The 46,402-nt window shown below is 70.9% G+C and carries 39 protein-coding genes and 2 pseudogenes; 15 read left to right on the forward strand and 26 right to left on the reverse strand.

Going from position 1 to position 46,402, the window contains the following annotated elements:
* The first annotated feature begins 173 nt into the window (after positions 1-173).
* Positions 174-2,480: an MMPL family transporter gene (locus A6V29_RS15970; RefSeq protein ID WP_212719481.1), complete on the forward strand. Its 2,307-nt coding sequence runs from the start codon at positions 174-176 to the stop codon at positions 2,478-2,480.
* Positions 2,477-2,908 (forward strand): hypothetical protein, encoded by a 432-nt coding sequence (locus A6V29_RS15975; protein WP_137161230.1) that lies wholly within the window; start codon positions 2,477-2,479, stop codon positions 2,906-2,908. Before A6V29_RS15970 ends, A6V29_RS15975 begins: the two co-directional genes overlap by 4 nt.
* A 48-nt stretch (positions 2,909-2,956) precedes the next feature.
* Here A6V29_RS15975 and A6V29_RS15980 read toward each other — a convergent pair whose 3' ends face one another.
* The 4 genes from A6V29_RS15980 to A6V29_RS15995 all read right to left on the reverse strand — a co-directional run bounded on the left by A6V29_RS15980 (position 2,957) and on the right by A6V29_RS15995 (position 6,974).
* On the reverse strand, positions 2,957-3,685 hold the full coding sequence (locus A6V29_RS15980; RefSeq protein WP_051515988.1) for a dienelactone hydrolase family protein: 729 nt from the start codon (positions 3,683-3,685) through the stop codon (positions 2,957-2,959).
* A 52-nt stretch (positions 3,686-3,737) separates the two neighbouring features.
* Positions 3,738-4,811, reverse strand: coding sequence for a BtrH N-terminal domain-containing protein (locus A6V29_RS15985; protein WP_224499410.1), 1,074 nt, complete (start codon positions 4,809-4,811; stop codon positions 3,738-3,740).
* Positions 4,808-5,314 (reverse strand): PaaI family thioesterase, encoded by a 507-nt coding sequence (locus tag A6V29_RS15990; RefSeq protein ID WP_170977905.1) that lies wholly within the window; start codon positions 5,312-5,314, stop codon positions 4,808-4,810. Before A6V29_RS15990 ends, A6V29_RS15985 begins: the two co-directional genes overlap by 4 nt.
* Before the next feature lie 112 nt (positions 5,315-5,426).
* Positions 5,427-6,974 carry an acyl-CoA synthetase gene (locus A6V29_RS15995; protein WP_040339443.1) on the reverse strand — a complete coding sequence of 516 codons (1,548 nt, stop codon included), beginning with the start codon at positions 6,972-6,974 and terminating at the stop codon, positions 5,427-5,429.
* Positions 6,975-7,087: 113 nt separating this feature from the next.
* Between A6V29_RS15995 and A6V29_RS16000 the strand changes: the two genes are divergently transcribed.
* Positions 7,088-7,756 carry a TetR/AcrR family transcriptional regulator gene (locus tag A6V29_RS16000; protein ID WP_081788669.1) on the forward strand — a complete coding sequence of 223 codons (669 nt, stop codon included), beginning with the start codon at positions 7,088-7,090 and terminating at the stop codon, positions 7,754-7,756.
* A 44-nt stretch (positions 7,757-7,800) separates the two neighbouring features.
* On the opposite strand, the gene A6V29_RS16005 is transcribed toward A6V29_RS16000, so the two are convergent.
* Together A6V29_RS16005 and A6V29_RS16010 are read right to left on the reverse strand one after the other, a co-directional pair.
* Positions 7,801-8,865 carry an MBL fold metallo-hydrolase gene (locus A6V29_RS16005; protein WP_200491631.1) on the reverse strand — a complete coding sequence of 355 codons (1,065 nt, stop codon included), beginning with the start codon at positions 8,863-8,865 and terminating at the stop codon, positions 7,801-7,803.
* Positions 8,862-10,031, reverse strand: coding sequence for an acyl-CoA dehydrogenase family protein (locus A6V29_RS16010; protein ID WP_040339444.1), 1,170 nt, complete (start codon positions 10,029-10,031; stop codon positions 8,862-8,864). The genes A6V29_RS16005 and A6V29_RS16010 overlap by 4 nt, the downstream gene beginning before the upstream one ends.
* A gap of 361 nt (positions 10,032-10,392) precedes the next feature.
* Between A6V29_RS16010 and A6V29_RS16015 the strand changes: the two genes are divergently transcribed.
* Both A6V29_RS16015 and A6V29_RS22225 read left to right on the forward strand, forming a co-directional pair.
* On the forward strand, positions 10,393-10,704 hold the full coding sequence (locus A6V29_RS16015) for an EthD family reductase (protein ID WP_040339445.1): 312 nt from the start codon (positions 10,393-10,395) through the stop codon (positions 10,702-10,704).
* Between the two features lie 210 nt (positions 10,705-10,914).
* Positions 10,915-11,151, forward strand: a pseudogene (locus A6V29_RS22225) (MFS transporter); the annotation flags it as partial.
* 311 nt (positions 11,152-11,462) lie between these two features.
* Here the strand turns inward: A6V29_RS22225 and A6V29_RS21765 are convergent.
* Together A6V29_RS21765 and A6V29_RS16030 are read right to left on the reverse strand one after the other, a co-directional pair.
* The gene (locus A6V29_RS21765) at positions 11,463-11,651 is read right to left on the reverse strand and encodes a carboxyvinyltransferase (RefSeq protein WP_040339447.1); all 189 of its coding nucleotides are present in this window, start codon (positions 11,649-11,651) and stop codon (positions 11,463-11,465) included.
* Positions 11,652-11,693: 42 nt separating this feature from the next.
* The gene (locus A6V29_RS16030) at positions 11,694-13,145 is read right to left on the reverse strand and encodes an NAD-dependent succinate-semialdehyde dehydrogenase (RefSeq protein WP_137161231.1); all 1,452 of its coding nucleotides are present in this window, start codon (positions 13,143-13,145) and stop codon (positions 11,694-11,696) included.
* Between the two features lie 136 nt (positions 13,146-13,281).
* Here A6V29_RS16030 and A6V29_RS16035 point away from each other — a divergent pair, with 136 nt between their 5' ends.
* On the forward strand, positions 13,282-13,545 hold the full coding sequence (locus tag A6V29_RS16035) for an SOS response-associated peptidase family protein (protein ID WP_040339449.1): 264 nt from the start codon (positions 13,282-13,284) through the stop codon (positions 13,543-13,545).
* A 359-nt stretch (positions 13,546-13,904) separates the two neighbouring features.
* On the forward strand, positions 13,905-14,711 hold the full coding sequence (locus A6V29_RS16040; RefSeq protein ID WP_051515990.1) for an SDR family oxidoreductase: 807 nt from the start codon (positions 13,905-13,907) through the stop codon (positions 14,709-14,711).
* Positions 14,712-14,790: 79 nt separating this feature from the next.
* Here A6V29_RS16040 and lipP1 read toward each other — a convergent pair whose 3' ends face one another.
* Together lipP1 and A6V29_RS16050 are read right to left on the reverse strand one after the other, a co-directional pair.
* Complete coding sequence (gene lipP1, locus A6V29_RS16045) at positions 14,791-15,726, reverse strand: LipP1 family hormone-sensitive lipase (RefSeq protein WP_137161232.1); 936 nt, start codon at positions 15,724-15,726, stop codon at positions 14,791-14,793.
* A gap of 73 nt (positions 15,727-15,799) precedes the next feature.
* Positions 15,800-17,302 (reverse strand): flavin-containing monooxygenase, encoded by a 1,503-nt coding sequence (locus A6V29_RS16050; protein ID WP_040339451.1) that lies wholly within the window; start codon positions 17,300-17,302, stop codon positions 15,800-15,802.
* Between the two features lie 149 nt (positions 17,303-17,451).
* On the opposite strand from A6V29_RS16050, the gene A6V29_RS16055 reads away from it, so the two are divergent.
* Positions 17,452-18,471, forward strand: a complete 1,020-nt coding sequence (locus tag A6V29_RS16055; protein ID WP_166518254.1) for an AraC family transcriptional regulator — start codon at positions 17,452-17,454, stop codon at positions 18,469-18,471.
* A gap of 681 nt (positions 18,472-19,152) precedes the next feature.
* Here the strand turns inward: A6V29_RS16055 and A6V29_RS16060 are convergent.
* From A6V29_RS16060 to A6V29_RS16075, 4 genes are all read right to left on the reverse strand, one after another.
* The gene (locus A6V29_RS16060) at positions 19,153-20,862 is read right to left on the reverse strand and encodes an MDR family MFS transporter (RefSeq protein ID WP_051515992.1); all 1,710 of its coding nucleotides are present in this window, start codon (positions 20,860-20,862) and stop codon (positions 19,153-19,155) included.
* On the reverse strand, positions 20,859-21,380 hold the full coding sequence (locus tag A6V29_RS16065; protein ID WP_051515993.1) for a MarR family winged helix-turn-helix transcriptional regulator: 522 nt from the start codon (positions 21,378-21,380) through the stop codon (positions 20,859-20,861). The genes A6V29_RS16060 and A6V29_RS16065 overlap by 4 nt, the downstream gene beginning before the upstream one ends.
* A gap of 74 nt (positions 21,381-21,454) precedes the next feature.
* A complete protein-coding gene (locus A6V29_RS16070; protein ID WP_137161233.1) occupies positions 21,455-21,790 on the reverse strand; it encodes a hypothetical protein in 336 nt (111 codons plus the stop codon).
* A gap of 204 nt (positions 21,791-21,994) precedes the next feature.
* Positions 21,995-22,627: a TetR/AcrR family transcriptional regulator gene (locus A6V29_RS16075; RefSeq protein ID WP_170977906.1), complete on the reverse strand. Its 633-nt coding sequence runs from the start codon at positions 22,625-22,627 to the stop codon at positions 21,995-21,997.
* Between the two features lie 131 nt (positions 22,628-22,758).
* Here A6V29_RS16075 and A6V29_RS16080 point away from each other — a divergent pair, with 131 nt between their 5' ends.
* On the forward strand, positions 22,759-24,957 hold the full coding sequence (locus tag A6V29_RS16080) for an MMPL family transporter (RefSeq protein WP_137161235.1): 2,199 nt from the start codon (positions 22,759-22,761) through the stop codon (positions 24,955-24,957).
* A 144-nt stretch (positions 24,958-25,101) separates the two neighbouring features.
* Here A6V29_RS16080 and A6V29_RS16085 read toward each other — a convergent pair whose 3' ends face one another.
* The 3 genes from A6V29_RS16085 to A6V29_RS16095 all read right to left on the reverse strand — a co-directional run bounded on the left by A6V29_RS16085 (position 25,102) and on the right by A6V29_RS16095 (position 28,137).
* Positions 25,102-26,343, reverse strand: coding sequence for an NAD(P)/FAD-dependent oxidoreductase (locus A6V29_RS16085; protein ID WP_137161236.1), 1,242 nt, complete (start codon positions 26,341-26,343; stop codon positions 25,102-25,104).
* 12 nt (positions 26,344-26,355) lie between these two features.
* Positions 26,356-27,705 carry a cytochrome P450 gene (locus A6V29_RS16090; RefSeq protein ID WP_212719484.1) on the reverse strand — a complete coding sequence of 450 codons (1,350 nt, stop codon included), beginning with the start codon at positions 27,703-27,705 and terminating at the stop codon, positions 26,356-26,358.
* 120 nt (positions 27,706-27,825) lie between these two features.
* Positions 27,826-28,137, reverse strand: a complete 312-nt coding sequence (locus A6V29_RS16095) for a 2Fe-2S iron-sulfur cluster-binding protein (protein ID WP_137161237.1) — start codon at positions 28,135-28,137, stop codon at positions 27,826-27,828.
* Between the two features lie 180 nt (positions 28,138-28,317).
* Here A6V29_RS16095 and A6V29_RS16100 point away from each other — a divergent pair, with 180 nt between their 5' ends.
* Positions 28,318-28,464, forward strand: coding sequence for a DUF1059 domain-containing protein (locus tag A6V29_RS16100; RefSeq protein ID WP_137161238.1), 147 nt, complete (start codon positions 28,318-28,320; stop codon positions 28,462-28,464).
* Between the two features lie 151 nt (positions 28,465-28,615).
* Positions 28,616-29,419: a TetR/AcrR family transcriptional regulator gene (locus tag A6V29_RS16105; RefSeq protein WP_170977907.1), complete on the forward strand. Its 804-nt coding sequence runs from the start codon at positions 28,616-28,618 to the stop codon at positions 29,417-29,419.
* A 152-nt stretch (positions 29,420-29,571) separates the two neighbouring features.
* On the opposite strand, the gene A6V29_RS21770 is transcribed toward A6V29_RS16105, so the two are convergent.
* From A6V29_RS21770 to A6V29_RS16115, 3 genes and pseudogenes are all read right to left on the reverse strand, one after another.
* On the reverse strand, positions 29,572-30,426 hold the full coding sequence (locus A6V29_RS21770) for an NAD(P)/FAD-dependent oxidoreductase (protein ID WP_249933282.1): 855 nt from the start codon (positions 30,424-30,426) through the stop codon (positions 29,572-29,574).
* Positions 30,427-30,604: 178 nt separating this feature from the next.
* Positions 30,605-30,886: pseudogene (locus tag A6V29_RS22070) on the reverse strand (NAD(P)-binding protein); the annotation flags it as partial.
* A complete protein-coding gene (locus A6V29_RS16115) occupies positions 30,846-31,775 on the reverse strand; it encodes an alpha/beta hydrolase (protein ID WP_137161240.1) in 930 nt (309 codons plus the stop codon). The gene A6V29_RS16115 and the pseudogene A6V29_RS22070, both read right to left, overlap by 41 nt.
* A gap of 315 nt (positions 31,776-32,090) precedes the next feature.
* On the opposite strand from A6V29_RS16115, the gene A6V29_RS16120 reads away from it, so the two are divergent.
* The gene (locus A6V29_RS16120) at positions 32,091-33,866 is read left to right on the forward strand and encodes a sigma-54-dependent Fis family transcriptional regulator (protein ID WP_137161241.1); all 1,776 of its coding nucleotides are present in this window, start codon (positions 32,091-32,093) and stop codon (positions 33,864-33,866) included.
* A gap of 186 nt (positions 33,867-34,052) precedes the next feature.
* Here the strand turns inward: A6V29_RS16120 and A6V29_RS16125 are convergent, their stop codons facing one another.
* From A6V29_RS16125 to yczR, 6 genes are all read right to left on the reverse strand, one after another.
* On the reverse strand, positions 34,053-36,650 hold the full coding sequence (locus tag A6V29_RS16125; RefSeq protein WP_137161242.1) for a flavin-containing monooxygenase: 2,598 nt from the start codon (positions 36,648-36,650) through the stop codon (positions 34,053-34,055).
* A gap of 774 nt (positions 36,651-37,424) precedes the next feature.
* Positions 37,425-38,552, reverse strand: coding sequence for an acyl-CoA dehydrogenase family protein (locus tag A6V29_RS16130; protein WP_137161243.1), 1,128 nt, complete (start codon positions 38,550-38,552; stop codon positions 37,425-37,427).
* Positions 38,549-39,724 (reverse strand): acyl-CoA dehydrogenase family protein, encoded by a 1,176-nt coding sequence (locus A6V29_RS16135; RefSeq protein WP_212719487.1) that lies wholly within the window; start codon positions 39,722-39,724, stop codon positions 38,549-38,551. The genes A6V29_RS16130 and A6V29_RS16135 overlap by 4 nt, the downstream gene beginning before the upstream one ends.
* 25 nt (positions 39,725-39,749) lie before the next feature.
* Complete coding sequence (locus tag A6V29_RS16140) at positions 39,750-41,369, reverse strand: acyl-CoA synthetase (RefSeq protein WP_283956370.1); 1,620 nt, start codon at positions 41,367-41,369, stop codon at positions 39,750-39,752.
* Between the two features lie 306 nt (positions 41,370-41,675).
* Positions 41,676-42,563: an alpha/beta fold hydrolase gene (locus tag A6V29_RS16145; RefSeq protein ID WP_249933283.1), complete on the reverse strand. Its 888-nt coding sequence runs from the start codon at positions 42,561-42,563 to the stop codon at positions 41,676-41,678.
* Positions 42,564-43,341: 778 nt separating this feature from the next.
* Positions 43,342-44,787: a MocR-like transcription factor YczR gene (gene yczR, locus A6V29_RS16150; protein ID WP_137161246.1), complete on the reverse strand. Its 1,446-nt coding sequence runs from the start codon at positions 44,785-44,787 to the stop codon at positions 43,342-43,344.
* 86 nt (positions 44,788-44,873) lie between these two features.
* Here yczR and A6V29_RS21995 point away from each other — a divergent pair, with 86 nt between their 5' ends.
* The 3 genes from A6V29_RS21995 to A6V29_RS16165 form a co-directional block, all read left to right on the forward strand.
* Positions 44,874-45,008 (forward strand): hypothetical protein, encoded by a 135-nt coding sequence (locus A6V29_RS21995; RefSeq protein ID WP_283956371.1) that lies wholly within the window; start codon positions 44,874-44,876, stop codon positions 45,006-45,008.
* 821 nt (positions 45,009-45,829) lie between these two features.
* Positions 45,830-46,045 (forward strand): 4a-hydroxytetrahydrobiopterin dehydratase, encoded by a 216-nt coding sequence (locus A6V29_RS16160; protein ID WP_212719490.1) that lies wholly within the window; start codon positions 45,830-45,832, stop codon positions 46,043-46,045.
* 51 nt (positions 46,046-46,096) lie between these two features.
* On the forward strand, positions 46,097-46,402 hold a 306-nt coding region (locus A6V29_RS16165), incomplete at its 3' end, for a DUF2795 domain-containing protein (protein ID WP_212719493.1).

A 46,402-nucleotide genomic window follows, 5' to 3' on the forward strand; every position in this document is an offset into this window, starting at 1 on the left:
ACGCCCGGGGACTTGACCGCCAGGGCATTCCGTGCATACGATAGCTCCCTATCACTTCCGCTTTCTTGCACGGTGCCCTCATGAGAGCCGTGACGCACTGACCGGCTCTGGGGGCTGCGGTGTCGACATTGCTGTACAGGGTGGGGCGGGCGACGTATCGGCACCCGTTCCGTGTGGTCGCGGTGTGGGTGGTGCTGCTGGTCGCGCTCGTCGGCGCACTGGCCCTCAATCCCCCCAAGCTGAGCACGGAGTTCCGCATCGACGGGACACCGGCCCAGGAGGTGATCGACGAACTGGCCCGGGAACTCCCGGAAGTGAGCGGCGGTCAGGGTTCGCTGGTGTTCCAGGCGTCGTCCGGCGAGCGTCTCGACTCGGACCGGCTCGCCCCGGTGGTCGCCGAGGCCGTTCAGGGCGTCTACGGGATCGATCCGGTCGTGGATCCGGCCGAACTGACCGGAGCCCGAGAGCCAGGGGGCCCGCCCGCAGCCGGTTCCCCGGGCGACGTACCGCAGCCTCCCGGCGCGGCGGCTGTCGCGCCGGGGGCATTGGTCGTGGACGGCCGGCCGATCCCGGGCGTGATGGTGTCCGAGGACGGCCGCGTCGCGCTGTTCCAGTTCCAGTTCGAGGACCAGCTGTTCGAGCTCCCCCAGGGCACCGTGGCCGACACCGTCGCAGCGGCGGAGGCACCGGCGGAAGAAGCGGGGGTGGCCGTGCTTCCGGGCGCCACCCTGCAGGAGATCCCCGAGATCATCGGCATCGGGGAGATCGTCGGCCTCGCCGTGGCGGCCCTGGTCCTCGTCGTCACGCTCGGCTCCGTGGTTGCCGCCGGGCTGCCGCTGCTCACCGCCCTGGCCGGGGTCGGCGCGGGCATCGGCGGCGCCTTCGCGCTGGCCCACCTGTTCGAACTGAACTCCTTGTCCGTGGTCCTGGCGCTGATGCTGGGGCTCGCCGTAGGCATCGACTACGCCCTGTTCATCGTCAACCGGCAGCGGTGGCTCATCCTGACCCGCGGTCTGGACGCAGGAGAAGCCGCGGCCCGAGCCGTGGGCACCGCCGGAAGCGCCGTGTTCTTCGCCGGAACGACTGTCGTCATCGCGCTCACCGGGCTGTTGGTCGTGGGTATCGAACTGCTGACGGTGATGGCGCTCATCGCCGCCGCGACAGTCGCCATCGCCGTCGTGGTCGCCCTGACCCTGCTTCCGGCCCTGCTCGGCCTGGTCAGGGAACGCATCTGCTCACCTCGCGCCCGGGCACACCAGGCCCGGCCCGGCGACCGCTCCCGGAGCCCGGCGCGTCGCTGGGTCGGGCTCGTCGTGCGACACCGCTGGGCGGCCGTCCTCCTGGTCACCGGGGTCACCGCGCTGCTCGCCCTGCCGCTGTCCAGCATGCGGCTCGGGATGCCCTCGGCCGAGAGCTACGGCAGCGGCAGCGCACAGCGCGAAGGTTATGACGTGGTCGCCGAGGGCTTCGGCGAAGGCTTCAACGGGCCGCTGACCGTGGCCGTGCGGACCGCCGAGCCGGGCGCACCGATCGAGCCGCCGACTCTGGAGCAACTGGCGGCAGACCTCGACGCGCTCGAGGGCGTCCAGACGACCATGCCCGCCGGCGCCAGCCAGGACGGCACCATCGCGGTTCTGCAGGTCGTTCCGACCACGGGTCCGACCGACGAGGCGACCGAGGACCTGGTCGCGGAGATCCGCGACCGCTCGACGCAGTACGCGGGCGACCTCGGGGTCACCCTCGGCGTCACCGGCCTGACAGCCATCGGCATCGACATGTCCGAGCGACTGTCCGAGGTGCTGCCCCTCTACCTGGCGGTCGTCCTCGGCCTGTCGCTGATCGTGCTGCTCCTGGTGTTCCGGTCCGTCCTCGTCCCGATCAAGGCGACAGTCGGGTTCCTGCTCAGCATCCTGGCGACGTTCGGGGCGACGACGGCCGTCTTCCAGTGGGGCTGGCTCAACCAGGTGTTCGGGCTCGACAGCACCACCGTGGTGATGAGCGTGATCCCGATCATCGCGACCGGCGTGCTCTACGGGCTGGCGATGGACTACCAGATCTTCCTGGTCTCCTCGATCCGCGAGTCCCACGTCCACGGAAGTCACGGAGCCGACAGCGTCACCGACGGGTTCACCCAGGCGAGCCGCGTGGTGGTCGCTGCGGCGATCATCATGACTGCGGTCTTCGCCGGCTTCATCTTCAACGCCGACCCGACGGTCAAGCAGGTCGGCTTCGCGCTCGCCGTCGGCATCCTGATCGATGCGTTCCTGATCCGGCTCACCCTGGTCCCGGCGGTCATGGCCATGTTCGGCGACCGGGCCTGGTGGCTGCCCGCATGGCTCGACCGGCTCCTCCCCGACCTCGACGTCGAAGGTGAGAAGCTCCTCCAGCGGCTCGACGAAGAGCGCGGGGAGGTTCCCGCCGCCACGGATCAGCCTGGTCGGGAGCCGGCGTCGATCCCCGCGGGGGGAGGATCCCGATGACCCTCGCGCGGTGGGGACGACGGTTGATCACCGGATCCGCCGTAGCGTCGGCGACCCTCCCTTGGCTCGCCGACTGGAACCACGGCCACACCTTCGGTCCCGAGTACGGTCCGCACGCCCGGTGGCACGGGACCTCCGAGGTCCTCGGTGCGACGGCGGAGGGAGTCCTCGCCCTCTGGCTGCTCCGTGCCGCCGGCGACGAGCATCGGCCCGACGAGCGTCTGCTCGTCGCCGCCGCACTGCTGCCCATCGTCCGCTGGGCGCCGTTCAACCTCACGCTGCTGGTGCCCGGGACGTCCCCCTACGACCAGCACCGCATCCCGCAACGGGTCCTGGGCATGCCGGCCGCCCTGCTCAGCCAGGACCTCATCGCGGCCACCGCCGCCGCCGGGCTGCTTCTACGCCGCCTCGCCCGCCGGCGCCCGTAGGGCCGCGGGCGGCCGGCCGTCCGGCCGCTCGGCGAGCGCTCTGCAGGTTCAGCCGGCAGCAGGGTCCCCGTCGTGGAGGTGGTGGGAGAAGAAGCCGAGGATCCGCCGCCAGGCGTCCTCCGCGGATGGATGGTGGTAGCCGAAGCCGGCCACCCGCTCGAGGACGGCGAGTGGCCCGGCGTTGTGCCGGTTCATGAAGGAGTGGCCGGCCTGTGGGTACTCCTTGACGTCGTGGTCGACCGCGAGGCCGGTCAAGGCCTCGTCCAATCGCTCGGCCGCACCGGGCAGGGTCCTGTCGCGACCCCCGTAGCTGGCCACCACGGGGCACGCGCCCTGCAGCACGCGCTCGAGGTCCGATGGGATCTGCCCGTAGTTCGGGGCCGAGGCGTCGAAGCCGCGGGTGGCTGCGAGCAGGGCGAAGCCGCCCCCCATGCAGAAGCCGAGGATTCCCACGCTCCCAGTGCAGTCGGAGCGCCCCGTGAGCCAGGAACGGGCAGCCGCCAGATCGTCGAAGGCCGGACCTTCTCCACGGGCCAGCGTCCGGAACGTCGAGCGAAGGCAGCGGACAGCTCCCCCGGCGCTGAACAGGTCCGGCGCCAGGGCCAGGTAGCCGCCGGCCGCCAGGCGGTCGGCCTGCTGCCGGGTGTCGTCGGTGAGTCCGAAGGCCTCGTGCACCACCACGACGCCGGGCCACGGGCCCGTGCCGACCGGCGGTACGGCGAGATAGGCCTTCAACTGCGAGGCGCTCGCGGCCCCGCCGATCGTCGTCTCGGGCATCACGGCCTCCGGGGTCAAGTACCAGTCGATGAGCTGTGGGGCAGGCCCGGCGTCACATGGACGCCCGCAGTTCCTCGGCGGCCGCCTCCAGGAACTCCACGGCCTCCTCCTCCAGGCCGGGCAACCGGTCGGCCACCTCCGCCACGGCAGCGACCCGGTCCGGCAGCGGGGTGTCGACTCTGGCAGACCGGCCCAGCCGGCTCCAGCCTTCGGCGCACCTGTCGTAGGCGAGGCCCGCCTGTTCGCTCGCCGCGCTCCCCGTCCGCCTGGCCACGTCATGGCAGCACTCGGCCTGCAGCCGACGGAACAGCCCACCCCCGGTGCCCGCCTTCTCGATGAACACGGGGAGGGCAGCCAGCGCGGACTCCAGGGTCACGTCGTCGAGGACCTGCGGCCAGCGGGCCAGGTCGTCGGCGAATCGGCGGATGCCGGCCAGCCCGGCTGCACTGATCGAGCCCGGCGGCAGGTCAGGGCGGTTCGCCAGCCCGGAACCCCCGCTGCGCATCCCGGCCCCCGCGGCGGCGAACGCGTCCGCAGCGGTGGAGCGCAGGTCCGGAAGCCGCTCCGGCCACTCCACGGCGAACGTCGCGTGCCGTGTGGGCGCCGGGAACCCCGTCGAGCGGCGCGCCCGGGCCAGCGCCGCGTAGGGCACCTCCTGGACGTCCTCGCGGTCGTTGTCGACGACGTAGGCGATCTCCCGCTCGTCGTCGTAGCCGACGATGACGACATCGTGCCGGCTCATCTGCAGCCGGACGCGGAGGTAAGGGAGCTCGGCGATGTCAGCCCACACCATGACGGGCCGGCCGGCGACCAGCTCGTCGCGGACCCACTGCCACCCCAGCGCCTCATCATCGGTACGCCGCAGGTCCACGCCGGCTCCGAGGCGACCGAGCAGGTCCACCTCCATGTCTCCTCCCCTGCCGACGAGGTAGACCGGCGGGGTCAGGCCCGGCACCCGCATGTACGAGAAGTGCAGTGCACCACCGAGGCCGAACACCAGGCCTTCCGCGGCCGCCTCCCCTCCCCAGGCAAGGCCGGCCCACTCCAGCAGATCCCGCAGGGCTCCGGATCCGCAGTGCCCGGCCATGCGGTGGGGGTAACCCTCCAGCAGCCGTCCCCCGGTCACGGTGCCACCCTCACCACGTCGCCGCCGCCACGAGCGAAGTGCTCCCGGCCGACGACGACGAAGACGGCGTTCGCTTCGACGACGAGCGCGCCCCCCTCGTCGGTGCCCTGCGCCCGGACGAACAGCTTCCTGCCCTCCCGGCGCTGTAGTCCGGCCTCGAGCAGATACGGGGTTCCGAGCAGCACCGGCGCCCGGTAACCGACCTCGAGATGGCGGGTGACAGCGGGCTCCCCGATCCGGTAGAGGAGGAAGCCGAACAGGTCGTCCAGCACCGTGGCGACCGCGCCACCGTGCGCGATGCCCGGCGCGCCGACATGCCGCTCGTCGAAGGCGTGCTCGGCGCGGACCGCGTCCCCTTCTCGCCAGACCTGCAGGTGGTGGCCGTGTGGGTTCTCCGGGCCACAGCCGAGGCAGCGTGGATGGTGCGGGGGCAGGTCTCGGGCATGGTCGTGCCCGGCGAACCCCCGCGCCCAGTCGCCGACCACCGAATTCACGTCGTCCACCACCACTGCCTCCTGTCGGACCCGTCTGATTGAGATTTCACGCGTGCACACTCCGGCCCGTGCGTCCCGGCGAGCCGGATGGGGGCAACTTCGGCGTCGCCGACCGGCGTGCTCAGCGGTGTACCGCCGCTTCTCCTCCGCCGTGCTGCTGCCGCAACACCGTCTTCAGCACCTTGCCGGTGGCGTTGCGCGGGAGCTCGGCGACGAACTCGACCCGCGTGGGGCACTTGAAGTGTGCGAGCCGTTCGCGGGCGTACGCGATCAGTTCCTCGGCCGTCGTCGCGGCGCCGTCCTGGAGCGCGACGACGGCCACCGGTGTCTCCCCCCAGCGGTCGTGGGGGACGCCGACGACAGCCACCTCGCGGACGGAATCATGCCGGTAGAGCACCTGCTCGGCCTCGATGGGGTACACGTTCTCGCCACCGGTGATGATCATGTCCTTCTTGCGGTCGACGAGCGTCATGAAGCCCTCGGGGTCCATGCGCCCGAGGTCGCCGGTGTGGAACCACCCACCGCGGAATGCCTCGGCCGTGGCCTCCGGTAGACCCCAGTAGCCGGCGAACACGTTGGGTCCGCGCAGCACGAGCTCTCCGACCTCCCCGGTGCGGACGTCCCTGTCGGCGTCATCGACGATGCGCGCCCGGACGTGGAACATCGGCCGGCCGATGGAACCCGCCTTCTCCTTGACGTGGTCGGCGTCCAGCACTGACACACCGGGCGCTGTCTCGGTCATCCCGAAGCCCTCCTGGAAGGGCAGTCCCTTCCCCTGGAAGAAGTCGATGACCGGCAGCGGGCACGGCGCTCCCCCGGACACTGCCAGCTCCAGCGACGACAGGTCGAAGTCGTCCAAACCGGGCACCGACATGAGCGCCGCCCACATCGCCGGGACCATGAACTGCACGGTGGTCCGCTCCCGGGACATGGCCTCCACGGTCCGGAGCGGATCGAACGACGGCAGCAGGACGTTGGTCCCGCCGACGTAGAGCAGCGGCAGCGTGTGGACACCCAGGCCACCGATGTGGAACATCGGCGCCACTGTCACCGTGACGTCGCTCTCGCGAAGCCCTCGGCCGAAGGAGAGACTGTTCACGACGTTCCACAGGTGGTTGTCGTGGGTCAGCATCGCCCCCTTGGGACGTCCCGTGGTCCCGGACGTGTACATCAGACAGGACAGGTCCCGACGGTCGACGTCGGTATCCACGGGCCGGGGATCGCCGCTGCTCAGCACCTGCTCGTAGTCGAGCTCCCCGTCCTCGGGCTCTCCGCCGACGACCAGGCGGGACCGGACCCGCACCCCGTCCGCGGTGACTGCTGCGCGCGCCACTGGCGCGAGGGGCGCCGAGTACACGAAGGTGTCCGACCCAGAGTCGACCAGGAGGTAGGCGACCTCCGCCGGCCCGAGCCGCACGTTCATGGGCACGAACACAGCCCCCAGCTTCGCGGTGGCCAGCATGGTCTCGAGGAACGCTGTGCTGTTGAGCAGGAGCCCGGCGACCCGGTCCCCTTGGCGGACCCCGAGCGCACGCAGCGCTCGGGCCAGCTGATCGATGTTCCTGTCCAGCTCGGCATAGGTGAGGCGCCGGTTTCCGTCCACCAGTGCGAGCCGGTCCCCGGACAGGAACGCCCTCGTGGCGACCCAGCCACCGATTCCCTCGTCCATGCGCCACCCTCTTCGTCGGGACAACAGTCCGTGACCCAGGTCACGGCAGCTTGGTCCAAACTTGACGGTGTCGTCAAGATGGAGCCCGCGGCCATCGGCGGAAGGGACGGAGCATGACCTCGGCAGGACCTGCGTCACCTCCGGCCACGGCGCGTGGCCGCCGCACCCGATCCGCACTGCTGACGGCCGGACGGCAGCTGTTCGAGGAGTGCGGGTTCTCCGCCGTGGGGATCGATGACATCGCCTTACGCGCGGGGGTCTCCCACGGCACGTTCTACACGTGGTTCGACTCCAAGGAGACGTTGCTCCGCGAGATCGTCAGCGAGGTCGCCGCAGAGGTCTTCTCGGCGACCTCGATCGGTACCCGCCTGCCGGCCAAAGCTGCGTACGCGCGCATCGAGGCCGCCAACCGGTCCTTCCTGCGTGCTGTCACCCGGCACTCCCGCATCCTCCGAGTGCTGGACTCGCTGGCGGACACCCAGGAGGACTTCCGACAGCTCCGCTCGGAGATGCGTGAGTCGTTCGTCCAGCGTGGGATGGAGGGCCTGATCCGGCTGCAGGAGCTGGGCCTGGCCGACCCGCTGCTGCCACCGCGGGCGACGGCCAGCGCGCTGGGCGCGATGGTGGAGTCCTTCGCCCACGTGTGGCAGGACCCGGTGGAAGAACTCGACGAAGCCGCCGCCGTCGACGTCCTCACCCGGTTGTGGGCGGGGGCGATAGGTCTGGCGCCGCCGGCCCGACCCGCCGGTGAAGGCACCGCCGAGAGCCCCGGCGCGGGCTGACCCTGCTGGGACCGCCGAGGGACCGCGCGGGGCGGCCCGGCCGGTCAGTGCTGCACCCAATGCCACGGCGTCTCGCGGCTGCGCCGCACCCGACCCCTGCTCTCCAGGAGAACCAGGTGCGCCAGGGTCTCGGCAACAGCCGCTCTGCGCATGAAACCCGAGATCTGCTGCCATGGCCGCGACCAGCTCAGCGCGGCGGTCAGCTCCCAGGTCGTGGGCGCCGTCGTCACAGCAGCGTGGATCTCCTGCAGTCGGGCGTCGTGGTGGCCCACCAGCGCCGACACGCGCGCCGCCAGACCGGCGAAGCGGTACTCGTGCCCGGGCAGCACCTCGTCCAGGTGGGAGTCCAGCGCCCCGACACGCGCCACGGAATCGATGAAGTCGGCCAGCGGGTTGCCGCCCGACTGCGCGTGCACCCCGATGTTGGGTGTGATGCGGGGCAGGACGTGGTCGCCGGAGAAGAGGAGGCGACGACGGTGCTCGTGGAAGCACAGGTGCCCGGGCGAATGGCCGGGAGTGTGCACGGCACGCAGATCCCATCCAGGCAAGGGCAGCCGGTCACCGTCGCGGATGAGGCGGTCCGGTTCGGCCTGGCGGACGTAGTCGGCGATCTGCAGCGAGGCCCCGGACAGGACCCGGAGCTCGTCCTCGGGCACTCCGCAGTTCCGCAGCAGTGCGACCATGCCCTCCAGCAGGTCGGTGATGCCGGCCCCGTACCGGGCCGGCAGCAGCGCAGCGTCGTCGGGATGCAGCCCCACCCAGGCCCCTGACGCCTCACGGACCCGGCCCGCCAGGCCGTAGTGATCGGGATGGATGTGCGTCACCATGACGCCGCGGACGTCGGCGACCACGTACCCCGCCGTCGCCAGGCCCTGGGTGAGGGCTTGCCAGGCGTCGTCGGTGTCCCACCCGGCGTCGATCAGTGCCACCCCGTCATCGAGCTCGAGGGCGTAGACGAGGACGTAGCGCAGGGGGCTGTCGGGAATGGGCACCGGGATCGACCACAGCCCCTGCTGGACCCGCTCCACCGGCGGCAGTACGTTTTCGACCCACGCCCGTTGCTGCTTGACGCCGGTGACCCACAACGGGCCGGCGGACCCCGCGGTCACAGACCCATCCGCTTGCTGATGACCTCGTTCATGATCTCGTTCGCCCCGCCGCCGATGCCGAGTATCCGGGCGTCCCGGTAGTGCCGTTCGACCTCCGACTCCCGCATGTATCCCATGCCGCCGAAGATCTGCACCGCCTCGTCAACCACGAAGTCACAGGCGTAGACGGCGGTGTTCTTCGCCATCGACACCTCGGTGACGACGTCCTCCCCGGCCAGGTAGCGCTGCGCCACAGCTCGCGTGTAGGTGCGGGCGACGTCGACCTGACGCGCCATCTCGGCGAGCTTGTGCCGGATCACCTGTCGAGAGGAGAGCGGCCGCCCGAAGGTCTCCCGGTCCCGCGCCCACCCGAGGGCCAGGTCCAGGGCGCGGGCCGCGGTGGCGTAGGCCTGGACTGCCAGGCCGATCCGCTCGCTCTGGAACTGCTGCATGATCTGCACGAAGCCGGAGTTCTCTGTGCCCACCAGCTGCGCGGCCGGCACGCGGACGTCGGTGAAGGCCAGCTCGGCTGTGTCGCTGCACCGCCAGCCCATCTTGTCCAGCCGCCGGGAGACGCTGAACCCGGGCGTGTTCGTGTCGATGACGAGCAGCGAGACACCGCCGTGACCCGGTCCGCCGGTGCGCACAGCGGTGGTCACGAAGTCGGCGCGGACCCCGCTGGTGATGAAGGTCTTGGCTCCGTTGACCACGTACTCGTCGCCTTCGCGCACGGCCCGGGTGCGCAGATTTGCGACATCCGAGCCCCCGCCGGGCTCGGTCACCGCGAGCGAACCGATCAGCTCCCCGGCCAGCGTGGGTCGGACGTAGCGGTCGACCAGCTCGGCGCTGCCGTGGGCGGCGATGTGCGGCACGGCGATGCCGTGGGTGAACAGCGAGGCACAGACACCTGTGGACCCACCCCCGTGCAGGATCTCCTCGGTCATGACCGCCGAGTCGATCGCGTTGCCGCCGCTGCCGCCCACCTCTTCGGCGAACCCGACGCCGAGCAGGCCCGCGCCGGCCGCCTTACGGTGCAGATCGCGCGGCAGCTCGCCATCCCGTTCCCACTCGGCCATGTTCGGAGCGATCTCCCGGGCCACGAAGTCGCGGGCGAGCCGGCGGAGGGCCACCCGCTCGGGCGTGCTCCATGGGTCGGGGGCGTGCGCGGTGACGTCGGTAGGGCTCATGACTGCTCTCCTCCGGTCGGTCCTCCCGCAGCTGGTACACAGGCGGCCGCGTGCATGTCGAGCAGGGCCGCGATGCACCCTCCGCGCCTCGAACGACGTGAGCCACTACGACACCTCAAGCAGGTCGTAGGGACGGCCACGGAGGACTTGACGTCACCGTCAGGTTAGTCGTCCGTGGATGTGGCGCACAACACCCGCATCGTTCGCGCCGGCCATTCCGACAGCGGACTCGCAGCGCCGAGAGGCTCCGGTTGCGCTGGCTGCAGCGGTGGCGGATGTCGGCTCCACTACGCGCGATCCACCACGTCCTGCGGGAGCGGGAGTACCGCCAGATCGCCCACCAGTGCGGTAGGGAGAACGCATGACGCACAGATTGCTCGTCCAGTACGGCCGTCCGACGGACCCTTCTGCGTTCGACCAGCACTACCGCGACGTCCACGTCCCGCTCGCACGGAAGATCCCCGGCGTGGTGCGCTTCGACATCGGCCACGCCAACGCTCTGGACGGCGACACCGCGCCGTACCTGGTTGCCGTGCTCGACTTCGCCTCCGCCGAGGCGTTCGCTTCCGGCATGGGGTCCCCCGAGGGCACGGCCGCCGCCGGCGACGTGCCGAACTTCGCCACCGGCGGCGCGAGCATGAGCCACTACGACATAGAGGACTTCACTCCCTGAGCTGCCGGGTGCCGTCCTCCGGTGCGACGGGGGACGGCACCCGCGTCGGTCCAGGGGACTGCGCTCCCTCGACCGATTTCCCATTGCCGGCGGGCGCGGGAGGCGGCGGCGGCTCTACCGTCGCACCGGTGGGGGGGCTCCGGTGCCGGGTCCCGGGGGCGAGCGGGGCCGCGACGCGGGCCCCTGCTCGTCGCCACCGCCTCCGGCACGGTGCTGAACCCGCTCAATTCCTCGCTGATCGCCGTCGCCCTGATCCAGCTGGCGGAGGACTTCGAGCTGTTGTTCGCCTGCGTCTCCTGGATGATCTCGCTGTTCCACCTGACCAGCGCGGTGGCCCAGCCGGTCTCCGGCCGGCTCGGAGACGTGTTCGGGCCACGCCGACTGTTCCTCGCGGGGCTCGCGCTGGTCGGCCTGGCCAGCCCGCGGCGCCGCTCTCCCCCGAACTTCGCCACGCTCCTGGCCATCCGGGCGGTCCAGGCGCTGGGCAGCTCCGCGATCTACCCCCTCCGGCATGGCGATCATCCGCCGGCTGGTCGTGGAGGGCCGGGCCCGCGCGCTGGCCGTCGATCAGCCCGGCGTTGGGGCGGTCGTGCAGGTCGCGGGTCGCCGTCCACGGTGACCGGGCCGTCGGCGAGGGCGGCCACCGGGGGGAGGAACCGCAGCACCGTGCCGGCCAGCCCGGCGTCGACCGTGACCGGACCGCTGAGCGTTCCGGGTGCGACCAGCCAGTCGCTGCCGTCGACGTCGTCGATGCCGACTCAGAGTGCGCCCAGGCCTGCGGCCATGAGGTCGGTGTCGCGCGCCCTGAGGGGGTGCACGAGCCGACTGGGGCCGTCCGCCAGCGCGGCGAGCACGAGTGCCCGGGCGGTCAGCGACTTCGACCCGGGCAGGGACACGACGGCGTCGACCGGAGCAGGGTGGTGCGGCGCGGGCCAGACGTCTCTCACGAGGTCAGTCTGCCCGCCCGCGCCGCACCTCCCCGCACGTGCTCAGCCGGCCTGCGGCTTCTCGGTCTTCTTGACCGGGACCGTGCGGAGCAGCCGCCGGTTGGCGAACTCGAACATGGCCAGCTCGGAGAGCTCGCGGCCGTAGCCGGACCGCTTGACGCCACCGAAGGGCAGCTCCGGGGAGGAGCCGGTGGGCTGGTTGATCCAGACCATGCCTGCCTCCAGCCGCTCGGCCACCGACCGCGCCTCCTCGGGGTTGCTGCCCATGACGGTTGCACCCAGGCCGAAGTCGCTGTCGTTGGCCAGCGCGACCGCCTCGTCGGCGTTCTTCACCTTGTAGACGACGGCCGCGGGACCGAAGAGCTCCTCGCGGTAGGCCCGCATGTCGGGAGTGACGTCGGTGAGGATCGTCGCCGACACGAACGCGCCGGCGTGATCGGGGCGCTGGCCGCCCGCGACGACGGTGGCGCCCTTGTCGATGGCGTCCTGGATCTGCGCCTGCAGGTCCGCGGCCGCCTTCTCGCTCGACAGTGGCGCGAGCGACGTCGCCGGGTCGGCCGGGTCGCCGGGGGCGAAGATGCCGAATGCCTGCTTCAGGCCCTCGACGAAGGGCTCGTAGGCGTCCTCGGTGACGATCAGCCGCTTGGAGGCGGTGCAGGCCTGCCCGGTGTTACCCATGCGCCCGGCGGTGGCCGCCTTGACGGTCGCCTCCAGGTTCTCACCGTCGAGGACGATGAACGGGTCGCTGCCGCCGAGCTCCAGCACGGACTTCTTGAGGTGCTTGCCGGCCAGGGCGGCGACCGACGAGCCGGCCCGCTCGCTGCCGGTCAGCGTCACGCCCTGGATGCGGGGGTCGGCGATGACCTGCTCGACGTCCTCGATCTTGAGGAAGGTGTTGATGAGCGCGCCCTCGGGGGCGCCGGCGTCACGGAACAGCTGCTCGATCGCCGCGGCGCACTGCGGGGTGATCTCCGAGTGCTTGAGGATGACGGTGTTGCCCAGCACCAGGTTCGGGCCGGCGACGCGGACGACCTGGTAGAAGGGGAAGTTCCACGGCTCGATGGCCAGGAGCACGCCGACGGGGCGCGTCTCGATGACGGCCTCTCCGCCGCCCATCATCGGCTCGATCGAGGTCGGCTCGAGGAACTTCGGGCCGTTGCCGGCGTAGTACTTCAGGATCATCGAGCAGAGGAAGAGCTCGCCGACGGCCTCGTCCCGGCGCTTGCCCATCTCCTTGGTGATGAGGGCGGCGAAGTCCATGATCCGCTCGTCGAGCAGCTCGGCGGCCTTCTGGACAACGGCCGCGCGCTCCTCGACCGAGCGGTCGCGCCACTCCAGGTACGCGGTGTGCGCCTGGCCGATGATGCCGTCGATCTCCGACGTCTCGGTGAAGGGGTACTCCTTCTCCGTCTCGCCGGTGAACGGGTTGACGGTCGCGTAGCGCCGCTCGGCGCTGTCGCTGGCGGTGGTGGGGGCGTTCTGCGTAGCGGTCACGCGGTGATCCTCGTCTCTGGGGGGCTTGTTCCGCCTAGGCCTACCCCACGAGTGCCCGGCTGTCACGGGGCGGCCCGCTGTCAGCGGGCGCACCTACAGGGCGAGAGGTCAGCCGAACCTGTGCCAGGAGGCGCCCATGTGCGGTTGCTACGCCGCCAGCCGCAAACCCGAGGACCTGGCGCTGGAGTTCGAGGCCGTACCGGCCGGCGGGCAGTCCCCGGTGCCGGCCGACTACAACGTCGCCCCGACCAAGGACGTGCACGTCGTCCGCTGGAAGAAGGAGCGCGACGCCGAGGGCGCGCTGACCCGCGGCGTGCACCGCGAGCTCCGGGCGGTGCGCTGGGGCCTGGTGCCCTCGTGGAGCTGTCGAACGCGGCGACGGCGGGGCTGCTCGCGGTGATCGGCGTGAGCGTCGGATCCACCAACCTGGGGCTGCAGACGGCGTTGTACGACACGGTCCCGCCTGACGAGGTCGGGGCGGCAGCCGGCCTCTTCCAGACCTCGCGCTACCTCGGGGACCATCCTCTCGGCCAGCCTGCTGGGACTGCTGTTCGGCGACCAGATCGACACCGGGAACCTGCACCGACTGGCCTGGTGCCTGTTCGCCGTCAGCGCGCTCGTCCTGGTCCTGCACCTGCGTCTCCCGGGACGGCCACCCGCTGCGTCCTCGACCTGATCGCCCGTCCGTCATCGCCCGGCGAGGGCCCCGGCGTCATGGCAGGGTTCTGGGGGACGCGGAACCCGGCGGTGGAGGATCGGATGCCCGATCAGGCGATCGAGAGCCAAGCGCGGGAGACCGATGTCAGCGGCGTGCGGGTGCTGCTGACCGGCGGCACCAGCGGGCTGGGGCTGGGCATGGTGCGGGCTCTGGTGGCCGATGGGGCCTCAGTGGTCCTGACCGGCCGGGACGCCGACCGCGCGCGCCGGGTCGCCGAGCAGGAGACTGCCGCCGGGCCCGGATCGGCGACCGGAATTGCGATGGACGTGCGGGACGAGGCCTCCGTCGCCGATGGCGTGGCGGCGGCGCGCGCTGCCCTGGGTGGCATCGACGTCCTGGTGAACAACGCCGGCATCGGCATGCGGACTGTCAATCCGCGGTTCCTGACCGAGCCGCGACGGTTCTACGAGGTCGCCCCGGCGGGCTTCGCCGACCTCATTGCCACCAACGTCACCGGCTACTTCCTGGTGGCCCGCGCGGTCGTACCCGACATGGTCGCGGCGGGACACGGCACCGTGGTCAACGTCAGCATCAACGAGGAGACGATGCGTCGCCGAGGGTTCGTGCCCTACGGCCCGTCCAGGGCCGCCACCGACGCGATGTCCCGCGTCATGGCCGCCGACCTTGCCGGCACGGGCGTCCACGTCCACCTGCTGCTGCCCGGTGGCGCCACGGTCACCGGCATGATCCCCGACGACCTGCCGGATGAGGCCCGGGGCGGCCTGCTGGAGCCTGCGGTGATGGGCCCGGCCATCCGGTGGTTGTGCTCTCCAGCGGCGAGAGAGCACAACGATCTCCGCGTCGTGGCCCGGGAATTCGTCCCGCCGGTGGACACGTCCCCCGCGTGACCGACCCGCGGTTCGTCGCACCCACGGCTCGAGCGCCGGGCAGCCGGCCCCCCCGTGGCGGGTCGGCTGCCCGGACCCCTCAGCCGCGCAGCAGCTCGCCGAACCGGGCGCTGCTCTCGTCGATCGCGCTCTGCGCTGCCGGCGAGATGGCGCCCATGTCGAAGAACCCGTGGATCATGCCGCCGTAGCGACGGACGTCCGCGGCGACGCCCGCGGCACGCAGCGCCTCGCCGTAGGCCTCGCCCTCGTCCCGGAGCGGGTCGAACTCCGCCGTCACGACGACCGCAGGAGGCAGCCCCGACAGGTCGGCGCCGTGCAGCGGCGACAGTCGGGCGTCCTTGGCGTCGTCCCAGGCGCCTGCGTAGTGGCCGTAGAACCAGTCCATGGTGTCCTTCTCGAGGAAGTAGCCCTTGGCGTTCTCCACGCGGGAGGGGTACTCCCCCTCCGCGTCCACGGCCGGGTAGATCAGGAACTGGCCGGCCAGCGGCGTCCCGTCGGCGTGCAGTACCTGCGCCACGACCGCGGCGAGGTTGCCGCCGGCGCTGTCCCCGGCGAGGCCCAGCCGCTGGTCCCCGCCGAACTCGTCGAGGTGCCCGGCGATCCAGCGGGCGGAGGCCACCGCGTCGTCCGCTGCGGCCGGGAACGGGTGCTCCGGGGCCAGCCGGTAGTCCACGGCCACCACGACGGCGTTGCTGCCCTTGCAGACGTTGCGCGCCATGTTGTCGTGGGTGTCGAGATCGCCGATGACCCAGCCTCCGCCGTGGAAGAAGATCACCGTGGGGAAAGGGCCCTCGCCTTCCGGGCGGTAGACGCGCGCCTCGAGGTCACCCTCGGCACCGGGCACCGTCCGGTCCTCACTGCTCCCGACCTGGACGACGTGTTCGGGCGCCCGGGAGCCGTGGGTGAGCGCGAGGTACTGGGCGCGCCCGGCCTCGGCGCTCCCCTCGTACATGGGCGGCATGCCTGCCTGGTCGATCATGCTGAGGACGGCGGCGATGTGCGGGTCAACCGGCACAGGGTTCTCCTTGTGGGGGACGGCTGGGGACGTGCGGGAAGGGACTCCGGAAGCGGTGCGGCGCGACGGCCGGTCAGCCGTACACCAGCGAGCTGTCGTCGAGGTCGAGCGCAGGCAACGAGTCGCGCTCCTCGGCGTACTCGCGCAGGTGGACCCAGGGCTCCTGGTCCCCCTGCTTGAACATCAGGTGCATGGTGCGCATGACGTAGCCGGCGTTGAAGTTCTCCGGGTCGCCCCAGGGCCGCAGCTGCATACCGTCGTCCTCCCGGCGCAGCGTGGGGACGACGGTCGCCACACCCCGCTCCTCCATGTGAGCGAGCAACCGGCAGACGAACTCGCTGACCAGGTCGGCACGCAGGGTCCAGCTGGCGCGGAAGTACCCGAACACGTAGGCCATGTTGGGAACGCCGCTGATCATCATGCCGCGCCACGTGACCCGCTCGGTGAAGTCGACCGGCTCTCCGTCGACTGTGAAGGCAACTCCCCCGAACAGGCTCAGGTCGAATCCGGTGGCGGTGACGACGACGTCGGCCTCGATCTCCTCACCCGAGGACGTGCGGATCCCGGTCGCGGTGAACGTCTCGATGGTGTCGGTGACCACCGATGCCTTGCCCTCCCGGATGGCGGTGAACAGGTCGCCGTCCGGGAGTAGGGCGAGCCGCTGCTGCCACGGCCGGTAGGTGGGGTTGAAGTGCTTGTCGATGTCGAAGCCTTCGGGTAGCAGCGGACGCATCGATTCGATGATGAAGGCCCGCAGTTCGTCGGGCGCCTCCTTGGACATCCGGGTGATCTCGTCCCCCTCGGCGATGTACGCGCGCCGGAGGATCTCGTGGGTCCACTCGTCAGGGACGTCCAGGGCGCGGAGTGTGTTCGCCAGCTCGTGGGTCCTGGGGCGGGCGAAGAAGAACGTCGGCGAGCGCTGCAGCATCGTCACGTGCGCCGCCTCCTGCGCCATGGCCGGCACGAGGGTGGCCGCGGTGGCTCCGGATCCGATGACGACGACGCGCTTGCCGGCGTAGTCGAGGTCCGCGGGCCACTGCTGCGGGTGCACGACATGACCGCGGAACCGGTCCAGCCCCTCCCACTGCGGCTGGTGGGGCCGGGAGTGGTCGTAGTAGCCCTGGCACATCCAGAGGAAGTCGGTGGTGAACCGCAGCGACTCGCCGGTGTCCTCACGGGTCACCTGCACAGTCCAGCGCTTCTCCTCCGAGGACCAGCTGGCCGCGCTCACCCGGTGCCGGTAGCGGATCCGGTCGCCCAGGTCGTTCTCCTGGATGACCTCGTCCAGGTAGGACAGGATCTCGTCCGAGGTGGCGATCGACGCCCCCCGCCAGGGCTTGAACTTGTACCCGAAGGTGAACAGGTCGCTGTCGGACCGGACGCCGGGGTAGCGGTGGGTCCACCAGGTGCCGCCTCGGGCGTCCAGCGCGTCGAGGATGACGAAGCTCTTGTCCGGGAACTGCTGCTTCAGGTGATAGGCGGCGCCGATCCCGGAGATCCCCGCCCCGACCACGAGCACGTCGACGTGCTGGGTCTCCGCCGCGGTGCCGGTTGCTGCTTCTGCCGTCAAGGTCATGCTTCATTGCCCATCTGCCTGGTGATGTCGGTCACGACGGAAGCTAGCCGTGCGAGGCGGAGGTGAGCCATGCCACAATCGGCCGTGAGTTGAGTATTCCGGCCAACCCCCAACACCCCTTCGACGCGCCCGTCCGCGGCACGGGCAGCGTGGCACTTCTGTGTGGGCTGGCCGTGGAGCACGGCCTCCCCCGCCGTGACGTGCTGGCCGGCGGGGGGATACCGGAAGAAGCCCTCGAGGACCCGGCTGCCGAGATCACCGGCGAGCAGGAGATGCGTGCAATCGCTGCCATCGCCGGCTCGCTGCCCGAGGACGCAGGCCTGACCGCCGGAGCGCGATACCGGCTGGCGAGCTACGGCATCTGGGGCTTCGCCCTGCTCTCGAGCCGCACCCTCCGCGAGGGGACCGAGGTCGCGATGCGATTCGTGGACCTCACGTACGCGCTGACGCGCGTCAGCGCCCGGGAGGACGACGGCGAGGTCCGGCTGTTCTTCGACGACCTGGACGTCCCGGAACACGTCCGGCGCTTCGTCCTGCTCCGCGACAGCTCGGCGGCCCTGCAGCTGTGGCGGGAGACACTGGGGCGCCCTGTCGTGCCGCTGCGCGTGGCGCTGCGACTGCCGCAGCCCGCCGATCCGACGCCGTACGAGACCGCGTTCGGAGTGCCGCCGCGGTTCGGCGCCGCACGGTCGGTCCTGGTCTTCGACGCTGCCCTCCTCGACCAGCCGTTGCCGCAGGCAGCCCCCCTGACCGCCGCACTCTGCGAGGCCCAGTGCCGGGACCTCCTCCAGCGCCGCCACTCACGGCGAGGGACGAGCGGGCGGGTGCGTGACCTCCTGGTGCACACCGGGGGCCGGATCCTCGGACAGGAGGAGGTCGCCGCGGAGATGCACGTCAGCGTGCGGACCTTGCGCCGGATGCTCCGCGACGAGGCAACCACGTTCCGCGCGATCGTGGAGCAGACACGTGAACACCTGGCGGAGGAGTTGCTCGTGACCGCCGGTCTGAACGTCGAGCAGGTCGCTCGACGCCTCGGCTACACGGATGCCTCCACCTTCGTCCATGCCTTCCGGCGGTGGAAGGGAGTCAGCCCCGGCCGCTGGAGGGAGGGGGAAACCCGGCCGTCCACGAGCGGTGACACGTCCCGGCCTGCGGCCGGGCCGGAGTGACGGCGGCGCGGGCTGAGCTGCGCATCGAACCCCGGTGTCGCATCGGAGGGTCGAGAAGCGACGCGCCGGGCCCTCCAGGGCTGCACCGACCCCAGGACTGAGCCTTTCCCTGAGGCCGCTCAGTCAGAGGTCTTCGGCGGCCCTGTGCGGTCCCGCTCCGGCCGAACAGCCCGTGGCGGACAGCCGGCCCGCATCCAGGACTCCAGCTCGGCGAACCCCCGCGCCGCCTCCAGCGCGATCATGACCTGTCGGCGACACGGCCCCTGCCAGGTCGGGGGCCCGGCCGCCAGCCAGTTGGTCAGTACCGCCGGACGCCCTGCCCACGACGTGCCCATGGCCAGGCCGCCAGTCATGAGGCACCACAGCAGGAACCGCGCCACGGCCCGAAGCCACATCGCAGCGGCCTGGAGATACAGGGTGCCTCTGAGATAGCAGTCCACCGCGCACCCCACTCCGTAGGGGTCCAGCGCCGTCAGGGGGTGAGACAGCACCGCCGGTCGGCGCTTCTCCCGGCGTTGCACGCAGCAACCATCGTCGCCCCGTGGCGCCGCAATAGGAAGGGTTTCGGCCCCCGCTGTCCCACGCGACCGGGTGGGGTTGCGACCCGAATGACCCCTCGGGCCTCCGCGTTTCGGAGGTCGGCGGAGGCGGTCGTGTCGCGGCCGCCGCGGGCGTACAACGCTACGGCCGGGCCTTCGGTGGTTGCGTGCCTGCCGTGCCGTGAGTGTCGGAATGAGGAGGGCGAGCGACGTCGTCGGTTCCGCGCCGGAGATCGGAGTCCGGAACGACCGCCGTCTCGAAGGCCTCGGCGAGGTCTTCACCGCTTGTCTGCTCCTGCGGGTGACGGCGCAGCGGGGTCTCCCGCAGGAACAGCAGAACGAGAAAACCGACCAAGGCGAACGGGACGGCGGCGAGGAAGGTGGTCTGCAGCGCATCGGCGAAGCCTGTGATGACCGCGGTGTACACCGGCTCGGGCAGCGCGCCGATCTCTTCAGGGCTGCCGAGCGTCGGAGCCCCTCCCCCGAGCCTGTCGGCCGGGACGCCGGCCTCGGCGAGCCGGGACGGGATGGTGTCGGCGAGGCGATGCGTGAGCAGGGCGCCGAACACGGCCACCCCCAGCGCGCCACCGAGCGAGCGGAAGAACGTGGCACCAGAGGTCGCGACGCCGAGATCTTTCCGCTCCACGGCGTTCTGGGTGGCAAGAACGAGGACCTGCATGACCAGCCCGATCCCGGCACCGGTGACGAACATGTACCCCCCGGCCACGACCAGCGAGGTGTCGGCGGCCAGCCGGCTCATGAGTCCCAGCCCGGCGGCGGCCAGCAGCAGGCCGACGACCGGGAACATCTTGTACCGGCCGGTGGCGGTGATGGCTCGCCCGGACCCGATCGAGGCGCCGAGCAGGCCCACCATCAAGGGGAGCGTGAGCAGCCCGGAGGCGGTCGGCGACTGCCCCTTGACGATCTGCAGATACTGCGGCAGGAAGACGATCGCCCCGAACATGGCGACGCCGACGACGAAGCCCGCCAGACTTGTGATGACGAACGTGTGGTTCGCGAACAGGTGCGGCGGCATGATCGGCTCGCGAGCGCGACGCTCCTGCCACACGGCGAGGGCCAGCAGGACGGCCGCCGCGGCGGCGAGCGCGTAGGTCCACGCGGAGTTCCAGGCGAACTCCTTGCCGCCCAGCGACAGCACCAGCAGCAGAGCGCTGACCGAGCCCACGATGAAGAACGCGCCCAGCCAGTCGATCGAGCGCTTGCTGCGCGGGAACGGCAGTCGCAGCACCCGCTCGGTGACCAGCAGGGCGGCCACGCCGATCGGGATGCCTACCCAGAAGGTCCATCGCCAGGACAGGTGCTCGACGAGGAACCCGCCGAGCAAGGGCCCCGCAACGGTGGCAATGCCGAACACCGATCCGATGTAGCCCTGGTAGCGACCACGCTCCCGCGGACTGACGATGTCGCCGAGGATCGCCTGCGACAACGCCATCAGCCCACCGGCGCCGATGCCCTGGACCGCGCGGAATGCAATCAACTGGGCCATGTCCTGGGCGAAGCCACAGGCGAGAGAGGCGAGCAGGAAGATCCCGATGGCGGACTGGAACATGATCTTCCGCCCGTAGAGGTCGGACAACTTGCCCCAGATCGGCGTGGATGCAGTCGAAGTCAGCAGCGTCGCCGACACCACCCAGGCGAGCTGTTCCTGCCCACCGAGCTCCCCCACGATGGTCGGCAACGCCGTCGCCACGATCGTCTGCGACAGCGCCGCGACGAGCATGCCCAGCATGAGGCCGACCAGCACTGTCACGATCTGCCGGTGCCCCAGCGGCGGCAGACCCTCGCCGCCGGCGGAGTCCGGAGGCGGGTTACGGGGAGCAGGAGAACTCACGCGCGCACGACCTCTTCCGCACGAGTCGTGTCGGCAGGCTGTCCGCCAGGCGCTGCGTCGCTGGCCAGGCCGTCGAGATCCGCGTTCAACCGTTCCAGCAGCGCCGCGAACATGTCCTGTTCGTCGGTCGGCCAGGAGCCGACCAGCTCGCGGACGGCATTCCGGCGGAGCTGGCGTGTCTCCGCGACTGCACTCTGCCCGGCGGACGTCAGTCGCAGCCGGCAGGCCCGTCCGTCGTCCGGATCCGCCTCCCGCGTGGTAAGCCCGGCCTGCTGCAGGGCGGCCACGTGCCGGCTCACCGTCGAGGCGTCGAGGTGCAGGCGGGCCGCCAACGCCCCGTTGCGCATGGGTCCCGCGTCGTTCAGGAGGCCGAGGATCGTGTACGCGCTCCGGTCCAGCAGCTGTACGGGCCCATCGGTATGAAGCCGGACGCGCTGTGCTCGGTGGACGAGGTGGGTCAGCGCCTGTTCAATGCGCTCCAGCGACTCGAGGGCAACCCCACCCTGATCCGGTTGCATGTCCCAACCATACTCGGCTGCTGTACGGCGTCCAGCCGCACAGAGCTGGTCCGCCGCAGCCTCCCCGGCCGCGATCAGGCATCGTCGTCGCCCACCGATCCCGGTGACGCCTGGGCGAGCCAGGACTCCAAGGCAGCAATACCCCGCACCGCCTCACGGTGCACGACCTGATCGTCGACTCCCGATGGAGGCAAGCTGTCGACGAGCTCGGTCGGCCCGAGGCGACGGCCGAGCAGGTGTCCGGCGGAGGCGTAGATGCCGTAGCAGGACAAGGCCGCAGCGCCCAGACATGATGCGGCTGCCGCCGTCCATGTGAACACGGACAGGGTCTCCTCCAGCAGACGCCAGAGTGCCGCGTCCATCGCTTCCCAGGCCGAGAACGAGACACCGCCCATGTCGCCGCCGATCAACCGATGGCGCCGCGGTCTCCGGGGTCACGGCGCCCAGACGGGAGACAGGCATCCTAATTGACTGAGGGGTCATGACGACCTGTCTCAGTCCCGGCTCGTGGAGGGCGCGGTGGTCCGCCACCCCCTCACATCTCTCGTCATGGACGGCGGACCCGAGGCGGACGCAGCTGGTGACCCCGCGAGTGGGCTGTTCCGCGGTCCGGCTCATCCGACGGAGAGCATGGCTCCCCGGCGGCGGACTGCCTTGCGGTAGCCGGCGAGCATCTGCTCGGTGATCTCGGTGAGCTCCTCGCGGAGCCAGTCCTCGGTGACGTCGGCCGGCGCGGCGAGCAGGGCGCCGGTGAGCGCCTGCAGGGTCGCGCCTCCCCAGACCGCGCCCAGATCGTCCGCCCCGTCCCCCAAGAGCATCGACTCCACCTTGCCCCGGAGCCGCGTCGTGAGCTCCAGGACGGCAGGCCGGGACATGGCGGCGGCGTCGCGGACGAGGTAGCCGGCCAGCCTGCGGTGCCGCAGCAGGTAGTCGACGTATCCCGCCACCTCGATGTCCCGGCTCCGTTGCCGACTCACTCTCGCGCCGTTGATCTCGACCAGTCGGATCAACTCGTCCAGCGCCGGCCTGACCAGTGCGAGGAGGAGCTCGTCCTTGGTCCGGAAGTGGTAGTAGACGGCAGCCTTGGTGATGCCGAGCCGGTCCGCGATCTCCTGCAACGAGGTGCCATCGAACCCGTGGGTGGCGAACAGGTCGAGGGCAGCCTCCAGCACGCGCTGCGCTCCAGGAGTGCGCGGAGCCGACGCCGGGCTGAGCGCTTCCGGCGTCGCGAGCGGTGGGCTGGTCACCACGTGAGAGTAGCCACCCGACCGCATCCTCATAGCCACGGCGGGACTAGCCGTCTGGCTAGTAGCCTCTAGCCGATCGGCTGGTCACTGCTGCCGAGAACCCCACCGCCCTCGACCCCCGGAGCCCGCTCGTGGCCGTCTTCCTCCACCGTCTCGGACGCTGGGCCTTCCACCGTCGCAAGACAGTCCTCATGGCCTGGGTGCTCGCGCTGGTCGCGCTCGGCGGCCTGGCCGGCGCTGTCGGCAAGGACGCCGACGCGCAGCTCTCCATCCCCGGCGTCGAGTCGGTCACCGCTCTGGAGACGCTGCAGGAGCGCTTCCCCGACGGTGCGGCGGGTGGCGCCGTCGCCCGCGTCGTCTTCCGAGCGCCCGAAGGTCGGACGGTCAGCGACCCGGAGATCAGCGCCGCCATCAAGGAGACGCTCGCCAGCGCGGCCGAGGCGGAGCAGGTGATCGAGGTCAGCGACCCCTTCCAGGATCGCGGCGTCTCCGGGGACCAGACCACCGCCTACGCCACCGTCGTCTACGAGGTGCAGCCCAACAACATCACCGATGAGGCGCGCGCCGACCTCCTCGACGTGGGGAACGGCGCGCGCGACGCGGGGCTCCAGGTGGAGTTCGGCGGCGAGGCCACACAGGCCGCGCCCGAGCAGGGCATCGCCGAGGCGATCGGTGTGGTCGTCGCCCTCGTCGTCCTGGCGGTCACCTTCGGCACGCTTCTCGCCGCCGGCCTGCCTCTGCTCTCTGCGCTCATCGGCGTGGCCACCGGCATAGCCGCGGTGCGGGCTCTCTCGGCCGTCGTCGACATGGACAGCACCACCCCGGTCCTCGGCCTGATGATCGGCCTGGCGGTGGGCATCGACTACGCGCTGTTCATCATCATCCGGCACAAGGAGCTGCTGGTGGCGGGCACGCCGGCCCGCGAGGCGGCCGGGCGCGCGGTCGGCACCGCCGGCAGCGCGGTGGTGTTCGCTGGGCTCACCGTCATGATCGCCCTGGCCGGGCTGACCGTCATCGGCATCCCTTTCCTGACCACGATGGGTCTGGTCGCGGCCGGCATGGTGGGCGTGGCGGTCCTGGTCGCGCTGACGCTGGTGCCGGCCATGCTGGGCTTCGCCGGCGACCGGTTCAGCCGCTGGCCGGTGCCGGGCCTGCGGCGCCGCCAGGCGGCACTGGCCACCACGGAGTCGCTGGGCACGCGCTGGGCGCGCTTCGTCACCCGCCGTCCCGTACCCGTCGTCCTCGCCGCCGTCGTGGGCCTCGGCGTCATCGCCCTGCCTGCCTTGGACCTGCGGTTGGGGTTGCCCACCGACGGCGATCTCTCCGAGGAGGCCACCCAGCGGCAGGCCTATGACCTGCTCGCGGAGGGCTTCGGGCCCGGCTTCAACGGTCCGCTCAACGTGGTCGTGGATGCCACGGACGCCGAGGCGCCCGACGCCGCCTTCGACGCCACCGCGGAGGCGATCGCCGCGCTCGACGGAGTTGCGACCACGGCACCGCCGCGGCCGAACCCCGCCGGCGACACCGCCGCGATCACTGTCATCCCGGACGAAGGGCCGTCCGCGGCCGCGACGGAGGACCTGGTCAGCGACATCCGCGACCTGCGTCCCGGCCTGACGGAGGAGACCGGCTCCGAACTGGCCGTCACCGGCAACACAGCGCTCGGGATCGACATCTCCGAGAAGCTGGCCGACGCGCTGCCGTTGTTCCTCGCCGTCGTCGTCGGCCTCGCCATGCTGCTCCTGATGGTGGCATTCCGCTCCATCCTGGTGCCGCTCAAGGCGACCCTGGGCTTCCTCCTGAGCGTGGCGGCCACCTTCGGCGCCCTGGTGGCTGTGTTCCAGTGGGGTTGGCTGGCCGACCTGCTCGGGGTCGCGTCGACAGGTCCGATCGTGAGCTTCCTGCCCATCCTGCTCATCGGCCTGCTGTTCGGCCTGGCGATGGACTACGAGGTCTTCCTGGTGAGCCGGATGAGGGAGGAACACGTGCATGGCGCCGAGCCGCGTGAGGCCGTCATCGGCGGGTTCCGTCACGGTGCCCGGGTCGTGACCGCGGCAGCGTTGATCATGGCGTCGGTGTTCGCGGGATTCGTCCTGGGTCCGGACGCCACCATCAAGAGCATCGGGTTCGCCCTCGCCTTCGGCGTGCTCGTCGACGCCTTCGTCGTCCGGATGGCAATCGTCCCGGCGGTCATGACGCTGCTCAGGCGCAGCGCCTGGTACCTGCCGCCCTGGCTGGACCGCGCGCTGCCGAACGTGGACATCGAAGGCTCCGCCCTCGAACGCCACACCCCGGTGCCGGACCGGGAGCTCGCCGACGTCCGAAGCTGAGGACACCTGCGGCACCAGGCGCGATGCTCAGCGTGCGGGCTGCCCCCCGACGAGATCGGGGAGCGGCCCGCACCGCTTCTCGCCGCTCCGCCCGGCCGGGCACCTCCCCACGAGCAGGCCCGTCCGCCGGTCGTGCCCGGCCCGTCAGCCGGTGTGGACCAGTCCCTGGGATGCGTGCCAGGTGGCCAGGTCGAAGCCCGGGGCCGAGGCCTCCACCGGGGACGGACCGGCGGTGCCGCCCAGGATCCTCCGGGCGAGGACGTGGTCACCCGGGCGGTTCACGGTCTCCACGGCCACCAGCCGATCGCCCCGGAAGCGCAGGATGGACTTCTCGCGGGGATCGGGTAGCGCCAGCTCCACCGTGTCGTCGCCCGGGACGGCGAGCCCCGCGATCTGGATCTTGAGGTCGCCCTGATCGGACCAGAACCACGGCAGGGCGTCGTAGCTGATCGAGGCGCCCATCAGTCGTGCGGCCACGTGACGCGCCTGGTCGACGGCGTTCTGGACCGACTCCAGCCGGATGCGCCCCCCGGTGTGCGTGCTCGGGAAGCTGGCTGCGTCGCCGATGGCCGAGATGTCCGGATCGCTGGTCAGCAACCGGTCATCCACCCGGATCCCGTTCTCGATCGCCAGCCCGGCCTCCTCCGCCAGCTCGGTCTCGGGCACGACGCCGATGCCGTAGACGACCAGCTCGGCCGGTAGTCGCCCACCGTCACTGGTCTCCACGCCGGCCACGTGCCCCTCGCCGTCGATGGCGGTCAGCGCCTGGCCGAAGTCGAACCGCACGCCCCAGCTCTCGTGCGCCGACCGGATGAACCGGGCGGTCGGCTCGGAGACGGCGCGCGCCATCGGCCGGTCGGCGAGTTCCAGGACCTGCACCGACGCGTCGCGCGCAGCGGCGACCGCGGCGAACTCCAGGCCGATGAAGCCCGCACCGACCACGACCACCTCGACACCGCCGCGGACGCGGCTGGCGAGTGCATCCGCGTCCGCGCGGGTCCGCATGCCGATGACGCCGTCGAGGTGGGTCCCGGGAACCGGCAGCTCACGGTTGCGGGAGCCGGTCGCCAGGATCAGGTGGTCGTAGGGCAGCGCCCCGCCGCCGGCCAGATGGACCTGGCGCCGGGCGCGGTCGACGGCGACGACGCGGTCGAGCACCAGGTCCACCTGCTGCTTGGCGTACCAGTGCTCCTGCCGCAGGAGCAGCTTCCGGGCCTCGAGCCGGCCCAGCAGATACGCCTTGGACAGGGGCGGACGCTGGTATGGGAGGCCGGGCTCGCCGTGGATCAGAGAGATCGATCCAGCGAACCCGGCCTGCCGCAAGGACGCGGCGACCTGGGCGCCCCCGGCGCCCGCCCCCACGACGACGACGGATGACAGAGGCAAAGGAGGACCCGATCAGTTGCGGCGCGGGATGACGACGGTCAGCTTCTCGTAGCCCTTGATGAAGTGGTCGGAGTGGCGCTCGGGCTCGCCCACCACCTTGATCTCGGGGAAACGCTTCAGGATCTCCTCCCAGATGATCCGAAGCTGGAGCTCGGCGACCTTGTTTCCCAGGCAGCGGTGGATGCCGAAGCCGAAGGAGAGGTGCTGGCGCGGGTTCTTGCGGTCGACGATCCACGAGTTCGCGTCGACCACCTTGGCCTCGTCCCGGTTGCCGGACACATACCACATGACCACGCGGTCGCCCTTGGGGATGACCTTTCCCTTGATCTCGACATCCCTGGTCGTCCGCCGCGCCATGTGGGTCAGAGGGGTCTGCCACCGGATGGTCTCGGACACCATCGAGGGGATCAGCTTCGGGTTGGCCCGCAGCTTCGCGTTCTCCTCCGGGTGCTTGTCGAGCAGGTAGACCGAGCCGGTGATCGTGTTGCGGGTGGTGTCGTTGCCGCCCACCAGCAGCACCACGCTGTCGCCGAAGAGCTCGGCGTCGGTGAAGTTCGTCGAGTGGGGGCTGTGCGCCATCAGCGAGACAAAGTCCAGGCGCGGCTCCTCGCTCCGTCGACGGTTGACCATGTCGGACATCGTCATGAAGAACTCGCGCACCGCCTGGTCGTGCTCTTCCTGCGTCTCGGCAGGCTGGCCCGGACCGGCCGGCGAGGTGATCACGTTCGACCAGTAGGTCAGCTGGCGGCGCTTCTCCTGCGGGTAGTCGAACAGCGTCGCCAGGGTCATCGCGGTCAACTCGATCGAGACCTTGTCGACCCAGTCGAACTCCTCCCCGATGGGCAGGCCGTCCAGGATCGCACCGGCGCGCTCACGGATCAGCGGTTCCATCGCCGCCAGGTTCGCGGGGGCGACACCCTCGGCCACCGCGCCGCGGTGGATCTCGTGGTCAGGCGGGTCCATGCTGAGCAGGGAGCGGATGCCAGCCTCCTGCCGCCTCCGCATCTCCTCCTCGGTCATCGTGCCGTCGTTGAAGGCCGCCGCCGCCTGCTCGGGCGTCTGCGGCCTCTGCAACGTGATGAGCCCGTCCGCGGAGAACAGTTCGTGGTTGGTGTCCGCGGCCTGGATGTCCTCCCACTTGGTCAGCGACCAGTACCGACCGAACTCGGAGTGCTCTTCGGCCGTGAGGTGCACCGGGTCCTCGGCGCGCAGGCGCTCGAAGACCCACTGCCATTCGCCGGTCGGGAAGCGCTCCGGCTTGGCCGGGTCGAGCGTCTCGAGGGGAGCGGCGTAGATGCGCTCCCGGGCAGCTGCCTGCTCCGGGGAGAGGTCCGTAGCCGCTCGTGACATTGCAGTGGTCATGCGTCTGCCTTCCAGTTCGGTGCGTGGACGGTGGCGGAACCGGTGATCACAGGCGGCGCGGACTCGACGTGGGGGGCGCTGCCTCTCCGTCGCCTGGGCGTTCGTGCGCCGAGGCGCGGGTCAGCTGCCGACGACCTCAACGGACAGACCGTCCAGTTCCTCGGAGGTGGTGATCTGACAGGACAGCCGGCTGTTGTCACGGACACCGAAGGTGCTGCCGAGCATCGCCTGCTCGTCGGCGGTGCGCTCGCCGGTCGCGTCGCGCCACTCCGGAGCCACGTACACGTGACAGGTGGCGCAGGCCGCCTCTCCACCGCAGTCCCCGTCGATGCCGGGGATTGCGTTGTCGACGGCCACCTCCATCAGCTTCCAGCCCGGCTCAGCCTCGACCGTGTGCGACGTCTTGTCCTGCAGGATGAAGGTGACTTCCATTTCCGGCCTTCCCTGTGATGCTCTGGAGTGTGACGGACGCTACAACTGACACACTGTCCAGTCAATGTCGCCCCGTCAGCGGTATTGCCGGCGGCGAGCCCGCATCGCAAGGGGCGGGTAGATGCCCGGTCCGGCGTGATGTTCCAGAGGCCTCGCCACGGACGACGAGAGGAGAGACACGTGGAGATGTACCTGAACTGCCCCTGTGGGGAAGTCATCGAAGGCGTCGACGAGGACGATCTGGTGACCAAGGCGCAGTCGCACCTGAGCGAGGCGCATCCGGGACGGACCTACACCCGCGAGCAGATCGTGTTCATGGCGTCGTGATCCCGGCGTGCGCCGCGATGCGCGTCCCGGGCCGAGGGCGACCTCGGCGTCAGCGGTCTGCCCACGACACAGGGATCGACGTGGGGGGCGCCCCGGCAGCGACTCCCTCCTGCGAACCGCTCCAGGCATGAGAATCACCTATCGTCGCACCGTGGACGCGCTTACGGACAACTGGTCAGGCGCCGGCGCTCCTCCGACCATGACGGTGAGGGAGGAGTTGCGGGAGGCGACCCGCCAACGGCTGCTGTCCGCGGCGGAGCACATCTTCGAGCGCAACGGCTACTCGGGCACGACCGTCGGGGACATCGCAACGTCCGCCAACGTCAGCAGGGCGACGTTCTACCTACACTTCACCGACAAGTCCGACGTCCTCATGACCCTCATGCGGGCCAATCTGACCGAGACGCCGGATTACTGGCACGAGGTGGACGAGGCGCTGGTCAGCGGCCAACGCACCGAGCTGCGGGCGTCTCTGGGCAACACGCTGAACTGGTACGGGCAGCACTCCAACATGGTCCGGGCGGTGCGCGAGGCATTGGCCGCGAACCCACAACTCGCCGCGCAGTTCGAGGGCAGCTTCGCCGGCTTCGCCGACGAGTTCTCCGGATACCTCTCGCGCGTCCCTCGTCAGGAACGCGATCGCGCACACCTGCGGCTGCAGTTGCTCATGATCCAGCTCGACCAGCTCGCGTACCGGCTCGTCGTGCTGGAGCAGAAGGGCATCGACCGCGAGGTGATGCTCGACGAGGTCACCGACATCTGGCTCCTCACCCTGCCAGCAGGGGGGGCAGCCCAGCTGAACCCCGGGCCCGAATTGCAGCCTGGCATGGCCATCACGACGGAGCACAAGCACCGGGCCCGAGCACGCCCGTCACAGCCAGAGCCGCGCCTTCATGGCGATCACCTTGGGCGGGATCGTCGATCTGGCTCTCCAAGACCTCCGGTCTCCAGCTGATGCAGGTGAACCTCACCGTACGACGCGCCGAGCCTTCCGTGTCAGGTCGGCTCTGGTAGCCCGATTGGCCCGGCGACCGAAGCGGCGGCCGGCGTCGCCGTCTCCCCGGTCACCTTCTTCGCTGCCGCACAGCTCGACCTCTGTGAACACAGTCAGACCGCTACGGGGTCGGCCTGTCTTCTCATCCGGAAGCCGTCGTACCCGTTCGCGGCCACCTCAGCGAGCTTCTGCCGGTAGGCGCTGAGCCCTGCCATGTAAAACATGACGGCGTTCTTCTTGCCCGGGATGTTGGCCCCGAAGATCCACGACTGGGCCTTCGGGAACAGGGTCATGTTGGCGATCTCCTCGCAGACGGCCGTCCACGCCTCCTCCGCGGCCTCGGTGGGTTCGAGGGTCCGCACACCGTCGCGCTCGGCTGCACGGACCAGCTCGCCGATGAAGTCCACCTGGGCCTCGATGCTCGGCGGCAGGTTGGTGAACGGACCGTTGGGGCCGAGGATCATGAACATGTTCGGGAAGCCGGCCTTCGCCACACCCAGGTAACTGGTCGGACCGTCGACCCAGTGCTCGTCGATGTGCCGACCGCGACGCCCACGCAGATCGAGCGCCCGGTAGTTGCCGTCGACCGCGTCGAACCCGGTGGCGAGGACGAGGACGTCGAGCTGGTGCTCCACCCCGTCGGCGGTCAGCACGCCGTTCGGCGTGATCCCCTGGATCGGGTTCTCCTTGATCGAGACCAGTTCCACGTTCCCGCGGTTGTAGGTCTCGTAGTAGCCCTCGTTGCAGAGCGGACGCTTGGCGTAGACGTCCGTGGGGGTCAGCTTCCGCGCGGTCTCCGGGTCGCGGACGATCTCGGTGATCTTCGCGCGGATGAAGGCTGCGGCGGCTGCATTCGCCTCCGGGTTCGTGGCGATGTCGGAGAACGTGCCGAACATGAACCGGAAGCCGTTGCCCTTGTCCCAGTTCTCCTGGAACACCCTGTTGCGCTCCTCCTCGGAGACGCTCATCGCCTACCCCGGTCACCTCGGTGTTCAGTTGGATGTCCCGGGCGAGGTCGTAGCGCTCGACGACGTGCTCGAGGTAGGCGAGGACGTCCGGCTGGTCCAGGTAGCGCGTCGACCAGTCCCAGTCCCGGAGCAGGTCCTTATCGAAGGAGTAGCGGTAGACGAAGCCCTCCGTGTCGGACTTCGCGCCGGGGTACCGGTTGAAGTACCAGGTGCCGCCGACGCCGCCCCCCTTCTCGAATGCCTTAACCGTCAGGCCGAGCTCGTTCCGGAGCTTGTGCAGCATGTAGATGCCGCCGAAGCCGGCCCCGATGACGATCGCGTCGACATCGGGGGTAGGGGTGGTGCTCATGGGTCCTCCTGCAGATGTGGCCGACGGTGGACGCCCCGCCCGGGGCTGCGATGACGAGCGATCGGCGAGGTCAGCCCCGGTACCACTTGGCGATCGCGGCGATCTCGTCATCGGCCTCGGGCGCGTTACCGGCCAGGAACGGGAAGACGTGCTGCATGCCCTCGACCACCGACAGGGTCACGTCCACCCCTGCCGCCTCGGCCTTGTCGGCGAGCCGGGTGGCGTTGTCGGCGAGGGTCTCCAGGGAACCCGCATTGATGTAGAGCTTCGGCAAGCCTGTGAGGTCCGCGTACAGCGGGTTTGCCAGCGGCGTCTTCGAATCGATCGCGCCCCCCGCGAGGACGCCGGCAATCATCCCTTCGAGCAGTTGTACGTTGACCAGCGCGTCGGTCGCGGCGTTGCTGACCAGGGTCTCGCCAGCGTTCTCCATGTCCAACCAAGGGGAGAATGCGATCACCCGGCCGGGCAGCGGCTTGCCCTGGTCCCTCAGCGCCAGGGGGATGGCGACAGCCAGGTTGCCGCCCGCGGAGTCGCCGATCGTCGTGATGTCGGCCGGCGCGATGCCGCGCTCGACGAGCGCGGTGAACGCCGCGACGCCGTCCTCCACCTGCGCCGGGTGCGGGTGCTCCGGGGCTCGCCGGTAGTCGAGGACGAGGGCGGTGACGCCCAGCGCCTTGGCGACGTGCCCCGCCAGCTTGCGGTGGCTGGACGCCGAGCCGACGGCGAACCCCCCGCCGTGGGTGTAGAGCAGCACCTTCGAGGTGTCCGCGCCGATCGGCAGCGCCCAGATCCCCGGGACCCCGCCGACGGTCTCTTCGCGGTAAGTCACGTCCTCCGGCTCGCGGGTGGGCTGGTGCCATTCGTCGAAGACGCTCCGGAAGAGCCGCGTGGTCAGGTCGGGAGTGGTCGCGATGATGTCCGACCAGTCGGCGTAGAGCGCCCGAAGGGCGTCGGACTCCGCGGACGTGCCCGCCGGGCGGGTGAAGGGCGTCGTCGTCATCTCTGCTTGCTCCTCCGGATGGTGTCGGAGACCGGGGGCCGGCCTCGCGGTGCATGTGACGCACACCACTCTCGCCACGTCAGGAGGCACACGGGTGTTCCGATGTGGAACACCGCGCGACCGCAGCAGCGGTGGCGGCAGCGCCGCGACAGGCGCGGCTCCGCGCCCGTCGCACCGCCGGTGACGAATCCGTTCGATGTGCCGGTCCGGCGCACTCCTGGTGCTGGCGGCCCGGGTGTGATCTAGGGCACGGTATGAGCGTGCATCCGGCGCGCGGCCGAGGGGCCGGCACCGACAGCTGAGAGCAGGGTGGCGATGACACGTCCGGACCGGACCCGCAGCCGGCCGACCCTGTCACCGGCCGAGCTGGAGCGAACCCGACGCACCCGGGAGGCCCTCGTCGAGGGCGGGCTGCTCACCGCCCCACCCGGCGCGAGCGGCGTGCCCCGGCACATCGAGATGAGTTGGCGCCGCTGCGTCGGCGACCGGGTACCGGTGGCGCCGGAGCGCATCGATTACCGCGTGCCCCAGGACGTTCTCCCGGCGCTCTGCCGAGCGGCAGCCCCGGTGCTGAACCGGATCCGGGACAGCCTCTCCGACGTCCCCGTGGCGTTGGTCCTGTCCGACGCCCACGGCCGCATCGTGATGCGGCACGCCCCCAGGCAGCAGGGCGTCGTCATGGACCGGGCCAGCGCTGCGGAGGGCTTCGACTACTCGGAGCGATCGGTCGGCACCAACGGGATCGGTACCGCACTGGTCGAGCGCCGCACGGTGCTCGTCCGCGGTCCGGAGCACTACAACCCCCTGCTCGAGCAACTCACCTGTGCCAGCACGCCGGTCATCGATCCCGGGAGCGGTCGGGTGGTCGGCTCCTTCTCGCTGGCCTGCTCGATGCGCGAGGTCCACGCGCTCATGGCTGTCATGGCCGGCGACATTGGGCGCCAGATCGAGGCGCGACTCCTGGACGAGGCCGGCGAACGACGCCAGCGATTCGTGCAGGCCTACCTCGAGCTGGAACGCACGGGAACGGGAGCACTGGTCGTCGACGAGGACGCGGTGCTGGTGAACCGGCTCGGGCTCGCCCACACGGGACCGGAGCTGCACCCGTTGTTGTGGCGGTTCCTGTCCGAGCACGGCCCGGACCGGGCCCGGCGGATGCAGGTCCCGCTGCCGGACGGCGTGCACGAGGCGCTGGTGGAACCGGTGTCTGCCGGCGGCACCGTGGCCTACACGGTGCGTCTGCTGCCCAACCGACCCGGGCGACCGCCGGACGAACCACCCGTGACACCTTGGGGCATCGGGACCGCCGTACGTGTCCCGCCGCCTGAACCGCTGCACTTCGACGCCGATGTCGACCGCCAACTCCTGACGGCGGCCCGGCACGGCGAGACGGTGGCCGTGACCGGGACGAGCGGCACAGGAAAGCTGTGGACAGCACTGCGCACCGTGCGCCGCGCGGGGGGCGCCGATCCCCTGGTCGTCGAGCCGCGCCCCGACGCCGACTGGTTCGAAGCAGCGCGTACGGCCGTCGCGGGGAACCGCGGATTGGTCCTCCGCCGGCTCCACGAAGGCCCTGCTCCCACGCCCCGGCAGCTGGAGGCGCTCTCCGAGCGGGGCAGCCCGATCGCGCTGACCGTCGATCTCGACGACGCCGACGACGCCGTGCTCGGCCTCGTGCGCCGGGTGGCCACCACCGTGCGGCTCCCCCGACTGGCGCAGAGTCGCGAGCACCTGCCGACGATCGTCCGCGCGATGCAGGCGGAGTTGCCGGAACCGGACTGCGCGGCGCGCTTCACACCGGCCGTGTGGGAACGGCTGATGTCGTGGCACTGGCCCGGAAATCTCACCGAGCTCCGTAACACGGTCGTGCTCCTGGCCCGCCGATCCCGCGGCGGGATCGTCGAGATGGACGATCTTCCCTACGAGCTGCGGAGCTCACGTCAGACCGTCGGGCTGCTGCAGTCAGCGGAACGGGAAGCCGTGGCCGAGGCCCTTCGCGCTGCCGGCGGGAACCGGAGCCGGGCTGCACAGGCGCTCGGCATCGGGCGCAACACGCTCTATCGCAAGATCCGCGAATTCGGAATCAGCTGACGGCGCGCCAGGCGGCGTGTCCCTCGCGGTGCGGGCGATCTGAGAGTCCTCCCACGGCTATTCCCGCCGCGGGCTCGTATGCAGCGTGTCGCCCGTCGGACACGGTGGGATGACGTCAGCGCTCCGTGCCCCTCGAGGCGGGTCGGCGGTCGTGCGACCGCCACCGGACGTCATGCCTCTGGTCCGTCAGACCTCCACCGGCTCGCGGAGCAAGGCACCAAGCCGCAGCGCGATCTCCTCGCGGACCCGCGCACCGGAGAGCACGACTCCGACCATGGTCAGCGACGTGTGCGTGTGACCGCGTGCCGCAAGGTGCTCGACCGGTACACCGGCCGCCCGCAGCGCCTCGGCATAGGCGATGCCCTCGTCGCGCAACGGGTCGAACTCCGCGGTGACCACGATGGCCGGAGGCAGACCGTCCAACCTGCCGCGCAACGGCGTCGCGGTCGGCTCGGCGCGCTGCGCGGGATCGCAGTAGTGGTCCCAGAACCAGCGCATGAGGGGGGCGGTCAGCACGTAGCCGTCGGCGTTCTCCTGGTAGGACCGGGTCTTCATGGCGGAGTCGGTCACCGGCGTCAGCATGAGCTGACCGCGCACGACAGGGCCGCCCTCGTCCCGCGCCCGCTGCGTGACGACGGCGACCAGGTTGGCCCCGGCGCTCCACCCGGCGACCACGAGGTCGTCCGGGATGCCACCGAGCTCGATCGCGTGCGCGGCGACCCACTGCAGCGCCGCCCACGCGTCCTCGGCGGCCGCCGGGTAGCGCGCCTCGGGCGCGTGGCGGTAGTTCACCGACACGACGACGGCCTCGGTGCGCACGCACAGGTCGCGGCACAACGGCTCATCGGACACCTGGTCGCCGAGCACCCATCCACCGCCGTGGAAGTACAGGACCACAGGATGCGGCCCGGGCGACCCGGGGCGGAACAGCCGGTACTCCAGCTCGCCGGCCGGGCCGGGCAACACGCCGTCGACGACCTCGCCGACGTCCGGGCCGGGCGGTCGCGCCCCGTTGCTCATCTCCATGAACGCTCGCGCCTCCGGCGGCGACATGGACTCCAGCGGAGGCAGCTCCATCTGCGCCATGGCGTCGAGGACCATCGCGACGTCGGGCTGCAGCCGGCGGATGACGCCGTCGTGGCACTGCTCGGCCTCCGGCGCGGAGAGCCGGAAGCCGAGGTAGTCCTTCGCCCGCACCTCGTCGCACACGGCCCGGTAGTTGTCCACCCCGCCGATGTAGGGGTAGAAGACCCGCGGCTTGCCCGGCACGTTGGCGCCCATGTACCAGGAGTTGGCGGTCGGGTGCAGCGAGATCGCCGCACAGTCGGCGACGTGCTGGTTCCAGCCGTCCTCGGCCAGCGGCGTCGGCTCGATCCTGGTCATGCCTTTCGCCCGCAGGTCGACAAGGCAGTCGGTCACCCAGTCGACGTGCTGCTCGATCGAGACAGCCATGTTGGACAGCACGGATGGGCTCCCCGGCCCGGTGAGGGCGAAGAAGTTCGGGAAGCCGACGGTGGTCAGCCCGAGATAGGTGGAGGGACCGTCGGCCCACTTCTCCTTCAGGGTGACCCCGGCGCGTCCGGTGACGTCGACGCCGACCAGGGCTCCGGTCATGGCGTCGAACCCGGTGGCGTAGACGATCACGTCGAACTCGAAGGACTCGGCCGCAGTGTCGATGCCCGCCTCGGTGATCGTCGTGATCGGCGTACTGCGCAGGTCGACGAGCCGGACGTGGGGCGAGTTGAACGTCGCGTAGTACCCGCTGTCCAGGCACGGCCGCTTGGTGCCGAAGTAGTGGTCCTTCGGGCACAGCGCCTCGGCCGTCTCCGGGTCGTCGACGATGGACCTGATCTTCTCCCGGATCATCTCCGAGACGATCTCGTTCGACGCCGGATCGACCCCTTGGTCGGCGAAGACACCGAGGATGGCGAACAGTTCGCCGGCTTCCCACGCGGCCTCGAAGCGCTCCCGTCGGACGTCCTCGGAGGCGGTTCCCCCGAGGATGTCGGTGGCCTCCATCGGGACGCCGCCCCGCGACCACTTCCCCGCCGTGCGGTAGGCGTCGCGGTCGGCGGCCAGCCGGCCGAGCCGGTCGGCCGATGCCGGACCGTTGTGCGCCGGTATGGAGAAGTTCGGCGTCCGCTGGAAGACCGTCAGCTGCGCCGCCTGCTGCGCGATCAGCGGGATCGACTGGATGCCCGAGGAGCCGGTGCCGACCACGGCGACCCGCTTGCCGGTGAGGTCCACTCCCTCGTGCGGCCACCGGCTGGTGAAGTACACCTCGCCCGCGAACCTCGGCGCGCCCTCGATGTCAGGGGCCTTGGGCACGGACAGGCAGCCCGTCGCCATCACGTAGTACCGGCAGCTGACCGTCTCACCGGTCGAGGTCCGCACCGCCCAGAGTCCGGTCTTGTCGTCCCACTCGGCTCCCTCGACCCGGGCGTCGAAGGTGATGTCCCGGCGAAGGTCGTAGCGGTCGGTCACGAACTGCAGGTACCGCAGGATCTCGGGCTGGGTGGCGTACTTCTCCGACCAGGTCCACGCCCGCTCGAGCTCCGGGTCGAAACCGAACGTGTAGTCCGTGGTCGGGATGTCGCAGCGAGCCCCCGGGTACCGGTTCCAGAACCACGTGCCCCCGACGTCGCTCGCTGCCTCGAACACCCGCACGGAGAATCCCTCCGCCCGGAGCCGGTGCAGCAGGTACAGGCCCGAGAACCCCGCCCCGACGACCACCACGTCCACCTGCGAACCCGCCGAAGCCCCGTTGTTCCCGTCCGCAGCCATGCGCGCTCCCCGAGTGTGAGACAAAGGTCACTTGTCACATCGGAAGCTAGCAGTCCGGCCCGTCCCCCGATACCACGCGCCGTGGCCGACGTCGTGGAAGCGGCGGGTGCGCTCGGTGTCTGCGACGCCGGCGTGACGGGACCCGTCGAGGCCGATGATCGAGCGCCTGCGCCCCCGCGGTGTACGCGTCGGCGGCTCCCGACCCGGGTCGCGCGGCACAGCGGACCGACATCCCGAACGAACATCAGAGCCTGCAAGGTGATGCCAGGGCAGTCGTCAGACCGAGGCCAGGGCGGGCAGCCCCTTCTCGCTCGCAGTGCTCCCGCAGCAGGTCCCGCACGTGTGCCACAACCGGACCGTCGAAGAGGTGGCAGGAGTCGGCGTACTCGGCGACGTGTCGAGCGTTCGAACCGCTCGGACAGCTCCTCCCGATTCGTTTCGGATCTGCTGGACGAGGCCTGGGTCCGCCGCACGCCGGCCCGCCTGCGGAGGGGACGCTTGACGTAGGACTCCGCAGACAGTCCGGGAACCGCTCCCCCACCGAGCCGGCACATCCGTGCCGTCGGCGGTCGCCCTCTCCTGGACACGGTTGCCCGGCCCGGCTGCCGATCGGTCAGCTCCCTCTCGGGCTGGACGGGGGCTGCGTTCACCGCCGTCCGCGGGCTCCGCAATGTGTCCCCCTGAGCACCCGGGCACTGGCCGCGCGGCCCGCCGATCGGGCCCAATCCCGCAGGGAGTCCGGTCGCACCGGACCTTGGAAGTCGCCGCCGTCGTTCACAGCCCGAGCCGGTCCGCCAGCTGCGCCCGGTGCTCGCCCGGCGTGCCGAACATCAGCTCATCGCTCTTGGCCCGGCGGTAGTACAGGTGTGCCGGGTGCTCCCAGGTGAACCCGATCCCGCCGTGCACCTGGATGGTGGTCGCCGCTGCGGACAGGAACACCTCCGAGCACAGCGACTTGGCGGCCGCCGCCAGGAGCGGCGCGTCGGCCCGACCCTCGGCCAGCGCCCACGAGGCGTGGTGCGCCAGCGAGCGGGCGGACTCGACGCCCAGCAAGATGTCGGCGCACAGGTGCTTGACCCCCTGGAACGCCCCGATCGGTCGGCCGAACTGCTCCCGCGTGTTGGCGTAGGCGGTGGACAGCTCGAGCAGCCGCTGCGCTCCGCCGAGTTGTTCGGCGGCCAGCACGACCGAGCCGACCTGGACGGCCTCCGCCAGCACCCGCGCCCCGTCACCGGGCTCGCCGACCGGCCGGGCGGGGGCCGACTCGAGCCGGACGGCGGCAAGGCGCCGGGTCGGGTCGAGCGCGGGCTGGACCTCGCGCGTCAGCCCGGGAGCGTTACCCGTGACGGCGAACAGACCCACGCCCTCGTCGGTCGCGGCGGTGACCAGCAGCAGGTCGGCGACGTGCCCGTCGACGACGAACCGCTTCGCCCCCGTCAGTGCCCAACCGTCGCCCGCGCGCACTGCCCGCGTGCCGGTGCCTCCGGCGTCCCACCGGCCGTCGTCCTCGGCGAAGGCCAGCGCACCCACCGTGCTGCCGCCGCTGAGGCCCGGCAGGTGATCGCGGCACATCGGCTCGTCGCCGCTGGCGAGCAGCGCGGCGACGGCCAGCACGGCCGATGACAGATAGGGGCCGCTGTACAGGCACCGGCCGGCCTCTTCGGCGACCACCGCGACCTCGCGCCATCCTGCGCCGACCCCACCGAACCGCTCCGGCACGGCCAGCCCGTGCGCGCCGAGGTCCCTGGCCAGCCGCTGGTGCACGTCCGGGTCGAACCCGCGTTCGCTCTCCATCACCTCACGCAGGTGCGGTTCTGCGGCACGGGTGGCGAAGAACCGCCGGACCGAGGTGCGAAGGTCCTCCTGCTCGGGTGTGAGCGCGACCTGATGGAGCAGGTTCATACCCTCACCCGACCGGAGTTCCACGGGCGGCCGGCGTCCGGGTCGGCGTCGCGAGGCAGCCCGAGCACCCGCTCGGCCAGGATGTTCTTCTGCACCTGCGACGTGCCGCCACCGATGGTCAGCGCGGGCGCGAACAGCCAGCCACGGTGCCACTCGGCGGACTGCTCTCCGAGCGGGCCCGCTCCCTCGAGCAGTCCGGCCGGTCCGGCCAGGTCGCGGGCCAGGTTCATGATGTCCTGGCCGTGCTCGTCGGCGAGGAGCTTGCGCACCGAAGCCTCCGGACCGGGCTGCTGCCCCGACAGGGTCGCGGCCAGCATCCGCAGCCGCATCAGCCGCAGCGCCTCGGCCCGGACGTAGAGCTGGACGAGCCGGTCGCGCAGCCCCGGATCGCTCGTCCCGCCCCGTTGCCGCACCAGCTCGAGAAGGTCGTACGCGGTGGGGCCCGCGCCCCACAGCGCGCCGCCCGAGGAGAGGCTCACCCGCTCGTTGCCCAGGGTCACCTTGGCCAGCTTCCAGCCGTCGCCCTCCTCGCCGACCAGCGCTTCCGGGCCGAGGTACACGTCGTCCAGGAACACCTCGTTGAACAGCGCGGCGCCGGTCATCTCCCGCAGCGGCCGGACCGTCACGCCGGGCGCGTCCATGGGGCAGATGAAGTAGGAGATGCCCCGGTGCTTAGGCGCGTCGGGATCGGTGCGGGCCAGCAGGATGCCGTACCGGCTGAACTGGGCGCCTGACGTCCACACCTTCTGACCGTTGACGATCCACCCGTCGCCCTCCCGGGTGGCGCGGGTGGACAGGCTGGCCAGGTCCGAACCCGCCCCCGGCTCGCTGAACAGCTGGCACCAGATCTCCTCGCCGGCCAGCAGGGGCATCAGGTAGCGCTGTTTCTGCTCGTCGGTGCCCGCGTGGATGATCGTCGGGCCCGCCCAGCCCATGGCGATCTGGTTCTGCGGGCGGCGGACCGAGGCCCGCTGGAGCTCCTCGTCGATGATGAGCTGGTGCACCGGGTCGGCGTCCAGTCCCCACGGACGTGGCCAGTGCGGCGTCACGTAGCCGGCCTCGGCCAGCTGCCTCGGCGTCGGCTGAGGATGCTCCGCCAGCCACCGCCGGACGGCCTGCCGCCGCTCGTCGTCCTCACCGGGCAGGCCGAGGTCCATGCCGCTGGTGCTCACCGTGACGCCTCCACCCGCGGGGACCTCAACCGACTACCGGCGCCAGCCGCTCGACAGCGGTCGCCTTGCACCGCTTGTAGTCAACCTTGCCGTTCGGGGCCCGGCCGATGCTGTCCACGAACAGCACCCGCTTCGGGGACTTGAACCCCGCCAACCGCTGCCTGACGTGCGCGGTCAGCTGCGCCTCGTCCACGCCGGCCGACGGGTCGGCCTCGACCAGCGCCGTGATCGCTTCGCCCCACTTCTCGTCCGGGACGCCGACGACGACGGCGTCCCGGACGCCGGGGTGCGTCTTGAGCACCTCCTCCACCTCCTCCGGGAACACCTTCTCCCCGCCGGTGTTGATGCACACCGACCCGCGACCGAGCAACGTGATGCTGCCGTCGGCCTCGACCGTCGCGAAGTCGCCGGGGAAGGAGTACCGCTTGCCGTCGATGACCCGGAACGTGCGCGCCGACTTCTCCTCGTCCTTGTAGTAGCCCAGCGGCACCCGGCCGCCGACGCCGACCATGCCGATGCCGCCCGACCCCGGCTGCACGAAGCGGCCGTAGTCATCGATCACGGCGGCGTTCTCCCCGAGCTGGAACCTCGCCGTCGGCACGGTCTGATCCCCGCCGGACACCGACAGGCCCATCCCGAGCGCCTCAGAGGACGAGAAGGCATCCATCAGGAACATGCCGGGGTGGTGCCGGAGCAGTCCCTGCTTGGTCTCCTCGCTCCACATCACACCGGAGGACGCCATGATGCCGAGGCTCGACAGGTTCCAGCGGTCGGGCTCCGCGTCCAGCGCCCGGAGCATGGGGTTGGCGAACGCGTCACCGACGATGGCCACGCTGTTGACCTTGTGCCGGTCGATGGCGTCCAGCAGCTCGACCGGGTCGTAGGTGCGCGTGGTGAGCAGCACCACCGATCCGGCGCGGCTGAGCGCGGACTGCGAGGTGAGCACTCCTGTTCCGTGCATCAGCGGGCACGCGGGGAGGCCGACCGGCCCGGGACCGACGATCCGTGACCGGACGAGGTCGTAGTCGGGCTCATCCGGCAGCCGGTCATCGGGCAGCGCGGCGGAGTTCATGATCACGTCGTCCTGCCGCCACATCACCCCTTTGGGCAGCCCGGTGGTGCCGCCGGTGTAGAGCATGAAGAGGTGGTCGCCGTCGACGTCCCACGGGCCCCGTTGCCGCGGCGCGACGGCGGTCACAGCCACCTGCTCGTAGGGGACCGCCCACTCCGGGCACGGGCCCGAGCCGTCGTCGACCCACAGCCAGCCCTTCACCTTGGTCAGCCGGCTGCGCAACCGCTCGATGCGCTCGACGAACTCGCCCTGGAACACCACGGCGACCGCGTCGGCGTTGTCCCAGAGGTAGGCCAGCTCCTCCTCGGCGTAGCGGTAGTTGGTGTTCACCGGCACGAGGCCGGCCTTGTAGCTGGCGAACATCGACTCCAGGTACTCGGGGCGGTTGTAGAGGTACTGCGCCACCTTGTCCTGCTCGGACACCCCCAGGCCGAGCAGCCAGGCCGCGACCCCGTCCGCGCGCCGGTCCACCTCGCGCCAGGTGAGACGTCGCTCGCCCTGGATCAGGCAGGGGGCGTCCGGGACGACGTCCGCCGACGCCTCCCACATCCGAGCGAAACTCCAACCGGACACCGGGGTGCCCTCCCTTCACTCTGACTGCGCTCCAGTGGGCAGCGACTCCGCCTGGCGCTCGTACTTCCGCCGCGTCCGGTGTGAGCCTCGGCACACCCTAGGCATCGCACGGTCCGACGGACAGGCCCGCGCCGTGGATGGGCCCGCGCGGCAGGACCAGCGGCCGTAGAACTCGTCCCCGACCTCGCCGACGGGGACCCTGTAGAGGGTGGACGGAGGCCGAGTCCGGTGATCGGCCAGGGCACCGGACACCGCGCCCCGGCAGCACTGCTCCGGGTGGTGCGCCGCTGACAGCGGGGGCCGAGCTCAGCGGGCCGCTGCGGTCCAGGACGTGAGAAGGGTGCGCAGGGCTGCCACCAACGGCAGCGGCTGGTCGAGCATCGGGTGATGCCCCGCGTCGGGCAGCTCGATCACCGGAACCCCCACGGGCAGCAACTGTTCCATCCGCACGGCCATCGCCGGCGGGACCAGCCCGAACTCCGACCGGAGGAGTGCTGCCCGGCAGCGCAGTGCGGGCAGCAGTTCCCGCATCAACGCGCGCTGGCCGAACATCGCGGGGTCGAACTTCCAGGTCCAGCCACCCTCCACCTCCCGGAGTGACTGCTCCGCGATGTGCCGGGCGACGAAGGGCAGCATCACGTCCTGGCGCGGCAGCGTGGTGAAGCGGGCCACCGCCTCCTCCAAGGTCGGGTAGATCCGCCGCGGCCGCATCCGGTGGCGGATTCCCTTCTCCTCCGGGGGCTGGTCGTTCAAGGGCGAGTCGATGATGACGACGCCGGTGAGTCGCTGGCCGTGCTGGACACCTGTGGTCGCCGCCGCCCAGCCGCCCATGCTGTGGCCGACCACCACAGGTGGCCGGGTGATCCCACCGGCGGCCGCCGCAGCCATCACCTCGGTGGCCCACAGGGTCATGTCGTAGTGCTCACGGTGACCGCTGTCGCCGTGCCCGCTCAGGTCGAGCGCCACCACCCGCTGTTCGCTGGCGAAGAAGGGGGCCACATGGTCCCACCACCCGGAGTGAGCGGCGCCGCCGTGCACCAGCACCAGGCCCGGGAGCGCCGGGTCCCCCCAGCAGCGGAGGTGGATCGAACAGCCGTCCACGTCCACGTCCACGTGGTCCGGGCGCGAGGCCAGCGCCGCCGAGAACCAGCGGGGGGTGGTGGCCGTCTCCGGCGACGGATCGTGGTGCTCCAATGGATCCTCCTCCGATACGCCACGGCAGGCTATCCCCGCTGATCCGGGCATCCAGCGGCGGGTGCCTCGCTCCGACGACCAGCCGAACTCCGTCAAGCCGAAGGCGCGCACCGGTGAGCAGCGACGCCCGGGTCCGATCGAGCAAGGGGCGGCCCCGCCGCCCCGTGGGTCTGGATCGGCGGGGCCTGACCGCTCGAGCCCCCCGGGGGACGTGGCGGATGATCGGGAGCCTCTCGGGGCGCCAGGTCCTGAGCGCCCCCGGCGCCGGACCGCCGGGCCGCTTGCCGGCACCCCGCGATGCGACGACGGGAAGCTCCCCGGTGCGCACGAGGTCGCGGCGACGTCACGGACCTTCCCATCGTGACCCACGCCTACAGCGACGTGTTCGCCCGGCTGAAGAGCCGCTCTTCCGGTGGCGGTACAGGGCGTAAGGCACGTGGAAGGCACGGCTCCCGGCCTACCCCCAGGTTGACCAGGCAAGATGGCGATGAGGGTGTCCAGCCTTCCAAGCTGGCCATGCGGGTTCGATTCCCGTCACCCGCTCCACGTCTCGACCAGCTCGTGCGCCCGTCCGGTCAGTTCAGCGGGCCTGTGGCGCCGCTCTTGTGCTCAACGGCGGATGACCTCGTCGTCGTACCGCTACAGCGCAGCGATCACGGGCCCGCCGACGCACGAGCGGCGCGCCGGGACTCCGCCCATGGCCCGAAGTCCGAGGCGAACTGCGTACACGGGTTGCCTCGTCGCCTGCTGTCGGACGCTGATTGCCAGCGCACGCCGATCAGAGCACGGATGGAAGGTGCTGGTCTGCGGGAACTCGGTGGGGAGAGCTCTGAATCTCGTTCCAGCAGTCGGCAAGAACTGTGATGCCGCGCTCGAGGTCCGGCAGCGGCGCGGTGAAGGGCAGCCGCAGGAAGCGCTCGTGGGAGCCGTCGACGGTGAACCGCGGGCCGGCGGAGATCGCCAGGCCACGTGTATGGCACAGCAGTGCGAGCGCGGAGCTGACCGGCCGGTCGAGACCGACCCACAGCGACAGGCCACCCTGGACCATCGGGACCTGCCAGGTCGGCAGACGATCCCGCACATGCCTGCACAACGCGTCGCGGTGGGCGCGGAGCTGGGCAGAACGGCGGTTGAGCAGGTCGGGTAGTGCCTGCATCACCCGGACGCCGACCATCTGCTCCATCTGAGGATTTCCCAGGTCACCAGCCGGGCGCGCCTGGACGAGGCGCTGGATGATGCTGCGCTCGGCCCGGACCCAGCCCAGGCGCAGGCCGCCCCAGACCGTCTTGCTGAGCGAACCGACGGTGAGCACTGTAGAACCGGCGCCGGTCATTCGGTGGCCGTGGCGGGCGAACGGGCCGTCGTCCCAGGGCCGATCGATGGTGAGTTCGGCGGTTGTCTCGTCGACCAGCAGGGTCGTGCCGGCGCGCCGGGCGGCGGTGAGTACCCGAACGCGATCCTCCGGCAGCATGGATGCTCCGGTCGGGTTGTGAAAGTCCGGCATGAGATAGGCCAGGGCCGGCCGAAGGCGCCCGAGCAGGTCGATCAAGTGGTCGATGTCCCATCCCTCAGCGGAAACCGGCGTGACGGTGAGCCGGGCGCCGGCGCGGCGCAGCGCTTCGTAGGCGTAGGGGTAGGTGGGTGACTCGACCAGGGCGTGGTCTCCCCGGTGGAGCAGGGTATGGGCCACCAAGGCTATGGCGTGCTGAGCGCCCAGGGTGATCAGGATCTGGTCGGGCGCGGTCGGCAGCCCGCGCTCGGTGAAGCGCTGAGCGACAGCCGTACGCAGACCGGGGTTGCCCAGCAGGTCCACTTCTGGCCCGTCCAACGCGGCCAGGAAGTCCTTGCCCATGCTGGCCACCAGCTCGTCGAGCCCCTCGACCGGCGGAGACAAGGCGTGCGCGAAGTCGACTGCGTGCTGCGAGGCGGCCTCCGCATGCGGCAGGGTCGCCACACTCCCGGAGCCGCGGACGCTCACCAGGTGGCCGGTCTCGCGCAACGCCTGGTAGGCCGCAACAACAGTGGTGCGGCTGCGCCGCAAGGCGGCGGCGATCTCACGCTCGGAGGGCAGCCTGGTCCCTGCTGGAACGCGGCCATCCCTGATCAGAAGGCGTAGACGCTCGGCCAGAGCAACGTAGGCGTGGCCGTCGCCGTTCCACTCCCCCAGCAGGCCCACCAGCGCGCGGGCGGACAGCCGCGCCCCCCGCTCAACCACCTTGCTCATCGGTCCACTATCTCCGACTGGACCGATACACGGTAGTCAGAGCCCGATTGGATGGCGATACGCAGGTCCACTCGGAGGGAGATTCGGTGCTCATCTGGTGCCTGACGGTGGGCGCTCTGTCCCTGCTCGGGATCGGCGCGGCGGTCCGTCTCGTGTACACCGGCAACCCGGGTCCGCTCCCGACCCTGGACCACTACGCCACTCGCGCCCCATTGCCGTGAAAGGGACGTGAAAGACGCTGGACCGCAGGGCTTCTGTCAGGCACCAACTTCGGACGCATGACGGCGCAGGGGTCGGGGGACCAACCCGGGCGAACGATGGTGACTGCAGTGCAACGGTGGCCAAGGGGCGGCCATGCGCTCGGAACAGGCAAGTGAGCTGCTGCTGGCCGAGACCGCCGCCTCGATCGGCAGCACGTCCGAGCGCGCGCACGCGATGCTCGAGGTCCTCCGTCGGATCATCCCGTTCGACAGCGCCTTCCTGGCGTTCGCCGACCCGCTGGGCCACGGCTACCACTCCCTGGTGAGCGTCGACCTGGACGTGCGGACCGCGGAGTTCCTCGCCGGCCCCCAAGTCGCGCGGGACATCGAGGCCACCGGGACCGATCGGGCACGTCCGCCGTTGGGCCCGTCGGACCTGCCCTACCCGGCCGAGGAACTGCCGACCTGGGCCGAGTGCCTGATCCCCTCCGGTATCCACCAGGGGCTGGGCGTTGCCCTGTTCGCACCCGGGAGGCGGCACGTCGGCCATCTCGCAGGGCTATCCGGCAGCCGGCAGCCTCCGTCTCCGGCCATCCGGCGCCGGCTCGGGCGGCTGGCGCCGGTGTTCGCGCGCGGAATCGACCCGATGCGTTCCCTGATCGCTGCAGCGCGGCTGGTCCGGGGGGCCACCGCAGCTGTGGTGCTGCGGGGGGACGGCGGCTGCCAGGCGCTGCCGGGCATGCCGGTGGATGCGCGGCTCGTGGACCGCTCCCCCGTCCTGGCCGCCGCACGCGAGCGGGTGGCCGACGGGCACCTCTACTCCTCGTTCCTCTGGCCGGTGGGTGGCTCACACGCCCCCGCTGGAGCGCCACCGGCCCCTGCGCGACGCCGTCGCGCGCGCCGAGCAGGACACGACCCACCATGCGCGGGTCGAGCACCTGCAGGACACGATGACCTTCGAGGTCTGGACGCATTCGCTCGACCGCGTGACCGACATGGACGTCGAGCTGGCCCGACGGATCGACGCGGCGATCGCCGCCGTCGGATCCCACGGCTGAGCCGCCCACGAGCGCCAAGACACCCACGACCATCAATCGGAAGGCACCACCGTGACCGATCCGCTCACCCCTGAGGACGTCCTGCGGTACCTGGAGGACGTCGACTACCCGGCGGGCAAGGAGGCCCTGGTCGACGCAGCCGAGCGGGCTGGCGCATCGGAGGCGGTGATCCGCAGCCTCCGGGCCATCCCGCCGGTCGAATACCGCAGGCGCGCGGAGGTGGCGCGATCGGTGCACGTCGACCCCGGCGCCGGCCGATCGGCGAGCCGGGCGGCCGGGCAGCCCGCACCCGTGCCCCCGCGGGGCTCGCGGAGCACATGCGCGGGCCCCGCTAGGTGTTCTGCCCTGACAGGTTGG

This window comes from Blastococcus sp. CCUG 61487, assembly GCF_005222955.1.
Lineage (GTDB): Bacteria > Actinomycetota > Actinomycetes > Mycobacteriales > Geodermatophilaceae > Blastococcus.

Excerpts from the sequence above, each read along its gene's own strand:
- A6V29_RS16035 (WP_040339449.1), top strand. The coding sequence starts at position 13,282 with ATGTGCGGTTGCTACGCCGCCAGCCGCAAACCCGAGGACCTGGCGCTG.
- A6V29_RS16130 (WP_137161243.1), bottom strand. The coding sequence starts at position 38,552 with ATGAACCTGCTCCATCAGGTCGCGCTCACACCCGAGCAGGAGGACCTT.
- yczR (WP_137161246.1), bottom strand. The coding sequence starts at position 44,787 with ATGAGCAAGGTGGTTGAGCGGGGGGCGCGGCTGTCCGCCCGCGCGCTG.
- A6V29_RS15975 (WP_137161230.1), top strand. The coding sequence starts at position 2,477 with ATGACCCTCGCGCGGTGGGGACGACGGTTGATCACCGGATCCGCCGTA.
- A6V29_RS21770 (WP_249933282.1), bottom strand. The coding sequence starts at position 30,426 with ATGAGCGTCTCCGAGGAGGAGCGCAACAGGGTGTTCCAGGAGAACTGG.
- A6V29_RS15995 (WP_040339443.1), bottom strand. The coding sequence starts at position 6,974 with ATGGACGAGGGAATCGGTGGCTGGGTCGCCACGAGGGCGTTCCTGTCC.
- A6V29_RS16040 (WP_051515990.1), top strand. The coding sequence starts at position 13,905 with ATGCCCGATCAGGCGATCGAGAGCCAAGCGCGGGAGACCGATGTCAGC.
- A6V29_RS16010 (WP_040339444.1), bottom strand. The coding sequence starts at position 10,031 with ATGAGCCCTACCGACGTCACCGCGCACGCCCCCGACCCATGGAGCACG.
- A6V29_RS15980 (WP_051515988.1), bottom strand. The coding sequence starts at position 3,685 with ATGCCCGAGACGACGATCGGCGGGGCCGCGAGCGCCTCGCAGTTGAAG.
- A6V29_RS16115 (WP_137161240.1), bottom strand. The coding sequence starts at position 31,775 with ATGACGACGACGCCCTTCACCCGCCCGGCGGGCACGTCCGCGGAGTCC.
- A6V29_RS16095 (WP_137161237.1), bottom strand. The coding sequence starts at position 28,137 with ATGGAAGTCACCTTCATCCTGCAGGACAAGACGTCGCACACGGTCGAG.
- A6V29_RS16050 (WP_040339451.1), bottom strand. The coding sequence starts at position 17,302 with ATGACCTTGACGGCAGAAGCAGCAACCGGCACCGCGGCGGAGACCCAG.
- A6V29_RS16000 (WP_081788669.1), top strand. The coding sequence starts at position 7,088 with ATGACCTCGGCAGGACCTGCGTCACCTCCGGCCACGGCGCGTGGCCGC.
- A6V29_RS16120 (WP_137161241.1), top strand. The coding sequence starts at position 32,091 with ATGACACGTCCGGACCGGACCCGCAGCCGGCCGACCCTGTCACCGGCC.
- A6V29_RS16065 (WP_051515993.1), bottom strand. The coding sequence starts at position 21,380 with ATGCAACCGGATCAGGGTGGGGTTGCCCTCGAGTCGCTGGAGCGCATT.
- A6V29_RS16015 (WP_040339445.1), top strand. The coding sequence starts at position 10,393 with ATGACGCACAGATTGCTCGTCCAGTACGGCCGTCCGACGGACCCTTCT.
- A6V29_RS16125 (WP_137161242.1), bottom strand. The coding sequence starts at position 36,650 with ATGGCTGCGGACGGGAACAACGGGGCTTCGGCGGGTTCGCAGGTGGAC.
- A6V29_RS16090 (WP_212719484.1), bottom strand. The coding sequence starts at position 27,705 with ATGACCACTGCAATGTCACGAGCGGCTACGGACCTCTCCCCGGAGCAG.